Genomic DNA, 47,466 nt, shown 5'->3' with positions numbered 1-47,466 from the left:
CGCCCGGGCAGTCCGGGCGGGAGCCGCGGTCGCGGATGTGGATCAGGCGCGGCGGCGGCGGCGCAGGAACAGCAGCGCGCCCGTGCCGGCGCCGAGCAGCACCAGGCCGAGCACGACCGGCACGAAGATCGACGCGCCGGTGCTTGCCAGCCCGCCGGTGTTGCGGGCCTGCGGGGCCGGCGTCGTCGTGGTGGTCGGCGGCGCGGTGGTCGTCGTGGTGCTGGTCGTGGTCGGCGGGGTCACGGCGGCGGCCGTCCAGGTGGCCTTCGCGCTCGCCGACAGCGTGCTCTTGTCGGACTGCGCCACGATCAGCGACTGGGTCGGCTTGTCGGCGTAGTTCTCGCCGACGAACAGCCGGCCGGTGGCCACGTGCGCGGAGGCGGTCAGTTCGAAGCTGCCCTCACCGGCCTCGGCGTCGGCCGGAACCGTGAAGAACACCTCGGTGCCGTTCTTGATCGACTCCGGGGTGACCTCCTTGCCGTCCTTGTCGGTCAGCGTGACGCCCTCCGGGGCCGTCGCCTTCAGCTCGACGATCTCGCCCGTGGTGGACACGGTGAACGGGCCGACGCGCTTGCCGGCCTCGCCCTTGGCGGTCTCGGGGTTGATCTGCAGCGTCGGCGTCGGGTGGTTACCCATGCCGACGTTGTCCGGACCGGTCAGGTACGCGTACAGGGCGAGCACGTCGGCGTCGGCATCGGCATCGCCGTCCGGCAGCGGGTTGTCCTCGTCGAGGTCGGTCTCGTCGCTGAAGTGCCAGGCGGCGGCCTGGGTGGCGGTGATCGCCTCCTTCTCGCTGAGGCCGCCGTGCAGCGTGACGCCCTTGTCGGCCAGCTTCTTCTCCAACGCGGCCTCGTCCACGACGGGGAAGCCGTGGTGCAGCACCCAGTTGATCTTGTCGTTGTGCTCACGGAAGGGCGAGTCCGGGTTCGGGTACTTGTCCCAGGGCACCTCGACCATGGTGGCGTCGCGGTCGATGTTGGTGTTGATCTCGACGCAGTACACCTTGAGGCTGGTGCCGTCGTCGAGCTTGAAGCCGATCAGGCTGGTGCGCAGGTTGTCCCGGCTGCCACCGAGGTTGACGTGGTACCCGTCCGCGCTGCCGCCCTCGACCTTGCCGGTGGCCGGTTCCGCGCTCGCTGGGAGCGCCCCGACCAGCACCGCGACCGACGCTCCCGTCAGGACGGTGAGGCCCCGCTTCACCCGACTGCCCATGTCTCTCCCTGTTCCGTTCGCCCGATGCTCGATAACCCTTACGGGATAACCACAACTCGATTAGCGAGGGCGCACTCTACTCAGAGGCGTGACCTGCTCACTCATTGGGGTTACGAGTCGCAATGGCTTAACCCAATCGAGACCAACCACGCACGTTATTCGGACCGCAGCGCTATCGTTCGTGCTCGTGACTGGATGGCAGGGCGGCGGTGGCGGCCAGGACGGCAACTGGAACCCGCAGCAGGATCCCTACGGCGGCGGCCAGGGCGGGCAGTACGGAGCCGACCCGTACGGCGGCGGGTACAACCCGGATCCCTACGGCCGGTACAACCAGGATCCGTACGGCCAGTACGGCGGCACGGCCATGTATCCGGCCTACCAGCCGGCGTTCGAGCCCCCGCCGCCGAAGCGCTCCAAGGCGCCGATCGTGCTGAGCATCGTGGCGATCCTGGCGGTGGTCGGCACGGTGGTGACCATCGTGCTGCTCAACCGCTCCGAGGATCCGTCGCCGGCGGCCGGGCCCGGCCCGACGTCGAGCCCGTCAAGCAGGCCGTCCGCGCCGAAGCTCCCCACGTCGAGCCGGAGGCCGCCGACGAGCAAGAAGCCGGCGGGCGGCAAGGACGGCTGGATCACCATCGACGCGATCGCCGCCAGCTACCAGGTGCCGGGTGACTGGAAGAAGGACACCCAGAAGCGGCCGAGCGGGCTCGGGGTCGAGTTCGACCGCGGCGCCGTGGTCGGCAACTACGAGTGCGAGGGCGCCACGTACTTCCGCGGGTTCACCGCGTACGGCGAGGCGCAGAGCAAGGACGGCTCCGCGCTCGACCTGAACAAGACCGTCACCGACTTCGCCTCGGCGTTCGCCAAGGAGTACTACCGCAACCCGAAGCTGGAGGTGCCGGAGCCCAAGCCGGCCACGGTGGGCGGCGCGAAGGCCGCGTCCATCACGGTCAAGCTGACCGTCACGCCCAGCCAGCCGGCGTGCGAGGCGACCAGCGGCGAGGTGGCCCTCGTCGGCGTGCCGATCGAGAAGGACGGCGAGCCGTCCGGGGTGCGGATGCTGGTCGTGGTGAACGACCTCGCCGGCGGGCCGGGCAACCCCGCGGGGCTGCCCGACGCGCTGGCCGAGGAGATCCTGACCACGTTCACGATCAACTAGGCGGGCTGCCGTCCCAGGCGGAGAGGACGCCGTCGAGCACGTTGAGCGGCAGCGACCCGCCGCCGAGCACGACGTCGTGGAACGCGCGGATGTCGAAGCGGTCGCCGAGGCGCACCTTGGCGTCGGTGCGCATCCGCTGCAGCTCGAGCCGTCCGACCATGTAGGACAGTGCCTGGCCGATGTAGGCGATGTACCGGTCGACCTCGTTCTCGATCTCCAGCGTGGCCACCGGGGTGTTGGTGCGCAGGTAGTCGACGGCCTGCTGGCGGCTCCAACCCTTGGCGTGGATGCCGGTGTCGACCACGAGGCGCCCGGCGCGCAGCGAGTCCATCGCGAGCATGCCGAGGCGGTCGAGGTCGCCGGAGTACAGGCCCATCTCGTCGGCGAGACGCTCGGTGTACAGGCCCCAGCCCTCGGCGTAGGCGTTGACCGGGGACAGCCGGCGCAGCAGCGGGAGGTGGGTCAGCTCCTGGGCCAGGCTGAGTTGGAAGTGGTGGCCCGGCACGGCCTCGTGGAACGCGATCACCTCGGACAGGAACCGGTCGCGCTTGTCGGCCTCGTGGGTGTTGGCGAAGTAGATGCCCGGGCGGGAGCCGTCCATGGCCGGCATCATGTAGTACGCCGTCGGCGCGGTCGGCGCCTCGGCCGCCGGCACGGCGTCCACTTTGCACGGTTGGCTTGGCAGCCGGCCGAACCACCGCGGGGCGGCCTCCTCGGCCCGCCGGACGGTGTCCATGGCCGCGGCCAGCAGCTCGTCGCCGTCGGTCCAGCGCAGCGCCGGGTCGGAGGTCATCCGTCGGAAGATCTCCTGCTGGTCGGTGAGGCCGAACACCCGGGAGCCGATCTCGGCGTACTCCTCGGCCAGCGCCGCGATCAGGTCGAGCCCGGTCTGGTGCAGGTTCTCCGGGGTGCGGCCGGTCGTGGTGTGCACTGTGGACAGTCCGGCATAGATGGCTTCCCCGTCGGGCAGCCAGCACACGCCCGGCCGGTCGTCGGCGCGTCCGTGCTGGACGATCTCGTCGGCGAGCACGGCGCGGTACGCGGCGAAGGCCGGGCGGACCCGCTCGGCGACCACCCGCTCGCGCTCGGCGGCCAGCTCGCCATGGATCTGCTGGCGCAGGAACGGATCGGTGTCTGGATTGGACAGATAGCGGTCGATCAGCGCGACCGCGGAGTCGACCAGCCGGCGCACCGGAAGCCGGCCGGCCGCGACGCCCGCCCGGTGCCGCTCGGCGACCGCGGTCAGATAGTCGGGAATGGCGCTCAGCCGGGCGATGTAGGCCTGACCGCGCTCGGCGTCCGGCAGCGCGATCATCGGCAGCGCGGTGATCAGGTGCCCCGGCGGGCTGATGAACAGGCCGCTGATCGTGTACTCCACCAGCCGCGCGTCCAGCTCAAGCAGCGTGGCCCTCGCATGCTGCTCGACCACGGCTCTGGTCACCGCGGTCCCGGGGTCCAATGTGGACGGGTCGATGACCGCCGCCCGGTCGGCGATGTCCGCCATGCGGTCGCGGTGGGCCCGGTCGCCCTCTTCGGACGGATCGGGCAGGCGGTGGTCGTGGCCGGGGATCCCGAACAGCGTGGCGGAGATCGGCTCGGCGGTGAACATGGCGTCGAGCAACTCGTCGGCGAGCGCGTTCACGTCGTTGGCGGTCATAATCGCAACCTACCGGCGCCGAGCCGGGAGCCGGGAGGTGCCAGATGCCAGACGGTCGCCAGTTCGCCTTCGAGGTCACTGCGCGTAGCACGGCGGACGCGGCCCGGTTGTTCGAGCTCGAGGCGGACGGCAGCCGCTGGTCGCAATGGGCTCGCCCGCTGGTGCCACAGTCGACCTGGGAGCGTCAGGGTGACCCGGCGCCCGGCGGGGTCGGTGCGGTGCGGCTGCTCGGGCTGCGGCCGCTGTTCGTGCGCGAGGAGACGGTGGAGTACGAGCAGGACCGCCGGCATGTCTACGTGCTGCGCACGCCGATGCCCATCCGGGACTACCGCGCCGAGTTCGTCGTCACGCCGCGGGGCGACGGTGGGACGGACGTGGTGTGGCGCGGCCGGTTCACCGAGCGGGTCCGCGGCTCCGGCCCGCTGATCCGGGCCGGGCTGCGCCGGCTGCTGTCGGTGCTGATCAAGCGGCTGGTGCGGTTCGCGGAGCGCTAGGGTTCGCGGCGTCTGACCAGCTTGACGAACTCCCCGTCCGGATCCTTGATCAGCCGGTGGATCGTGCGCAGCGCGAGGCACGGCCAGGTGGTGCCGCAGGTCTGGCAGCCGCACGGCTCGACCCGGTCCGGCGAGTCGTGCATGGCGATCATCGCGCGGATCACGGTGACCAGATCCGCGATCACCAGCCGGGCGGACTCGCCGTCCTCCGGCGACCACGGCTCGTACTTCGTCGCGAGATACTCGGCCTCCTCGAGATGCTTGTACAGATCCTCGCGCAGCAGCCGATACGCCTCGACTTGAAGCGGTGGAGTGCTCATGATCGCAAGCAAAGAGTTTGACCGCGGACACCGCATCGCCCAATCGGAGGACAATTGGCGACTTGTCCGTCGGACACAATTTACGATCACCTTTATGGAGGATCGCCAACCCACGATACGCAGTCGCGAGCTGGGCGAGGGACTGCGACGCGCCATGGAGCATGCTGGATTGCACGCCAGTGAGATGGCGCGCCAGCTCGACTGGTCGGCAAGCCGGGTCTCCCGGCTGCTGTCGGGGAAGCGCGGCGGCTCGAGCAACGACATCGCTGTGTTCCTTGCGATCTGCGGTGTTCGTGGCGCCGAGCGCAAACGCCTCATGGCGCTCGCCCTTGATCAGCACCGTAAGGGCTGGGTGCAGCACCACGGTGCACGCCTCCCGAAGCAGCTAAGAACATTGATCAACCACGAGGACAAGGCAACGAAGATCAGCGAGTTCGAGTTCAACGTGGTGCCCGGCCTGCTGCAGACCGGCGAATACGCCCGTGCGCTGATCACAGAGGCCGGAACCGTGCCACAAGACGAGATCGATGAACTGGTTGGCGCCCGACTGGGCCGGCGGAAGCTGTTCAGCCGCCCGAAGCCACTACTGTTCACCTTCTACATCCATGAGTTCGCATTGCGCTTGCCGGTAGGTGGACCGGCCGTGATGTCCGAGCAGTTGCACGAACTCCTGCGATGGTCTGTGCGGCCGTCGATCAGCCTGCGGGTGGTGCCGGCCGCCATCGGCGCCCATGCCGGTATCAATGGATCATTCCGCTTGATGGAGTTCAAGGAGATCAAGCCGATCGTCTACCTGGAGAGCGAAACGTCGAGCCTGTTCTTGGAAGTGCCCATCGAGATCGACGCGTACCGGGCAATCCTGACCAAACTGGGTGCCGTAGCGTTGTCCGAGGGACAATCGAGGGAGTTCATCTCCAACCTGGCGATGGAACTCTACTCGGATCGAGAGGCTCATGATCAGCTGGCGTAAGAGCAGCTTCAGTGGCACCCAGGGCAACTGCGTCGAGGTGGCTCAGGCACCGGCTCGGGTGCTGGTGCGGGACTCCAAGAACATCTCGGGCCCTACTCTGACCTTCTCCGCTGCGGAGTGGCGGGACTTTCTGAGCCGTACTCCAGCGCCCGAAAGCGCTCGGTGACGGCCGGCAGCTCCTTGCGGAGGTACTCGAAGAACCGGCGGGTCATGTCCAGCCGGTGGCCGGCGGGCGTCTCCTCACCCACCGCGGCCACGCCGTCCGACAGCACGGCCGTGTAGGCGTCGAACATCTTGTCGCGGTTGCTGTACACCGTGAACCACACGTCGTCGGGCACCTCGTAGTGGTCGCGGCGCTCCCCCGGGTCGCGGGCGCGCCGCACCAGCCCGACCTGCACCAGATAGCGCACCGCCCCCGACACCGCGGCCGGGCTGATCTGCAGCGACTCGGCCAGCTCGGCGGCCGTGGCCTTGGCGCTGTCGATCACGAGCAGTCGGGCGAGCACCCTGGCCGGCATCCTCGGTATCCCCGACTCCGCCATGATCAGGCCGAACCGCTCGACGAACCGGGCAACCGCCTCGTCGTCTCTGCTGGTCACCCTCACCTCCTCGGCACACGTTCGGGCGAGACCAGTAGTTTATACGCTTTCTTAACTTCACAACTTTGTGAATCGACTGTAGCTTCTGAATCATGACAACTGCAATCTCGGTGTCTGGCCTCGTCAAGACGTTCGGCCAGACCCGCGCGCTGGACGGTCTCGACCTGACGGTGCACACCGGGGAGGTGCACGGCTTCCTCGGACCCAACGGGTCGGGCAAGACCACCACCATCCGCATCCTGCTCGGCCTGCTCCGCGCCGACGGCGGCACCGCCAGCCTGCTCGGCGGCGACCCGTGGCGGGACGCCACGTCGCTGCACCGCCACCTCGCCTACGTGCCGGGCGACGTCTCGCTGTGGCCGAACCTGTCCGGCGGCGAGGTGATCGACCTGCTCGGCCGGCTGCGCGGCGGCCTCGACGAGAAGCGGCGCAAGGAACTGCTCGACCGCTTCGATCTCGACCCGCGCAAGAAGGGCCGCTCCTACTCCAAGGGCAACAAGCAGAAGGTGGCCCTGGTCGCCGCGCTCGCCTCGGACGTCGAGCTGCTGATCCTGGACGAGCCGACCTCCGGGCTGGACCCGTTGATGGAGACCGTCTTCCAGGACTGCATCTCCGAGGAGCACGCCCGGGGCCGCACCGTCCTGCTCTCCAGCCACATCCTCGCCGAGGTCGAGGCGCTGTGCGACCGGGTGAGCATCATCCGGCTGGGCCGCACCGTGGAAACCGGCACGCTGTCCGAGCTGCGCCACCTCACCCGGACCACGATCTCCGCCGAGCTGGCCGGCACGCCCGACGGTCTGTCCACCTTGGACCATGTGCACGACCTTCATGTGGACGGCACCAAGGTCCGCTTCGACGTCGACAGCCACGCGCTGGACGCCGTGCTGCGCCAGCTCACCCAGGTCGGCGTGCGCAGCCTGACCAGCACGCCGCCCACGCTAGAGGAGCTGTTCCTCCGGCACTACGCCGACGAGCTCGCCGGCGAGAAGGTAGGTGCGGCCCGATGACCGCGCTCGTGGGAACCCGTCACCTGGTGCGCCTCGCGCTGCGCCGGGACCGGATCATCCTGCCGATCTGGACGATCCTGTTCGCGGTGATCCCGTCCTCCGGCGCACGGGCGTACGAGCAGTTCTACCCGACCCCGGCCGACCGGGCGTCGCTGGCGGCCGGCGGCAAGAACCCGTCGGTGAACCTGGTCTACGGGCCGACGTTCGACCTGACCACGGCCGGCGGCTGGACCGCGTGGCGCTATGGCCTGCTGATGGCCGTGTTCGTGTCGCTGGTGGCGATCTTCACCGTCACCCGGCACACCCGCGCCGAGGAGGACACCGGCCGGCTCGAGCTGATCGGCTCGACCGTGGTCGGCCGGTACGCGGCGCTGACCGCCGGGGTGCTCGTCGCCGCCGGCTACAGCCTCGTCACCGGCGTCCTGCTGGCGCTGATGCTCATCGGCGCCGGGCTTGGCGCCGGCGGGGCGTTCGCGCTGGGACTCGGCGTCGCGTCCGCCGGCCTCGTCTTCACCGCGGTGGCCGCGGTCGCCGCGCAGCTGACCGAATACTCCCGCACCGCCAACGGAATCGCGTCCGCCGCGCTCGGCGTCGCGTTCCTGCTCCGCGCGGTCGGCGACTCCAGCAGCGCCACCTGGCTGTCCTGGCTGTCGCCACTCGGCTGGGCCACGCACATCCGGCCGTACGCCGGGGAACGCTGGTGGGTGCTGGGCTTGGCGCTCGCGTTCACCGTCGCCGTGGCGTCCGCGGCCTTCGTTCTGTTGCCCCGCAGGGACATCGGCGCCGGCCTGCTCCCCGCCCGGCTCGGCTCGCCCCGCGCGCCCGCGGCCCTGAGCGGTCCGCTCGGCCTTGCCTGGCGCCTGCAGCGCGGCTCGCTCATCGGCTGGCTCATCGGCCTTGCCCTGGTTGGCGCCGTGTTCGGCTCGATCGCCAACGGCATCGGCGACGTCGTCGGCGACAGCCAGCAGGTCCGCGACATCCTGGCGCGCATGGGCGGCGTCAGCGGCCTCGTCGATGCGTTCCTGGCGTCGATGACCGGCCTGTTCGGCATGCTCGCCGCCGTCTACGGCGTGCAGGCCACCCTCCGGATGCGTTCCGAGGAAACGGCATTCCGCGTCGAGCCACTGCTGGCCACCGGCGTCGGCCGGCTCCGCTGGACGGCCAGCCACCTGGCGTTCGGCCTGCTCGGCACGGCCGCGCTGCTCCTGGCCGGGGGCTTCTTCCTCGGCCTCACCCACGGTCTGCGCGTCGGCGACGTCTCCGGCCAGGTCCCGTCCGTGCTCGAAGGTGCGGTAGCCCAACTGCCCGCCGCCTGGCTGGTCACCTCGCTCGCAATTGTCCTCTTCGGACTCCTGCCACGGTTCGCCACCGCCGTCTGGGCCCTGCTCGCCGTGTTCCTGCTGCTGTCCTGGTTCGGCCCGGTCATGCAACTCAACCAGGCCATCCTGGACCTGTCCCCGTTCGCCCACATCCCGCGAATCCCCGGCCACGAGCTCACCGCCACGCCACTACTGTGGCTGACCGGCCTCACCGCCGTCGCACTCGCCGCCGGCCTCACCGGCTTCCGCCAACGAGACATCGGCTGATCTCGCCCCGAGGATGGTGCCAAGGCCGCATCCCTCACCTGCACGAACGCGTCATACGGCTCCCCGAGCGCGAGACACGCCCCCGGGATCCCGGTCCCCGCCCGGCGTGTCTCGCCTTCGTGCAGCCGTGTTCCGCCTTCGTGCAGCCGTGTGTCGCGTTGCGGTAGCCCAGCCTCGCCGGAGCCCTTCGCCTGCCCGACAGGGCCGGGCATGGCACCGCAACGCCGGCATGATCGCCCAATCCCGGTCCTGTCGGCCGCCGTTTCCACAAGACGATCTTCCCCCGATCCCCACTCAGCCCCCACCCCGTCTGGGGTGGGGGGTGGGTTCGTGGGCAGTTTACCGGCCGAGGCGGAAAGTTGATCTTGACTGGGGTGTGGGTGTGGATAAGTGGACCGGGTGTGGACAACTGGCGGTTCAGCCGGCCGGTTCGACCACGACGCGGGAGGTGACCTGCCAGCCTTGGCCGGTCGCGAGCATGCCGAGCTTTTCCCGAACCTGGGTCACGGTGGCGGCGCCCTTGGCGTCGGTCGTGGTGACCTCGACGAGGAGCAGCACCTCGGTGCCCGAGTTGTCAATTGCGATCTTGGCGACGGCGGCGGAGAGGACCTTGGCGGAGGTCGCGGTCCGGGCGCGTTGGACCTCCGCGGCCGTTTCCGCGCGCTTGGCCCGTAGCTCCTCGAGCAGGGGCGTGGTGGCGATCTTCTCCCAGGCGTCGAGCCCCTGCTCGACCGTGCGGAAGTCCAGGGTGTTCAGCACGACGGCGGCCTGCTCGGCGGCGGCCAGCGACTCGTCGCGCACCCCGACGACGGGCGGAATGCTCGAGCCCGAGCTGGTGGCCGGGCGGCTGCCGGGCGAGGGGGCGCCCGCGTTGCCGATCACCAGAAACACCGCGAGCAGCAGGCCGGCCGCCAGCGCACCGATGAGAGCGCCGGCCAGCAGCCAGGTCCGCTCCCGGCGCTCCTCGCGGTCTTCGGTTGTTTCCCGTCTGTCGCCCGGCTCGCTCATTGGGCCGCCGCATCGCTGACGCTGTCGAGCTTCCACGCCTTGTCCACCAGGCGAAGCTCCACGACCACGGCGGATCCGGCGACGGTCGTGCGGTTGTTGTCGCCGCGGGTCGTCTTCTGGTCGAGGAAGACCAGCAGCCGCGCGGTGTCGGCGCGTAGGTCGCGGACGCCGACGCCGACCACCGTGGTGACGACCTCCTGCTGCTGGCGGGTGATCGTCGTGCGGACCTGGTCCAGCTGCTCGGTGTGCGCCGCGACGTACCGCTCGGTGCCGTTCGCCTTGACCAGCTCGGCGTTCTCGTCGAGCTTCTCGTGGTGGTACGACAGCACCTCCGAAAGTGCGGAGCTGGCCGTCGCCACGGCCGATGCCGTCTCGGCGGCGTCGACGAACGCCAGGTTGTCCGGCTGCCGCTCCGCGCTCGCCGAACCCCCGGTGAGCAGCACGAAGGCGGCCAGCGCGCCCGTCAAGGTCCGTGGCCACATGCCGGCCTGTATACACGAGGAACCGCGAAAAAGGCAGGGCCCTTTGTCCATTGTGGACTCAGGCCCGGGAATGCGGCTGGCTGCGGGGTGGTTGAGGCGATCGGAGGTGGCCACCGGTGAGTACGGCGACTGGGCTGACGTTGTCGTCGTCCACCCGTGCCCGGCTGCCCCGCGAGGTGTGGATCCTCGTCGCCGCGAACCTGGCCATCGCGCTCGGATACGCCCTGGTGGCACCGGCCTTGCCGACGTTCGCCCGCGGCTTCGACGTCAGCGTGACCGCCGCCTCCGTCGTGGTCAGCGCGTTCGCCGTGGCCCGGCTGCTGTTCGCGCCGATGAGCGGGCGGCTGGTGACCCTCCTCGGCGAGCAGCGGGTCTACCTTGCCGGGCTCGCGATTGTGGCGATCACCACAGGCATGTGCGCGCTCGCCACCGCGTACTGGCAGCTCGTCACGCTCCGCACGCTGTCCGGCATCGGGTCCACCATGTTCACGGTGTCGGCGATCGGCCTGATGATCCGGCTCACCCCGGCGCCCCTGCGCGGCCGGGCGTCCGGGCTGTGGGGCACCAGCTTCCTGCTCGGCAACGTGCTCGGCCCGCTGATCGGCGGTGGGCTGATCGCCATCTCGCTGCGCGCGCCGTTCGTGGTGTACGCGGCGTCGTTGTTGGTCGCGATGGCCATCGTGTGGCTGTTCCTGCGGCACTCCACGCTGGCCGCGACCGACGGCGAGGACGACGTGCCGGTCGCCAGCCTGCGCGAGACGCTGCGGCACCGCACCTACGTGGCGTCGCTGATCTCCAGCTTCGCCAACGGGTGGACCGCGTTCGGCGTGCGAATGGCGCTGACCCCGCTGTTCATCACCGAGGTGCTGCACCGCGAGGACGCATTCGCCGGCACCGCGTTCGCCGTGTTCGGCGCCGGCAACGTGGTCATGCTGTTGCTTTCTGGAAAGCTTTCCGACTCGCTCGGCCGAAAGCCGATCGTGCTGTTTGGCCTGGTGCTTGCCGGTTTCGGCACGATCTGGGTCGGCTTCACGTCCTCGGTGCCGGCGTTCCTGCTCGCCACCGTCATCGCGGCGTTCGGCACCGGGCTCCTGGCGCCGCCGCAACAGGCCGCCGTGGCCGACATCATCGGCAGCGACACCCGCGGCGGGCAGGTCCTCGCCGTGTTCCAGATGACCCTCGACGTCGGCGCCGTGCTTGGCCCGTTCGTCGCAGGCCTGCTCGCCGATCAGCTCTCCTTCGGCTACGCCTTCGGCGTGACCGGCGCGCTCTACCTGCTCGCCGTCCTCCCCTGGCTCGCCGCGCGGGAAACCCTGCCCCGCCGCCGATGACGCAAGGTGTTAAATTGCAACTGAAATACGTCCGATAGGGTGTACGAGTTCGGCTAGATGGGTGTCCACCATTGACGCCGAAAAGGGTTACCGTGCACGTAATAAGATCACGAGCCGAGCCAAGCGAGTTGACCCCATGACCATGTTATGGATCAGCCTCGCAGTGGTCGTCGCGCTCCTCCTGGTGTGGCGTCTCCACCGAGCATCCAAGCAGCTCACCCGCATCCTCGACGAGGAACTCCCGCCAGAATCTCCCCCCACCCCCGACCGTGACGAACACCGCGCCCAACACCACAATCCCTGACCCCCACCCCGCACGCCCGCACCTCCCCGATCTCCGGCGCGCCCGCCCTCGCCACCCCCAGGCGCCCACGGCCTCCCGAACCCGATCGCCCCGCTGACGCCCGCGCCCTCGCCCCGCGCTCAAGGCCACGCACGTCGACGACTTCGCCGCCCCCGGTTGATCTTCCCCGCGCACTTCCAACCCAGCCCCCGACACTTCCGCGGAGGGCTTGGCCAAAGTCGGCTATCGCAACGCGACACACGGCTGCATTTGCGCGGAACATGACTACCGGACGGCGAGACACGCCGGGCCGGGACCGGGTCCCGGCGTGTTCCGCGCTCAGGTCACCGTGTGACGCGTTCGCGTAGATCGGTGCCGCGCCCGGCGCGAAGCGTCCGGCCCGGCACCGAACATCGCCGGCCCCCGCAGTTGATCTCCGCGTCCCACCCCTACCCAGCCCCCACCGCTCCACGGGGGGCGACCCCACGGCCAGTCTACCGGCGAAGACCGGAGTGGAGATCAACTTCGGCGGGGATGTGGACAGGTGAGGTGGGTGTGGATAAGTCGGGTGCTGCGAGGGGTGGGGGCTTGACAGGAGGGGCGGTCGGGGTGCGGGAGCGTCGTGTCGGATTTCCGCAGGATGTGGGGCGGGAGGGAGGGGAGACTGGGTGGGGAGACAAGGAGAAGAGGAGAGTTGTGATGAAGGTTTGGACCTTTGTGGACAGCCCGGTGGGGCGGCTGGTTCTGGTGGGGGTGGAGCGGCCGGGCGGAGTGGTGGTGCTGGACTCGGTGTCGGTGGGTGGGGTGGCGCCGGGTGGGGCGCGGCACGAGCCCGGCGCGCTGCGCGAGGTTGCCGAGGAGTTGCGCGGGTACTTCGCGGGTGAGGTGCGGGAGTTCGGCGTGGAGCACACCGAGCGGGGGACGGAGTTTCAGCGGCGGGTGTGGGCCGAGGTGGAGCGGATTCCTTACGGGACAAGCGTCACCTACGGGCAGCTGGCCGAGCGGGTGGGCGCGCCGCGGGACCGGGTCAGGGCGGTTGCGGCGGCGGTGGGGGCGAACCCGTTGCTGGTGGTGCGGCCGTGTCACCGGGTGCTGGGGGCGGGCGGGTCGTTGACGGGGTATGCGGGGGGCGTGCCGGCGAAGCGGTTCCTGCTGGTGCACGAGGGAGTGTTGCAGGCGGAGTTGGTGTGAGTCATGGGGACGTTGACGCGGCGGGTGGACAAGGCGGACTGGGGGGCGGTGCGGGAGGAGCTGGACGAGTTCGGGTGTGCGCTCACGCCGCGGCTGCTGACCGCGGCGCAGTGCCGGGCCATTGCCGGGAAGTATGCGGACGGCTCGCTGTTCCGGGCGACGATCGACATGGAGCGGTACCGGTTCGGGGCGGGGCAGTACCGCTACTTCGACTATCCGCTGCCGGCGGAGGTGGCGGAGCTGCGGGCGGCGTTCTACCCGCACCTGGTGCCGATCGCGCGGGACTGGGCCGAGCGGTTGGGGTGGGCGCGGCCGTGGCCGGACACCCTGGAGGAGTGGCTGGGGATGTGCCACGACTCCGGGCAGGCGAAGCCGACGCCGATCCTGTTGCGGTACGGGGAAGGTGACTGGAACGCGCTGCATCGGGATCTGTACGGGGAGCTGGTGTTCCCGTTGCAGGTCGTGATCGGGCTCGACGAGCCGGGAGTCGACCACACCGGCGGGGAGTTCCTGCTGGTGGAGCAGCGGCCGCGGGCGCAGTCGAGGGGGATCGTGACCACGCTGCCGCAGGGGCACGGGCTGATCTTCACCACGCGGGACCGGCCGGTGCGGTCCAAGCGCGGGTGGTCGGCGTCGGCGGTGCGGCACGGGGTCAGTACCGTGCGCTCCGGGGTTCGGCACACGTTGGGCCTGGTGTTCCACGACGCGGCCTAGTGGCTCGGATTTGGCTCGGTTCTGTCCGGTGCCTGGCTAACTGTCCGCGATCTGACCTTGTATTCACTGGGTGTTATCGCGACCCTCTGTAACGGCAACCGGCGGGTCAGGGAGGTGCGCCGGGGAGCCCGTTCCGAGGGCCACGAGGCGGGCTCCCCAGCGCCCGATCCGGCATGTATGTCCGTGAATCGTTGAGGGCGACGTGGAGGACCACAGGGGATCGGCGACCGGGTCACTTTTGACATATCTCGAGCCGGCCGATCGGGAGTTCCTGTTCAGTCGCAGCCTGCGCCGCTCCTACCGGGCCGGCGAGTTGCTGCTGCACCAGGGCGACCCGAGCAACCACGTCCTGGTGATCGTGTCCGGGTGGGTGCGGGTGTATTGCTCCACATCGGATGGACACGACTTCCTGTTCACCTTGCGCGGCCCGGGAGATCTGATCGGTGAACTGGCCGCGCTTGGCGGTTGGCCGCGCATGGGGACCGTCCAAACGCTGGAGTCGGTCACCGCGATGCAGCTGATCCAGGAACAGTTCGCCGCATGTCTGCGGGAACGGCCGAGCATCGCGATGAGCTTGATCAAGCTGATGTCCGAGCGGCTGCGCGAGGCCAACGCCATGATGGTGGAAATCGCCACTCTGGACGTGCCGCGCCGGGTGGCCGCCTGCCTGTGGCGGCTCATACAACAACACGGTGTGCGCGAGCGGGGCGAGTTCGTTTTACGGATTCCGCTGACACAGCGGGACATCGCAAACCGGATCGGGGCGTCCCCGCGGGCCGTCGCCCGTTCCTTGGCTACGCTGCGAAAGCGACGGATCGTGGCCACGCACCCGCACCGGATCGTCGTCGCCGACCTCGAGGCCCTGAGTCGCTTTGCGCGCCCCGAATAGCGTCACGCAGCTGCCGGCCGGCCCGCGGCCCGGCCGACCGGCAGCGCGGTCCCCGTCAGGTGGCCAGCGACAGCAATTCTCGAGAAACGATCAGGTGGATCTGCACGTTCAACACCTCCCCTCCGGCCGCGCTCACCGGTGCTGGCCGAGGAAAGGCACCGGGCAGCGCGTGCCGGGTACGTCGGACTACGCCCCGATCCTGGGCAACCCCAAGGTCAGACCCAGTGCAATTCCGAGAACTAACAGCCAGAAGGCCAACCGAAGGACGACTGCGAGTGTGAAGACCACCTTCATCGATATCTCTCCACCGATTGGACCAGCACCAGGGCGTCCAGCATCGCCGCCAAATGATCTCGGTCGCGATGCCGGACGGCATGCTCGATGCGTGCCATTTGGCCTAGTGCAGATCGGAGATCGGCGGTACATCGGTAGCGCTCGCAGTCGGAGCTTGATCAATGGACCGGAACCCCTACGCCTATGGACAGGCCCGCGGTAACTTGACAAAGTTTGGACAGAAAGGAAGGGCCTCGGTTGGACGGCCGACAGCCGAAGTGCCAACTCTCGGACCTCGTTACACTCAGCGCATGCTCGGTCAATCGGCCTTGACGCGGAGGACCCCAATGGAGGGACTATTTGAGAAACTCGTCGCCGAATTGAGGACTCTCCGTAAAGGTCGCGGGCTGTTTGTGGGCCAGATCAGTGAACGCGTCGGGCCCGCGCTTCGTGCGGCGTGCCGGGTATCGGAAGGCGATGGCCCGGCCGAGATTCGCCGGAAGGTGTCCGAGAGTCTGGAGAGCTGGGCGAGCGGGCTACCGGAAGATCTGCGAGTGGCGCTGATGGCGGCCTTCGGCATTGATCGCGACGCCCGGCTGCCGTTCTACCAGGACCGGGTCCGCTGGGCCGCCGAAAAGATCCACCGCGACGACCGCACCGCCCGGCGTCGCATCGACGAGGGGATCGACCGGATCGCCGAGCTGGCCGCCAGCTCCGGCATTCTCGCGCCGGCCGCCCCACCCGGCCAGTCCCCCACCGGCTGGCACACCTCCGAGCTGCGCATCGCCGTGGCCCTGGACCAACCATTCCCCGAAGCATTCGAGTTGCGCACCGTCGTCGCCGACCGCGACCGGGTCTCCGAGCTCGACCTGGCCGTCACCCTCACCGCGGGCGCGGACCGGGGCAAGCCCATCGATCTCGACGCGCTCAGCGTCGACGTCTTCTACGGCGGCACCCTGGTGGACAAGACCCTGGAATCCGGCGACCGCATCGGCCTTGTGCTGGCCCTGCCCGAGGAGCTCAGCCAGCACCAGCGCCACGACGTCGTGCTGCGCTACCGGGTCAAGAACGATCAGATGCAGCCGCACTACGTCTGCGTCCCCAAGCACCGTTGCGACCTGTTCAAGCTGTGGGTCCGGTTCGGACGCGAACGCCTGCCGTCCCGGGTGTGGCGGCTGACCAACGCCTTCCAGCGCGACGTCGACGATCCCGGACCGACCGGTGAGATCCTCGCCTCCAACGCCGCCGGCGAGGTGCACACGGTGTTCCGCGAGCTGACCCCCGGGCGCGCCTACGGGGTGCGCTGGACTCCCCCCTCGTCCAACAACGTGCGGCGGCGCTAGGCCGCCGGCAGGGCCTCGGCCGGCACGTGCACCCACCCGCGGTGCGGATGCCCGGCGATCTCCAGGTGCACAAGGGGTTCGAAGGTCCGGTCGTCGATCCCCGCGTAGCGGTGCCGGATCAGCGTCCGGTAGATGTCGTCGGACACCACGAGCACAAGCGACGCCGCCGTCGCGGTCAGCTTGACCTTCAGCGCCGGCGCGTCGAGCAGCCGGCAGCTGATGTCGATGGCCTCGCCGAACGGCCCCCGCTCGTCGTAGTGGACCTCCCCGGCGTGCACCGCTGTCCGCAGCCGGATGCCGTGATCCGGGCGGTGCGCGTGCACACCGGCGAGCAGCTGGCTGAGCGCGGGCACGAACGCGGTCAGCAGCACCGTCTTGGGCACCTCGTCCACCGGATGGATCAGCAGCAGCGCGCCGTCGCCGCGGTCGATCAGCGGATCGCGGTGCATCTCGAAGATCCCGCTGCTCTGCAGCGCCTTCTCCAGCAGCTCGTACATGACCCGGCGAAGTCGGGCCTTCGCGGGGTTGAGCCTTCTTGTCGAGCCCTCGACATCTACCACTACGATCGCCCGGTGCAGCGGTAGGTCCGGCGACAGGGAACCCATGACAGTCCCGGCCGGCTGCTCATCACTCGCCTACCGGCCCGGTTCGGCGCCTGCTCTCGCGCCGGGACACGGGGGGCAGTGCTCGGAACGTCAATGTGGCAGGGTTCATGTCAGTTCCTTACATCGGCGGTGACCCGCGAAAGATCATCATCTTTCGCCTTCCTGAAACTTCAGTGAAGTCAGTAAAACTGATGGCAGGCTGCTGATAACTTCAGAGTAGGACGCGCGGTGAGCACAAGCAAGACGTGGAGGGGGGTAACCACCTCCCAGATCGTGGTCAGACGACGCGGGAGACGGGTCGCTTTCGGGTGGCGCGTCTCCCGCGCGCTCTCCAGCAGCTCCGTGTACACTTCGGGCTTCAGCGTTTGCGCTGAAGTTAACTAAAGGGAGACGACGTCCGGTGCAGTCGTCAGATGATCCGCGTTATGCCCTCGCCCGCCGACTTCGGGCGCTGCGCGAACGGCACTGGCCCGGTCGCAAGATCACCCAGGGCCAGCTCGCCGAGGCACTCAGCCACTCGGAGCACGCCAGCAGCCCACTCATCTCCTCCTGGGAGAGCACCACGAACCCGGCACTGCCCTCGGACACGCGGCTGGCCGACTACGCCACCTTCTTCGCCACCGAGCGTTCGGTGGCCAGCCGGCCGTTTCGCCTGTTCGACCTGGCCGAGCTGACCCCGGACGAGCGGGCCCAGCGCGAGGCGCTGCTACGCGAGCTGCTCGAGCTGCGCAGCCGGTCGGCACGCAGCAGCACCGACGATCTCAGCGCCACCCTGGTCGACGAGCTCGGCCAGTTCTGGCACTTCTCGGACCTCGAGGACGTCGTGATCGTCTGCGCCGAGGTGCCCGAGGACCTGCGCCGGGACATGCCCTACTCCGACCCCGACGATCCGGACTACGTCGACCTGTACCGGTATGCCGATCCGGACGCCCTGATCGAGCTGCACGGCCATATCCGGGCGGTCAACCCGACCATTCAGGTGCATTTTCGGACCACGGCCACGGCAATTCCCGACGACTACACGACACATCTCGTTCTTCTTGGTGGCGTCGACTGGAACATAGTCACCGCACACCTTCAGCATCGCAGTGAGTTTCCCGTCCGCCAGGTCGCGCGCGAGGGCGACCGAATAGGCGGCTTCGAGGTCGTCAACGGTGAGGAACATCCACTGTTCGAGCCGATACTGCACGAGGAGTCCGGCGGCCAGAGAATACTACTCGAGGACGTCGCGCACTTCTACCGAGCACCAAATCCGTTCAATAAGGAGCGTACCGTTACAATTTGCAACGGGATGTTCGGACGCGGCACCCTCGGCGCCGTCCGGGCATTGACAGACGCCAAACTCCGAGGACGTAACGAGGAATATCTGAAGCATCGCTTCAGCGAGTTCGACACCCTCAGCATCGTCACCCGCGTACCCATCGTCAACGGCTCGGTGGTCACACCGGACTGGACCGTGCGCGGAACGCTGCTGCACGAGTGGCCGGAGAAAAACGCGTGACCGCCACCCGTGCGGTCGAGCAGCCCCTATTAGCCGACATAGCGTCCCCGTTCCACCACGAGTCACACCGGCACCTGCTCAGCACCCCGGAGGTCGTGCCAGGCGGATCGGCGAAGCTCGACGCGATCATCGTGCCGACCGCCAGGCAGGCTGCCGGCATGAAGACGGCCATCGACCTGGCCGGTCAGCTCGGCTGCACGCTGGTCGCCATGTGCAGCAAGTGGTCCAAGCCGGAGGAGGTGGCCAGGCTGGCCAGGGGCGCCGGCATCAAGCTCGCCACCATCGAGACCGACCGGCTGCCGGACGGGCTGCTGCCCAAGTTCGAGACCACCGCGCTGCTGGCCGGGACGATCTTCGAACGAAGGACCGACACCAGCCTCAAGCGCAACTTGGGGTTACTCGTGGCTCGCCTCGTCAACTGGAACCGAATCGTATTCCTCGACGACGATATCTTCATCTCGGATCCGGACGACTTGCGAGCCGCCGTCGGATTGCTCGACACACATGCCACGGTGGGCATGTGGATCGACGGAATGCCGGACAACTCCGTCGTATGTCACGCCTATCGCGGCGTGGGAGGACCGCAGGACACCTTTATCGGCGGCGGCGCGCTCGCCGTCGGATCCGCCGCGATGACGTCATTCTTTCCCAACATCTACAACGAGGACTGGTTCTTCCTGCTCGACGACGTCAGGATGCGGCCGACCGCCATCACCGGATATGCCAAACAGGGACCGTACGACCCGTTCGCCAACGATCAGCGAGCCCGGTCGGAGGAGTTCGGTGACCTCCTGGCGGAAGGCGTCTACTGGTTGCTCGACCACGGCCGCCGGGTTCAGGACGCCAACGCCGCATTCTGGAAGTATTACCTCGGCATTCGACGGCAGTTCATCGCCGACGTGATCGACCGGGCCCAGCGGCTGGACAAGTCTCCCAAGGAGAAAAGCCGCATGATCGCCGCGCTCAAGGCGGCCAGCGGCCGCTGCCAGCGCATCGATCCGGAATTGTGCGTCGAGTACCTGCGGGCCTGGCGCACCGACCGGACCCGCTGGCGGCGGCATCTCGATGGGCTCGACGAGAAGGCGGCCATGGCCATGCTCAAGCAGGCCCGCCTGACCGTTATTGACGAGCGTCCAGACGCTTGACGAGGACGTTGCAGATCTCCGGGCGGCGCTCGCGGCCGTTGGCCAGCCACGTGTAGCAGATGACCGGTGACCGGTTCCAACTGCGGTAGCCAAGGCGCCGATACAGGCGCGAGGCATCCACGTTGGTGACCTCCACCGCGAGCGCCACCCACCTGTACTTGAGGTCGTGCAGCAGCCGCTCGGCCGCCTTGATCAGCTTCGTGCCGATGCCGCGGTTGCGGTCACCAGGAAGCACCTCGAGGTGGGTGAGCAGCGGCACGTCGGGTAAGTAGTGCCGGATCTCCGGCTCCTCCGCGGGCTCGAGCCGCAGGTACACGTCCCCCTTTGGTTGTCCGTTCTTCCACGCCGTCAGGAGAATCCCGCGACCGTTCGCCTGCATCGCCAGTTGCTCGGCGAAGAACTCAGCCTGTCCCAACGCCTCCGCCAACGCCCCGACGTCGTCCGGCTCCGCCGGCCGGATCACCAGGTCGCCCATGCATTTCACGTTAGGGCAGGGTGGTTGAGCGATCGGGCTACTCAAGTAGCCAAAGCCGCCGCGCGGTCGAGCAGCAGGGTGCGCTCGCGGGCGTTGCGGGTGAGCGTGGCGGCCCGCTCGAACTCGGCCCTGGCCTCGTCGACGCGGCCCAGCTTGGCCAGCAGGTCGCCGCGCACGCTGGGCAGCAGGTGGTAGTTGCGCAGCGCGGGCTCCGCGGTCAGCGTGTCGATCAGCATCAGGCCGGCCGCGGGACCGTAGGCCATGCCGAGCGCGACGGCCCGGTTGAGCTCGACGATCGGCGACGGGGTCAGCCGGGCAAGGGCCTCGTACAGGTCGGCGATGCGTTGCCAGTCGGTCTCCTCGGCGGTGTGCGCCCTGGCATGGCAGGCGGCGATGGCGGCCTGCAGGGTGTACGGCCCGGCAGTGGCGCCGCTGAGCCGCTCCGCGCGTTCGAGCGCGGCCAGGCCGTGCCGGATGAGCAGCCGGTCCCAGCGCGAGCGGTCCTGCTCGAGCAGCAGGATGGGTTCGCCGGACGGGCCGGTGCGCGCGGCCGTGCGGGAGGCCTGGATCTCCATCAGCGCCACCAGTCCGTGCACCTCGGGCTCCTGCGGCGCCAGCCCGGCGAGGATGCGGCCGAGGCGAATCGCGTCCTCGCACAGCGCCGGACGCAGCCAGTCGTCGCCAGCGGTGGCCGAGTAGCCCTCGTTGAAGATCAGGTAGATGACCTCGAGCACCGAGGACAGCCGGGCCGTGCGCTCGGCCCCCTCCGGCACCTCGAACGGGACGTTGGCCTTGGCGATCGTCTTCTTGGCCCGGACGATGCGCTGGGCCACGGTCGACTCCGGGATCAGGAACGCCCGCGCGATCTCGTCGGTGGTCAGGCTGCCGAGCAGGCGCAGCGTGAGCGCGACCCTGGCCTCGGTGGACAGCACCGGGTGGCACGAGATGAACATCAGCCGCAGCAGGTCGTCGTCGATGACGGCGTCGTCGACGGCCGCGTCGAAGTCGGGGGTGGTGCCCGGCCCGGTCACCTCGAGCTCGTGCCCCAGCTCGGCGAGCTTGCGGCCGAGCGTCTCCTTGCGGCGGATCATGTCGATCGCCCGCCGCTTGGCGGTGGCCATGAGCCAGGCGCCCGGGTTGCGCGGCACGCCCGACTCCGGCCACTGCTCAAGCGCCTGGACCAGGGCATCCTGGGCCAGTTCCTCGGCGAGGCCGAGGTCGCGCACCATGCGGACCAGGCAGGCGATCACCTTCGCCGACTCGATCCGCCACACCGCGTCGATCGCCCGGTGGGTGTCGGTAGCCGTCACGGCAACCAATCTACGACGCGCCGGCCGGGGCGCCGGGTTCAGCGGGCCACCGGGCCCGGGATGAAGTGGAGGAACTCGCCCGGCCAGCGGATCGTGTCCCGGGGCGGGGACGCCGGGCGGGCGGGCACGAAGTTGGCGGCGTCGTCGATGCTGCCGGTGCCGTCGTAGCGGGCCCGCAGCGGATGCGGGAAGACCGGGCGGGTGCGGGTCACGGTGCCCTGCGCGTCGCGGCCGGTGGCGATGATCCGGTCCGGCGCGGCGCCGCGCTCGACCCAGGCGACGATCTCGCGGACGGCGTCGAACTCGGTAAGGCGGTCGCCGCCTTCGCAGTGGTACAGGCCGGGGATCATGAACAGGCGGGCCCATTCCTGGGTCGCGCGCAGGCCGCCGTTGTGCCGGACGAGCCGGTCGTAGTAGTCCAGGGTGGAGTTCGGCGGGATGGCGAAGTCGGCAAAGCCGTGCCACAGGATGAGCTTGCCGCCGGCGCGCCGGAACGCGGTCAGGTCCAGGCTCATGGCGTTGGCCTTGACCCCCTCCGGGGTCAGGCGGAGCAGCTCGCGGACGGTGAACCGGAACTCGGCCAGCGAGGAGTGCGGGGTCCCGATCGGGTAGCCGATGTAGCGCAGGTAGTTGTCGGCGAGCAGGGCGGAGATCGGCGCGCCGAGCTCGGGCAGCGCGACGATCCAGCCCGCCCAGCCGAGCTCAGAGCCGTACGGCTCCCAGCCGGGGTAGATCCGGTTTCCGTGCCCGTCGGTCGGGCCGGCGTAGAGCTTGCGGGCCGCGTCGACCTGGGCCGGGGTCAGGCAGCTCGGCTGGTCGGGTCCGGCGCATCGGATCGCGCCGGGGTCGAACCGGCAGGCGCGCGGGTCGTCGATCTGGCCGTCGGCAAGGCCGTCGACCCGGTCGCACGCGGCCAGCACGGCGTCGTGCAGCGCGGGCAGCTTGGCGGCGGTGATGATCGGTGTGCCGTCGGCGGCGGTGTTCGACCTGGCCAGCCAGGCCTGGTAGGCGGCAAGCGGGCCGTGGTAGCTGGCCGGGGCGGCGGCGATGATGCCGTCGAAGTCGGTCGGGTATCGCTGGGCCAGCAGCAGCGCCTCACGGCCGCCGGTCGAGCAGCCGTTGAAGTACGCCTGCCGCGGCGGGGATCCGTAGAACGCGGCGATGATCCGCTTGGCGGCCATGGACACCACGTGCGGCGCGCGGAAGAAGAAGTCGTCCCGGGCGGCCTGGTTGTCCGCCGCCCAGCGGCCGTCGATCCCGTCGCCCGGGTGACCGTCGTCGGTGGCGGCGACGGCGAAGTCACCGGCCCGCGGCCCACAGTCGGGGAACGGCGTCGGGAAGATGATCCCGCAGAACCCGCCGCAGCCGTACTGCAGGTACCGCCCGGAGTACGAGTCGATCGGCAGCCGGAGCTGGAACTGGACCGCCGGCTCCACGAAGCCGCGCACCTCGCAGTGCGCCGGCTCGGCCCCGGCCGGCACCTCGGCCGCGGCCGTCACGTGCGTCGGGGCGCCGGGAATGGCGAAGTCGCGCACCAACTCAGCACAGGGCCGGACCGGCCTGATCACCGAGCCGGCCGGCTCGGCGGCGGCGGTCGGCATGACCGCCAGTCCGAGCGCGGCCACCGCGATCACCGAAGCGAGAACCTTGCTGCGCATCGAGCCTCCCGGCCGGGTAGAACGACAAAGCCCCGGGGGTCACCCTATCGAGGAGGGTGAAAATTGGATGCTCCATTCGGCCTAGCGCGACGGCGGACCGCCACGCCACCCGGCGGGCGGTTCACTCCCCGCCGGGCCGTGACCACGCGGCCGCGTCGTCTCCCGCGTCAGGTCGACGACCATGCGTCGCCGGTGGCGGCGTGATCATCAATTGATCGCATTTCCCGGCCCTAATGTGTCGGGCATGAGCCAGGTATCCCGACGGTCCGCATTGCTCGCAGTTCCCGCCTCCGCCACATTGGTCGCCGCCGGCGCGGCAAATGCCTCGGCCGCTCCCCTTGCCTCGCCGGCCATCCTCACCTTCACGGCGCGCCGAACGAAGGTCACCATCCCGAACGTGCCGCCCGCAGGGATCCCGCTGGGCTCCACCTACATTGCCCTGCTGGACCTATTCGACAAGGACGGCGCCAAGGTGGGCGACGGCTCGGTGCACGGCTCGATCGTCGACATTCTGGTCGAGATCCCGCCGAAGATCGTCGTTCAGGCACACGCGATCTTCCGATTTCCGTCGATCGGCGAGATCCACACGACCAACATGCACATTCGGCAGATACCCAATCCCGGAGTCCGGCACTTCGTCGCCATCACCGGGGGCACCGGCGACTACCGGACGGCGCGCGGAAGCGGCACGATCGAGCATGTCCACGACACCGACACCCTGGTCGTGCTCAACGTGATGGTCGACCCGCCGCCAGCAGCGCCTGGAACCTGAGCATCGCCGGGTAGAGCGCCAGGCTCAGCAGCGCGCCGAGCACGACGCCGCCGAAGCCGAACGCGACGCCGATGAGCACGATGGCTCCGGCGAAACCGACGAGCATCAGCAGGGCTGCCCGGAGGGTGACCGCCCAGTCGCCGAGGGCCCGTTCGGCCAGACACAGCCAACCGTCCCGGCTGGCGAGCACCTGCCAGCGCATTCCACAGGCGGTGCGTGCCTGGGTGAAGGCCATGATCAGGGGCAGGTCGTCGTCGACGGGATGGTCCGTGTACAGCTCGAAGCGCAGGACGCGACGGTCACGCCTGCGGTTCTCGTCTGGTAAGGGGCCCCGGTCTGGACCTAGACTGGCCAACGTTCTCGCTCTTTCGTTCGCTTTGACGGAAGTTAAGAACACCGCGCGGCTCCCTGCTGGCACAGGGAGCCGCGCTTCACGTAGGGGGTTCGATCACGCACCGCCCCGCGCGCGGATCCAATCTTGGCGTATTGATCTTCGTCACCAAGCTGTTACTCCCCGGCCCAGCGGTGAACGGAACGTATTCATCGACGAGCGGTGCCACCCCTTCGGCTCCATCGGTGGAACGACCATGCACGTGCAAACACACGTGAAGTTGGTCTCCGCACGACAATTCACCCGATCGGATGACCTGCAACAATGGTCTGGACCGGCAGTTCCCGGGTTCTGCTCCGAATAGTGGACAAAGGCTGGACGCGAGCTTGTCAACCCCGCACGGGAGATCACTCACCGTGTGCGTCGACGTTCCACTTGTCGCGTTCTCGGCGGCGGTGAGCGGCAACGGTCTGGTATTGCCGCACTCATCCGGCTCCCCTAGGGTCTAGACATCCGATGTATGTGCGGCCGGCGGCGCCCGGCGTCGGATCGGGAGGAACCATGACCAGGGACGTCGATCGTCGCGGCTTTCTCCGGGTGGCGGGCGGCACGGCCGCCGGGCTCGCGGTCGTGGGAGGTTCCGGGAGTGTCGCGGCGGCGAGCGATCGGGAGCGGGCGCGGCTGTGGCGCGAGTGGCTTGCCGCCCCGGACACCCATCCGCAGATCCCCAACGTCTCCTACGCCGGATACCACCGCGGCGAGGACCGGCTGCCGCGCCCGCCGGTGCGCGCCAACGTCACGCGGTTCGGCGCCGTCGGCGACGGGACGACCGACTCGACGGCCGCGCTCAACGCCGCCATCGACGCCGTCGGCCGGTCCGGCGGCGGGACCGTGCTGGTGCCGGCCGGCCGGTACCGGCTGACCGGCGTGGTCTGGATGCACCACTCGAACGTCGTGCTGCGCGGCGACGGCCGGGAGCACACCGTGCTGTTCTTCGACGAGTCCCTGGACAGCGCGTACCGGCCGCAGACCCGCGGGGAGTGGGCGTGGTCCGGCGGCATGGTCTGGTTCATCCCGCGCGAGCTGCGCGCCGAGCTGGAGCAGCGCGGCTTCACGGGCAACGAGGGCTGGATGGACAACCGGGAGCTGTCCGCGGTCAGCGCCGGGGTGCCGAGGGGCACGCGGCGGATCCCGGTCGCGGACCCGTCGGCGTTCACCGCGGGCGAGCACGTGTTGTTGATGGTCGACAACCCGACCGACAACACGCTGCTGGCGCACCTGGCCGGCGACGTGCCAGGCACCCGGACCTACCCGTGGGAGACCGCGGCCCGCCGGCTGCGCCCGGAGCTGTCGACCTGGGTGCTGGCGGAGAACTTCCGCCACTACCGGACGCCCGTCCAGGTCGAGCGGGTCGAGCCGGACGCCGTCGTCCTCGCCCAGCCGGTGCGGATCGATCTCCGGCTCGGGTGGCGGCCCAGGTTCGCCACGCTCGGACCGCGGGTCGAGGAGTCCGGCATCGAGGACCTGGCGATCGAGATGCGCCAGATCACCCAGCGGCCGCACCACCAGGATCCCGGCTTCAACGGGCCGAACTTCCAGGCGGCGCTGAACTGCTGGGCGCGGCGCGTCGACTTGTGGCACAGCGACAACGGCTTCGGCCTGACGACGGCCAAGGGGATCACCATCACGGAGGTCCGGGTCGGCGGCCGGGCCCGGCACCACTCGTTCATCTGCCGGGTGCAGTCGCACGACATGCTGGTGGACCGGTTCGAGATCCTGCCGGCGACCACGCCGGTGTCGGCCGGCGCGGCCTACCATGGGATCAACACAGAGGGATTCACGTCCGGAAACGTGTGGTCGAACGGGGTCATGCAGGGCACGTTCGACTCGCACAAGGCGCTGCCGTTCGACAGCGTCCGCACTGCGATCCGGGTCGACAACACCGGTGGCACGGGCGGCGCCGGCGACGCGGGACCCCGGTGGGGCGCCCGGTTCTGCCACTGGAACATCGACGTCACCAACGGGCGGTCGCACGCCATCCGGCTCGAGGAGCACGCGCCGATGTCGGCCATGGTCGGCGTGCTCGGCACCACCGGCCCGACCGACCACGCCCGCGACCTGTCCGGTCCGCTGGGCTCGGTGGTCGAGTCGCCGGAGGAGGACGTGCTGCCGACCAACCTCTACGAATCGCAGCTGCGCGTCCGGCTCCGCGGAATGTGATTTTCTCAATCACATTCCGTTTCCTGATCCTACGTGCGGGGGATATATGCGCGCGTGGGATGTAAGCGGTAACAAGACTGACACATAGCGCGACGCATGGACGGGCCCTTTCGTGCCCGATATGAGTGGAAAGGGGCGACCATGCCGTCGCAGAGAAGAGCCAGATCAAGGACAAATCGAAGACATTCCAGGGTAGTTGCCGCGTTGACGGCGACGATCCTGCCGATCGGTTTGGCCTCCGTCGTGCCCCCGGTTGCCGCCGCGGCGCCGGTTCCGGGCACCAATGTGCTCTACACGCTGGATGCCGATTTCGACCAGGGCGTCCTGCAGGACGTCAACCACGACGCGCCCAACAACAACCAGCTGCAGCTGAACAAGTCCGACGTGTTCTTCCCGTTCGTCAACATCGCCAATTCGGCCCGCGGCACCATGGTGCGCATCGACGTCGATACCGGCGCCATCCTCGGGGAATGGCTGTCCGCGCCGGACGGCCGCTTCCGCAACCCGTCCCGGACGACGGTCGACCGGCTGGGCAACACCTGGCTGTCCAACCGGGACGAGGCCCAGGACGTCGACGGCGACGGGGACGGCGAGGGCTCGGTCACCCGGGTCGGCGTCGTGGTCGGCGGCACCCGGGTCAACGCCGACCGCACCCCCAACCCGACCGGCGACTTCCTGCTCGGACCGTTCGGCTACAACACCTGCGTCGACCGCAACGGCGACGGCCTGATCGCGACCTCGCGCGGGCTGGCCGACATCCGGCCGTGGACCAACGCCGGCGGCGTCGACAACGACGGCGGCGTCGACACCGCGGCCGACGAGTGCCTGATCAACTACGTCCGGGTTCCCGGCACCAACACGCGCACGGTCGCCGTGAACGCCAACAACGACATCTGGACCGGCGGCCTGGACAACGACCACCAACTGATCTCGGGCATGACCGGCGCCTTCCTCGGCACGGAGAAGAACTTCGGCTGCGGCGGCTACGGCGGTCTCGTCGATCAGGCCGGCACGCTGTGGTCGGCCCGGTTCGGTGCCAACCTGCTGCGCTACGAGCCGGGACCGGACACCGGAGCCTGCCTGGACACAAACCACGGCGACTACGGGCTCGGCCTCGATCCGAGCACCAACCACGTCTGGCACACCAACGCCTTCGGCAACCGGGTCGTCGAGCTGGATCCGGCCGGGAACGTGCTCAACGCCTACCCGCACGGCAACTTCAACGCCCAGGGCGTCGCGGTGGACCGGAGCGGCAACGTGTGGGTGGCGCACTCGTTCTTCAGCGGCGAGACCACGGTCGGGCACCTGCGCACCGACGGCACCTTCGTCGGCAACGTGCAGTTGGGGCCGGCGGGCGGCGCCGGACCCACCGGGGTCGCGGTGGACAGCAACGGCAAGATCTGGGTCGCCAACCTCCTGAGCAACAACGCGCAGCGGATCGACCCGGCCGCCGGCCCGATCGGCGGCGGTGGGTTCCCGATCGGCGCGGTGGACCTGACGGTCGACCTCGGCGCCGGGGCAGGCCCGTACAACTACAGCGACATGACCGGCTCGGTGCTCGGCGAGATCACCGCACCGGTCGGCACCTGGTCGGTGGTGCAGGACGGCGGCGTCGCGGGGCAGACCTGGGGCACCATCACCTGGAACACCGAGCCGCAGGGCAGCGTCCCGCCCGGCACCAGCATCACCGTCGAGGCGCGGGCGTCCGACACCGAGGCGGGGCTGGCCGGCCAGCCGTTCGTCCCGGTCACCAACGGCGCGCCGTTCTCGCTGACCGGGCGGTTCATCGAGGCCAGGGCCACGCTGCGGGCCGCGCCGAACGGGACCAGCCCGGTGCTGTCCGACCTGCGGATCAAGACCGCGGAGCGCACCGGCGTGTTCTCCTGCCAGGCCACCGCGCTCAACCTGGCCGGGATCATCGTGGCCAGGGCGAACCCGCCGGACGTGCCGTGCGTCGACGACTTCAGGAATGTGGTCAACGTGCAGCTGGGCGCCGGGATCCTCAACGTGACTGCCAACGCGCTGACCGCGAGCACCGACCAGACCCCGGACAGCCTCACCGGATCACCGCCGGCGGCCGGGGACAACGCCACCGCGTTCGCCAGGGTGGACTCCACCCGGGTGACGGCCACCCTGGTCACCATCGAGCTCGGGGTGATCCAGTCGACGGCGACGGCCCGGTGCGTCGCCGGGCCGAACGGGCTGCGGCCGGAGTTCAGCGGCTCGTTCCACATCGCCAGCCTGCGGATCAACGGGGTGTCGGTCACCGTCGGCAGCGCGCCCCTGACGATCCCGCTCGTGATCGGCTCGTTGCGGCTCAACAGCACGACCACGACCGCGACCAGCGTGACCCAGCGGGCGGTGGTGCTCGACACGCTGCTCACCGACCTGGTGATCGGCGAGGCGAAGGCCAACGTCGAAGGGAAACCGGCCACGCCGAACGGAAACCCGTGCGCCGTGGGATAACCGCCCGAAAGTAGCTATTCAGCCAGGCTGGGACGAACTAACGTCCCAGCCTGGCGGCTTTCTATCGGGGGAGCGCATGGCGACGCAACTGCGCAGACCGAACCGGGCCGTCACCGCGATCTTCGCCGGGCTGGCGCTGCTGCTGGTGGCCGCCGCGGCGTTCGTCACGCTGCGGTCGTGCGGCACGGCCAGCGGTCACCAGGCGCACGTGCCCCCGCCGAGCACGACCGTGCAGGACGAGGGGCTCAAGCAGGCGCACGACGGGTTCAGGCTGGAGCTGGTCACGGCGCCGGAGGGGCGCGGGCCGGCGGTGCCGGTCGCGTTCCGCATCCTCGACCTGTCCGGCCGGCCGCAACTGGACTACGACGTCGACCACACCAAGCTGCTGCACTTCTACGTGCTGCGCGACGACCTGAGCCACTACCAGCACCTGCATCCCGAGCTGCGCGGCGACACCTGGCACACCGCGATCGCGGTGCCCGACGGCGGCCTGTACCGGCTCTACGCCGAGTTCCTGCCGAAGGGCCGGCCGGGGCCGCCGCACCCGACCGTGCTCGGCGTCCCGTTCGTGGTGCCCGGCGACACCACGTTCGTGCCGCTGCCCGCGCCGGCGGCGAGCGTCGAGCTGCCGGGGCTGACCGTGCGGCGCACTGACGGGGTCGCGGACCTGCCGGTGGGGAAGGTCAACCGGCTCACGTTCCGCTTCCTCGACGCCGCCGGCGAGCCGGTCGACGAGCTGGAGTCGTACCTCGGCGCGTACGCGCACATGTCGGCGTTCAACTCGCTGACGATGGGGCTGCTCCACCAGCATCCTCTTGATCAGGTGGTCGACGGTCTGACCGGTGGGCCCGAGCTGAGCTTCGCCGCGCAGTTCGCCCTGCGCGGAGAGCACCGGCTGTTCCTGGAGTTCAGCGTCGCCGGCCGGGTGCACCGGGCGGAGTTCACGGTTTTCGTCACCTGAAGCCGCCCGATAGATTTGGGGCCGCCGCAGAGAACGAGGGAGGTCCCTTGGTAAGCCGTGCGCTGCGGCTGTTCGAGTTCCTCGGCCGGGTCCAACAGCTGCGCAGCAACCCGCCGCGCACCGTCGACGCCTACCAGCGGGTGTTATGGCTGGCCGACGTTCCCGAGCATCCGGCGGTGACGGTCGCGCACCGCGGGGGCGCCCCGGAGCCGGACGCCGCGCTGCTGGCCGTCGACCGGGTGCCCCGGCTGGATCCGCCGCTGCCGGACGAGCCGCTGCGGCCGTGGCTGGACGGGCGGGTGGACGACCCGCACCGCCCGCCGGTGCTGCGCCAGTCGATCACCATCGTGAGCGAGACCGACTGGACGTCGCGCAAGCTGCTGTTCAACGACCGGCAGGAGCTGCGGGAGGGCTACCAGCGGTGGTGGGCGGAGTGGCAGGCGTGGGCCGAGATCGAGCGGCGTGACCGGCCGGTCCGCGAGCTGTACGGAGAGCTGTTCTCCACCTACGTCACCGCGACCGGGCACCCCGAGGAGCTCGAGCTGGTCGCCGGCGTCGGCTGCCTCGCCTGGTCGCCGGCCGGGCATCCGCCGGTGCGGCGGCACCTGCTGACCGCGCCGGTGGCGATCCACTTCGACGACGACACCGGCCGGCTGACCGTGGTGCGGGTCGAGTCGGTGGAGCCGGTCGGCGTGGAGCTGGACATGCTCGACCCCGGGCTGACGAACTCCCCGCACCTCAACGAGGTCCGGGCGCAGGCCCGGCTGCTCGACGCCCACCCGCTGGACCGCGACGAGATCGGCTCGCTGGTGCGCCGGCTCGTGCACAGCATCGACGCCGGCAGCGAGTACCGCGACACCGACGAGCCGCCGGTGGTGTCGCCGGGAGCGGTAGCCACCTTCGCTCCGGCCATCCTGCTGCGCAGGCGATCCCAGCAGGGTCTGGTCGACATCTTCCGGACGATCTGCGCGCAGCTGGCCGAGACCGGCGAGGTGCCGGACGGGGTGCTGCCGCTGATCGACCCGGACTACCAGCCCCCGGTGAGCGAACCGCCAAGCGACGGGGCGATCGTCGTCGTCGACGACGACCCGTTCCTCCCGCTGCCGGTCAACGACGTGCAGTTGCGCATCATCAACCGGGTCGACACCCGGGCCCAGACGCTGGTGCAGGGCCCGCCGGGGACCGGCAAGACGCACACGGCGGCCGCGCTGCTGTCCCACCTGCTCGCGCAGGGCAAGCGGGTGCTGGTCACCGCGCACACCGACCGGGCGCTCAAGGAGGTGCGGGCCAAGCTCCCCGCGGCGATCAAGCCGCTGTCGGTGGCCATCGTCGGCAGCTCGCGGGAGGACATGTCCGACCTGAAGGTGGCCGTCGAGCGGATCGCGGTGGCCGCCGCCGAGCACGACCCGGAGGCGGCCGCGGAGACCGTGCGGGCCTGCCAGGAGGCGATCGAGAACCTGCGCGTGCGCCGGGCCGCCTTGCGCCGGGCGCTCATCGAGGCCCGCGAGCAGGAGGTGCGCGAGCACGAGCACGCCGGCTACCGCGGCACGCTCGCGGCGATCGCCCGGCAGCACCTGGCGCGGGCGGAGTCCTTCGCCTGGCTCGGCGACTACGTCCAGGTGCCGGCGGACAGCTCCCCTCCGGTCGAGCCCGAGGAGCTCGTCGAATGGCGCGGCTATCTGCTCGACGAGCGGCTCATCGCCGACGAACCCGAGGCGCGCCAGCGGTTGCTGGACCTTTCGGCGGTGCCGGAGCCGGCGGCCTTGGCCGACCTGGTGGCCGCCGAGCGCGCCGCGGCCACCGCGGACGACCAGTTCGCCGAGCTGAAGAGCCACCCGGCGTTCGGCGCGTTGTCCAAGTTGGACGTTGCGGTGCGCGGCGACCTGCAGCGGCGGCTACACCAGCTCGCCGGCGAGGCGGACGACCTGGCCCGCCGCCGCGAGCAATGGATGACCGAGGCGCTGTCCGACGTCCGCAACGGCCGGGTCCGGATCTGGCAGGCCCGCGGTCAGCAGATTTCCCAGCTGCTGCACCAGTCCGACCCGCTGGTGCGCCGCCTCGGCCCGACCACCGAGGTCACCGCCGAGTCCACTGTGGCCACCCTGGTGCCGCCGGCCCTTGCGCTGTACCAGTACCTCAACGAGGGCGGGAAGCTGCGGACCGCCGCCGACGGGTCGGCGAAGATCGGGTCGTTCGCGGCCAGGCAGGTCAAGCAGGCGCAGCCGCTGTTCGACCAGGTTCGGGTCAACGGGCTGCCGCCGACCACACTCGACCGGCTCGGCGCGTTCCTCACCTGGGCCGAGGCCACGAAGATCCTTGCCGCGCTCGACCGGGCGTGGCCGGACGGCGTGCGGCCACCGGTCGACGAGACGCTGCACGAGCGGCAGCAGTGGCACATCACCGAGCTGGAGCAGCTGCATCGGGTGCTGCGCCTCGGCGAATGGCTGGAAATCGAGGAGCGGCGGCTGGCCGAGCTCGGGCTGCCGCGTCCGGATTGGACGGACCGGCGCGCCGTGCACACCTACGCAAGCCTGGTCGACGCCGCGGCCGCGCAGGACGCCAGGGCCGCGGCTTCCCAACCGCTGCACCAGATCGAGCAGACGCCGACCGACGCCGCGCGCTGGGCGGACGCGGCGCCGTGCGTGCGCGAGCTGCTCGACGCGGTGCGCCGGCGTGATCACGACTCGTACGCCGCGGCGCACGCCCGGCTCGCGCGGCTGGCCGAGGTGGTGCGTACCGCCGAGCGGCGCGACGACATCGCCGCGCGGCTGTCGGCCACGGTTCCCCTACTGCATCAAGCTGTCCTGGCTGCGCCGTCCGATGTGGACTGGAATGAGCGGCTGGGGTCGTTCGGCGAGGCGTGGGCGTGGGCCTCGACCGGAACCTGGATCGCCGAGCAGGGCACCGTCGACGTCAACGCGCTGCAGGCCGAGATCGCCGACATCGAGGAGCGGATCAGGCGCCAGGTCGAGACGCTGGCCGCGACCAGGGCGTGGGGGCACGCGGTGTCCGCCGAGCGGCTCACCGGGCAGGCGCGCGCCAACCTGGAGCACTACGCCTACCTGGTTCGTAAGCTGGGCAAGGGAACCGGCAAGTACGCCGAGGCGCGCCGGGCCGAGATCCGCCAGGCGATGGACCGCTGCCGGCCGGCCGTGCCGGTGTGGATCATGCCGATCTACCGGATCGCCGAGCAGCTTCAGGTGCGGCCCGACATGTTCGACGTGGTCGTCGTGGACGAGGCCTCGCAGGCCGGTCTGGAGGCGACCTTCCTGCAGTACCTGGCGCCCAAGATGGTGGTGATCGGCGACGACAAGCAGGTCTCACCGTCGGCCGTCGGCGTCGACCAGCAGCAGCTGCGCGACCTGGCCGGGCAGTACCTGGCCGACGACCCGTACCGCGCCTCCTGGCAGGACCCGCAGCGCAGCCTGTTCGACGAGGCCAAGATGCGGTTCAGCGGGCTGCTGACGTTGACCGAGCACCGGCGGTGCGTGCCGGAGATCATCGGCTTCTCGAACCGGATCGCCTACGAGCCGGACGGAATCCGGCTCATTCCCGTGCGCCAGTACGGCGCGGACCGGCTCGAGCCGATCAAGGCGGTGTTCCTGCCGGACGGACACGTCCTCGGCGGGGCGAACAAGATCAACCCGGTCGAGGCGGCCGCGATCGTCGACCAGATCGAGAAGTGCATCGCCGACCCGCGCTACGACGGCCTGACCATGGGTGTGATCTCGCTGCTCGGCACGGCCCAGGCCAAGGCCATCGAGACCGAGCTGCTCACCCGGATCACGCCAGAGGAGCTGGTCGCCCGCGATCTGCGGTGCGGCGACTCGGCGGCGTTCCAGGGCTCCGAGCGCGACGTGATGTTCCTGTCCATGGTCGCCGCGCCGTCGCCGGACGCCCGGCTCGGTGTGCTCAGCCGCGACCTGTTCGTGCAGCGGTACAACGTGGCCGCGTCGCGGGCAAGGGACCAGATGTGGCTGTTCCACTCGGTGCCGCTGGCCGAGCTCGGGCATCCCGAGGACATGCGGTTCGCGCTGCTCGACTACTGCTACGAGATCATCAACCAGGGCACCGGCGACGAGGACGTGCTCACCGATCCCGTTCCGGACGACCGGCTCGTCGTCCCGTTCGAGTCGCTGTTCGCCCAACGGGTGTTCAACCGCCTCGTGGAGCGCGGCTTCGCCGTGATCCCGCGGCACGACAACGAGATCGACCTCGTCGTCGTCGGCGCCAAGTCCCGGCTGGCCATCGCGTGCGACGGCGACACCTGGCACGGACCCGAGGCCTACCAACGGCATCTGGCCCGCCAGCGCGACCTCGAGCGGTGCGGCTGGCGGTTCTTCCGGATCCGCGAGTCGGCGTTCTACGTCGACGAGGCCGCGGTGTTGGAAGACCTCTGGGCCACCCTGCGAGAGCTGGACATCCGCCCGTTGGGTCAGGAGCCGGTTCCCGAACCGCCTCCAATGTCCACTGTAGACTCTCGGCCGGTCGCCCCGCACCAGGATCTGGCCCCGTACGAGGAGTTCACCGGCGCACTGCCACCCACCCTGGACGCCACCCGTGCTCAGCTGGTCGACGGGCTCCGGGCGATCGTCGCCGTCGAAGGCCCGATCGTGGGCCACCGCCTGCACGCCGTCTACGTAAAATGCTCCGGCGGCCGCCGGGTCGGCAAACTGATGGCCAACGCGCTCAACACCGCCATCGCCGCGGCCGTCCGCGACGGCATCCTGGTGGAGGAGAACCCCCTACAATCCCAAGGACTCCGCTCCCGCACCTACCGCCTCCCCGACCAACCCTCGGTCCGCGTCCGCACCCTCGGCCCGCGCGCGTTCGAGCACCTTCCCCCGGCCGAACTGGCCGCAATGCTCTCCCTCGCCGCCACCGTCACCGGCTGGTCCGACGAAGAAGCCCTCTACCGCACCACCCTCGACCTCCTCGGCCTCAAACGCCTCACCCCCAACATCAGCGACCACCTCCGCGCAGTCCGCACGCTGACACCCGGTTAATCCCAGGAATCGAGCCAGGCGGGCGGTGCGGTCAGCTCCACGTTGAGCGAGGAGGACACCGCCTTGGCCCGCTGGACGGCGTTGACGCGGCGGAACTTCAGCTCCGCCTCCGGGTTGTCCGAGCTCATGATCTGCCGGATCACCCCGCTGAGGGCCAGCTCGTCGTGCCGGCGGATCTCCTCGGCCACCTTCGGGTCCTGCGGCCGGTCGAACCGCAGCAGATCCTGACCCGCGTCGGCGCACACCGCGCAGTCGCAGTAGGTCAGGCCCGCACCGTTCCAGTTGGACAGTCCACCGATGACGTTCGCCCGCTGCCAGTCCAGCAGCCGCGGCACGAAGACGAAGGGACTCGGCTTGGCCCTGGCGGCGCCCCGGGTCGCGAGCGGCACGCTCACCCGGCGCGTCGACGGCCCCAGCCCGATCGCGATGACCGACGCCCCCTCGATCACCGCCGGCAACCCGGAAAGATCGACCCGCAGCAGCTCCAGCCCCCGGCGCGAGTCCGCGGCCCACCGCAGCAGCCGGCGCAGCCCGTCGATCCGCCGCCGCGTGTCCAGCGGGTTCACCGGCGCGGCGAACGACAGCGAGACGTCCCGGTCGGCCACCTTCAGCTCATGCTCCAGCGTCCCGATATGCCGCGGCCCCAACCATCCCGCGTCCAGCGCCAGCATGACCGTCACGTCGACCGGATAGTCCCGGTCCAGCTCCGCCCGCAGCTCCTCGACCCGCCCCACCCTGATCCGCGTGCCCGGCGTGCGAACCACCGGCAGCCCCAGCTCGGCCTGCGCCGCGATCCAGTCGAACGGCGCGATGTCCATCCCCGGCAACGCCAACTGGTTCGACGCCTTCGCCGGCCGCGCCCGGTACGTCGCCGGATCCAGATCCACCCCGGTCAGGTCCCCCGCCCGAGCCAGCGCCTTGGCGATCTTGAGCCCGCCCAGCCCCTGCAGCGTCACCCCACCGAACCGCTCCCGGCACCGGCGGACGTCATCGACCTGGCACCGCCCCAGATAGGCCTGCGTCCGCCCGAGCTCCACCACTGCAATTTACGTCAGTTCAACGCTGGCCGGCGATCAGGTTGTAGATCATCTCGACCCAGGTGGCGATGAACGTGTCGTCGTCGACCGGGGAGTCGGTGGTGCCGAGGAGGCCGCGCAGGAGGCGGTTGGAGAGCAGCGAGCCGAGGCCGACGGCGGCGATGGCGGCGGCGCGGTCGGGCGGGCAGCCCCGGCTTTCGTGCAGCCAGGCGGCGAACTCGGCGTGGGTGGTGTCGACAAGGGCGGTGACGGCGCGCTGGACGAGGGCGGGGCGGGCGCGGGACTCGGAGGCGAGGATGCGCAGGAGCTCGGCCTCGTTGTCCAGCTCGGTGAGGGCGTAGCGGGCGGTCATCGTGAGCTCGGCGCGGGTGTCGCCGAGGCCGGTGAACAGGCGGCGGATGTCGCGCAGGGCGCTGAGGCGATCCAGGTGGCGGTCGATGCCGGCGGTGAGGACCTCCTCTTTGGAGCGGAAGTGGTGGTAGAGCCCGCCGGCGCCCGGTGTGAGGCCGGCGGCGGCCTCGATCTGGGCGACGCTCGTGCCGCGGAAACCGTTGTCGCCGAACAGGCTCATCGCCGCCTCGATGATCCGGTCCCGGGTGGGGGTTGACGTCGCCATGCGCCTAAGTGAACACTGAGGAAACGGAAGTGTCTAGTTAACGGGAGTCATTGATGGCGGAACAGGCCTATCCCGTGCGCCGGGGGCGGCTCGCCCGGACGGCGCCGCTGGTGGGCCTGGCCGGTCGAACCATGGGCGAGGCGGTCGTCGCCACGCTGCGCGGCAAGGACCGCGCGCAGGTCCACGCGCGCAGTGCCGAGCGGTACGTGGAGATGCTCGGCCGGTCCCGCGGCGTGCTGATGAAGGCGGGGCAGATCCTGTCGTTCGTCACGCTCGGCCCGCAGGTGCGCGACGAGTACCGCACGCTGTACCAGTCCGCGCTGGCCCGGCTGCAGGACGACGCCCCGCCGATGGCGCCGGAGCTGGCCGCGTCGGTGGTCGCGGCCGAGCTGGGGTCGCCGCCGGAGAAGGTGTTCGCTTCGTTCGACCCGGTGCCGATCGCGGCCGCGTCCATCGGACAGGTGCACGCCGCGCGGCTGGCGGACGGCCGGCGGGTGGCCGTCAAGATCCAGTACCCCGGCGTGGAGGAGGCGATCCGCGCCGACCTGGCCAACACCGAGCTGCTGGCCACGTTCTTCCAGCTGATCCGGGGCCTTGTGCCGGAGGTGACCAGGGTCGACGTGCGGTCGCTGGCCAGGGAGGTGGCCGAGCGGATCGGCGAGGAGATCGACTACCGGACCGAGGCGGCCAACCAGGCCGAGTTCGCCGACGCCTACCGCGGGCACCCGTTCATCCGTATCCCGGAGGTCGTGCCGGAGCTGTCCACCCGCCGGGTGTTCGTGATGGAGCTCGTCGACGGGCTGCGCTGGTCGGCCGCGCGGTCCGCCGGGCGGGATCTGCTCGACCGGTGGGGCGAGATCATCTACCGGTTCTCGTTCGGCAGCCTGCGCCGGCTGGGGCTGTTCAACGCCGACCCGCATCCGGGCAACTACCTGTTCCATCCGGACGGGACGGTGACCTTCCTCGACTTCGGCTGTGTGAAACGGTTCTCGCGCTCACAGATCCGGTGGATGCAGGCCGTCTGCGAGTCCGCCGTAGACAGTCGGGCGGACGACCTGTTCGCGCTGCTGGTCGAGGGCGGACTGATCGACCCGGCCGACCCGCCCGCGCCCGCCGAGGTGCTCGCCTGGTTCCGCGAGTCGCTGCGCCCGCTGGTCGGGCCGCAGCCGTTCACCTACACCCCGGAGTACGCCGCTTCCGTTGTGCAGAGCGAGTTCTCGCCGCTCGGCCCGTTCAGCTCCGTGGTACGCAAGCTGACCATGCCCCCGCACTATTTGTTCCTGATGCGCATCGACCTCGGCGTCACCTCGGTCCTCGGCGCGCTCGGCACGACCGGGCCCTGGGAGGCGATCCGGCACGAGTACGACCGCGCCGGCCCGCCCGGAACCCCGCTGGGCGAGCAGGACCTCGCGTTCTGGAAGAGCCGATGACCGCGGCCGTACGGGAACCCGTGCAGTGGGTTTCGGAGCTTGGCGCCTTCGTGGTCACCGGGTTCGACGAGGCGTCCGCGGTGCTGCGCGGCCCCGGGTGGAGCAGCGACCCGCGCCGCAGCCCGCTGGCCCCGCCCGAGCTGGCCACCCTTCCGCCCGGCGCCATGCTGTTCATGGACCCACCCGACCACACCCGGCTGCGCCGCCTGATCGCCCCCGCCTTCGCCCCCAAGGCGATCGAGCACCTCCGCCCCCGGGTCGCCGCCATCGTCGCCGCCGTCCTCGACGACCTACCGTCCACTGTGGACCTGCTATCCGAGGTCGGCTACGTCGTCCCCCTCGCCGTCATCGCCGAACTACTGGACGTCGGCACCGAGGGTGCCGGGCTGTTCCGCGCCCAAACCCCCCGCCTCGTCCGCATGCTCGAAGTCGACGCCACCCCCGACGACCTCACCGAGGCCACCGCCGCCTCCCTCGAGATCACCATGTTCCTGCTCCCCCTGCTCACCTCCCGCCGAAGCCACCCCGGCAACGACTTCATCAGCGCTCTCCTCGCCGTCCCCGACCTCACCCTCGACGAGGTCCTCGCCACCTGCATCCTGCTCTTGGCCGCCGGCCACGAAACCACCGCCAACCTCATCACCAACGGCACCCTCGCCCTGTTGGAGCACCCCGCCCAACTCCCCCACCTCCTCGCCGCCCCCGCATCGGCGGTCGAGGAACTGCTCCGCTTCACCGGCCCGGTCCGCCTAGCCGCCCGCGTCGCCCTCACCGACCACGACCTCGCCGGCCACCCCATCCCCCGCGGCAGCCAGGTCCTCGTCCGCCTCGACTCGGCCAACCGCGACCCCCGCCGCTACCCCGACCCCGACCGCCTCGACCTCACCCGCCCCGGCCCCCCAAACCTCGCCTTCGGCGCCGGCCCCCACTTCTGCCTCGGCGCCGCCCTGGCCCGCCTCGAAGCCACCGAGACCCTGACCGCCCTCTTCACCCGCTACCCCACCCTGACCCCGACCGAACGCCCCATCAAATGGCGCGAATCAACAACCTTCCACGGCCTGGAGTCCCTTCCCGTCCTACTGTGAACACCGCCTCTGGTGCACATCGAACACCGGCAGCGGTTCGGCCGGCACGTAAATCCATCCGCGATGGTCGTGTCCGCCGATGTCCATTCGCACCAGTGGCAGGTACGCGTCGTCGTCGATACCGCTGTACCGATGTCTGATGACCGACTGGAAGATGTGGTCCGACACCGCCAACACCAGCGGCGCCGAAGTGTGCCTCGCCGCATCCTTGAGCTCCGGTGCGTCGACGAGCCGACACGTGATGTCGAGCGCCTCGCCGAACGGCCCGCGGCTGTCATAATGGATCTCCCCGGCGTGTAGCGAGGCCCGTAGCCGGAGCGGACATCCGGCAAGATCCGCGTTGTGCTCGGCGATCAGCTCGCTCAGCGCCGGAATGAAGGCGTTGATCAGCAAGGTCTTCGGCACTTGGTCCACCGGGTGGACGATGACCAGCGCGCCGTCGCCGCGGTCGACCATCCGATCCCGGTGTCGCTCGGCAATCCCGCTCTGCGTCAAGGCCTCGTCGAGCAGGCAGTACATCGCCTGCCGCAACCGGGCTCTCGCCGGATTGGTCCGGGCCGTCGACTCGACGATGTCCACCGCAACAATCGTCCGGTGCAGTGGTACCGGCGAAGCCGCGGTCCTCGGATGCCTCGACAGCGCCCTGCCGGTCGTCCAGGAACCGGAAACAGCGACCTGGAAGGCCATGTGCTCAGTGGGATCGGTTTCGTCCACAGTCAACTCGGCCGGTTCTCGACGGCCCTCATCTTCCACAACGGGCACTTCGCATAGCCAAGCAGCTGGGAACCAGGACCTCGTGGGACACGTCCTGAACAGCCTTGGTCTGGTTTACCAGCGGATCGGCGACGCCGGCAAGGCACACCGATGCCACAACCAGACCTGGGAGACCGCGCGGCGGATGGGAAACCCAGGCCTGGAGGCTGACTCGTTGAAGAGCCTCGGCGCGGTACGGCTGGCGCAGGGCCGCGCCGGTGAGGCGGTCGGCCTGCTCGAACGGGCGTTGACCGTCGCCGTCGGGATAGGCCAGCGCGACATCGAGGACTACGTACGCCGAACCCTTGGCCGCGCCCATGGCCGGTCGGGTGAAGCCGACATGGCCATGGAGCATCTGCGATCGGCACCGTTCACCGCCCGGGACACCGGCAATCGGGAACTGGAAGCGGAGACCCTCAACGTATGCGGTGAAGTCCTGCTGGCCGGCGACGCCAAGCTGGCCCTCGAGAATTACGCGGGCGCTCTCGCGTTCGCCCGCGACACCCATAATCGGTGGCAGGAGGCGCGGTCACTCGACGGACTCGCCGATCGGTGCTGCGGCAGAGGTGCGGCGCTCCCAATGGCTCGTACCCTCGCCCCACCGGAGAGCAGGGCCGTGACCTGGGCCTTCGTGGCGCGCCCGAAGGGATTCGAACCCCTAACCTTTTGATCCGTAGTACCAGCAGATAGGTGACCAGCGGTCCCGGGCAATACCCGGAAATACCTATCGGTACAGGTCAGAGGCAACTGGCGTCCCACCTCATCCCGCCGAATACCCGGCACTTTCTGAACGTCCGGGCACCCAGCGGGCACCCATGAGAGATCACCAAGACCCACCGATCAAGATCGAGTCTTGGGAGATCCTGATGTCCACTCCAAACACTTCGCCCCGTCGTCCGCGCCTGCCCTGGTGGGGCCACGTCATCGTCCTGGTGCTCATCCTCGGCGGCCCAGCCATCTCGGTCATCACCGGCAACCCGCTGTCCGCCTGGGTTCTAGTGCCCGCCGGCTGGGTTATTGGATCAGCCATCCTTCGTAGGCGAAGTCGCGCTCTAGCCCGAGGGGACGCATGCGGTCACGCCCCATTCGAACCGAGGTAACGCAGATCCATGGCGTGGCGACTTGACGTTTGTGTACAAATGAGACAATCGCCTTCCCCCCACGTAGGCGGTCCCCGGCGGTGGAGCAACACCAACCGGGGACCTTGATCAGGAAGTTGGTCCTGACCCATGGCTAAGCGTAACCGCGAGATCAAGAAACCGTACTGGCAGACCCAACCGTGTCCGTCGTGGTGCTGGGGCACGCACGCCAAGCATGATGGCGGCCCGGACCGCACCCACTTCAGCCGGTGGGAGGGCAAGGTCATGCTGTCCACGCCGGACGCGTTGATGGTGAACCCGAACGACTCGCTCGACGTCGAGCCGTTCACCCTGGAGGTCACCCTCAGGCAGGGCTACCGGGAGGTCGAACCGACCGTGCACGTCTGCCAGGCGCAGGCCGAGGCCGAGCGCTGGCGCAAGCTGTTCAACGACGACAACGGCATGGTCGACCTGCCGTTCACCTTGGCTGAGGCCGAGCGGCTCGCCAAGCGCCTACTCCGCGCGGTCCGGCTCGCTCAATCGTCGCGCTGAGGGAGGTCCCGGAGGTCACGCCGTAGCTGGTCCACATCCCAGCGGGCGTGACCTCCCGGCGTGACCAGGGCCGGAGTCACGAGCCCGGTCTGCCACCAGCGGTGCAGCGTCGCGCGGGCCACGCCGATCTCGGCAGCGGCCACGCCGGTTGGCACGAGCTTCGGCGGCACGCTGCGGCGTCCGCACCGACCCGCGCAACCCCGCTCCTCGGCGCGAGTCGGTAACACTCCCGGTTCAGCGCGCGACCCCTTCACGTCACCGACCGCCGCCCGGTGGCCCGCCCGCTCCCACGCAGGAAGGACCGATATCGGTGCACCGTCCGCCCGCCACATCTAAAACGCGACGAGCCAGGTGGCCATGGGGCGCGGCCATCGCCATGTTCGCCATCGCCCTGATGGTCATCCTGATCGTCGTGCTGGCCGACGCGCTGCGGTGGGCTCCATGACCGGCCAGCCCGTGACGCCGCGCCAGCACCCAATGCAGTGGCCGGTGCCGGTGGACGTGCGTGGTCGGCGCCGAGAGCTGATCGTGACCATCAACGATGAGGGCCAGGTGGTGTTGCTGCTCCCGCCTGGTGAGGCATGCACCCTCCCGCCGACCTCGGACCTGCAACTGCACCAAGCGCTCTATGACGCCCGCAAGATCGCTGCCGAGCTCGAAGTAAGGCGCGCCGAATGAGAGGCCGACGAAAGCTCACACCGCCGAAGCGGTCGAGCTGGCCGACTCGCTCGGCGACAACGACCGGTTCGCCGGCCTGCCCGACACGCTGCGGTCGGCGGCGGCAGGGGTAACGAGATCGGTCGCGTAGTCGACGCAATAGCGCATGAACGACGACGACTTGATCGGTGGGTTCACCAAGGAGCGGGATGTGATTCGTCGGCCCACCGGCGGCACCAAGAAGCAACCGGCGCCCGCTGGTGAGTTCCACGCCAGCCACGACGGCAAGGTGACTGTTTGCGGCACGCCGATGGTGGGGCGAACGCAACCGTGGTCAACGCGTCCAATGGGCATGAGACGTTGCGCCGCCTGCGTGGCCGAAGTGGGCAACCCGGATCAGGAGCCCGCCGCTCGGTAGGCTGGACCCCGTACCTCTCGCCTGAGGAGGAGCCCCCGGGTTGGCCGCCGGGGGCGGCGAGGGGTTCGCCTGGCGAAGAGGTCTGGACCCAATGCCCGATGACGCATGTGAGCCGTCGCTCGGCTGCCTGATCCGTGATCTGCGGATGGCGCTCGGCTACTCCCAGGGTCGGCTCGCCGAGCGGCTGTGCGAGCTGAGCGGGGCGACGATCACCCGTGAGTACGTGTCCCGGTGGGAGTGTGGCAAGCGGATCCCGTCGCGCTACTGGCTGCCGCACCTGGCGACGGCGTTGCAGGTGCCGCTGAGCACCTTGGAGGTGGAGCGGGTGAGACGTCGCGAGTTCCTACGGCTGGCCGCGGTGGCGCCGGCCCTTGGCGCGCCGGACACGGCTGCAGAGCTGATGGCGTCCATCGCCGGGGGTGACTCCGCACCGCTGGCCGAGGTCCAGACCACTCACAGCGCCGACCTGGCGCTGGCGCGGCTCACCGGGACGGATCGGGCGAGCCTGTTGCATCTGGCCCGGTGGATGACTGACGGCGGGTCGGACGTGCTGCGTGTGAACGCGGCCGGCATCCTCGCCAAGACGACCGAGCTGGACATGCTCGACGCGGTCGCGCTCACCCTGGCCCGGGATGAGCGCGCCCGGGAGCGGTACGTGTGGGCGGTGCGGACCCGGGTCGGCGACTCGGCGTCGGCGCTGGCCGCCGAGGTGTTCAACCGGCGTGACTCGGGTGCCCGGTGGTGCGCGGCGTGGCTGCTCGGCCAGGATGGCAGCCCGGCAGCGCGCGAGGCGCTGATCGTGGCCCTGCGCCATGACCCGGTGCGCGAGAACGTCCGGGCCATCGGCCTGACCTTGAACGGAGTCGACCCGTGCACGTGATCGAGATCAACGATGGCGAGCTGATGGAGACGCTGACCGACCGCCTCGCCGAGCTCGGCGTCAAGCACGGCGCGATCGTCTCGCTGATCGGTGGCGTGGACGCGTTCACGATCTCCACCATGCCGGCCGACGACGCGACCAAGGATGTCGTAACCGACTATGCGCTGCCGGCCGAGATGAGCGGCACCGGCGAAGTCGTGGATGGCACCCCGCACGTGCACGCTGTGATGGCCGTCGAGGGTGACCGGGCCATCTCCGGCCACCTCCACACCGCGCACATTGGCACGTGGTTCGCTCGCGTGTACGTGATTCCGGCCGCCACGTAGACGTCTGGGATTTGGCCACTATTTTGGCTACTACCTGACCGCCCATCGCGGGCCGATGGTCAGGGTGTGAGTAGCGAACCGGGACCAACCGCAGCCCCGAAGCCAGAGCGCGTGGCGTGGGACATTCCTGTGGTCGACGCGCACGGGCGCGATCGCGTGTTGCGGATCGTGGCTCGTGCTGACCAGGTGGTGATGCTATCGCCGCTTGGTGAGGGCTGGACCATCCCGGCCCGGTCTGACGGGGTGTTGTTCGATGCGATGCGCGAGGCTCGGACGATGTCGCGTCAGGTGCACGAGTGGCCGTCGTCATGACCTGGCGACAGAAGCCGGTCGGTGCCGATCTGCTGCGCTTGTTCGGCCCGTGGCTGGACGGAGTCGAGCTGGCCGCCGGGGAGTGCCTGCTTTCCCACGAGCCGGCCCGGCGGACCATGCTCGGCGACCGGTGCCCGGAGCCGGGCTGCCGGTCGATCATCTGCGGGACCACGCCCGAGCAGCTGACCGCGCGCGTGGTCGACCACCGTAGGCGGTGTCATGGCTGACGCACTGGCGCGGCAGTCCGATGCTGTGCGAAAGGGCGAGCGACTCGCTGCGCTGCTCACCGCGACCGCCGGGGAGCTGGCCGCGCACACCGCCCCCCAGCCAGTCACCGCGGTGGCGCCGGAGCGGGTCGACGCGGTGGCGCTGCTGGCCAAGCTCGGGCAGCGGCTACCCGAGTTCTGCAAGCGGGCTGTCCTCGGCGAGGTCGACAACGACGACTGGGACGACATGGCTGGGCTGTTGGCGGAGGCGTTGCAGGCCTGCCTCGCGCAGATCGAGCAGGTCGTGATCGACGTGGACGCGGCGGCCGACAGCGACGAGACGGCCGGCGGCACGCTGGTGCGGCGGGACTTGTCGGCCAGCGGGCCCTGAAACGATGGCTGCCATGGATCGTATGCGGCTCATGTGGGCCGACCCTGAACCGGCCGTCAGCACGGTGGTGGCCGATGCCATCGGGCGGTGGTGGGTGCACATGCTCCAGGGGTGTTGGGTGCGTGTCGATGATCCTGACGGCCCGCCGCAGCCCTGGCGTGAGGTCTCGGGCATCTTCTGGCCGGTGCGCGAAGCGGTGCCGGCCTACCGTGCCCACAGTGGGCCGGGGCCCGGTGTCGGAGCAAACCGCGGTACGCGTTAGGTGCGCCGCTCGGGGCGTTTGACCGGGGCTCGTTCGCGCGGCTCCTGTGTCCGGCGGGCTCAAGCAGCCAGGCGAATGCAACGAATGGGCAGCGCACCGCGCAGCCAGCGATCGGCGTCGTCACGGTGGATCCGCCAGGAACCGTTGGTCATCCGCTGATCGCCTCGCAGGCCGTGCCAGCCGCTCGACGACACGAACCGCCCCAGTGCCTCGGCTACGGTGCTTTGGGGTACCCGGGCGTAGGTGGCAGTCTGCTCGATGGTCATCCAGGGGGAGCAATACGGCGGAGGGTTCGCCTCGTTCGCTTCGGCTGCACTTCGACCACCGTAGTTCTTGAAGATCCGCAGGATGGTGTTCTGGAACTCGACGGGCATCTCGTCCCACGGCGGCGCCTCAGCCACGACGCGCTTGATGTCTTCCCAGCGCGCGGCGGTGGTCTGTGCGGAAGATCTGCGCATGCCCATGACATCGTCGCCGAAGCCTAGTGTCCTAAGTGCATTCAGCCGTGTGGGTTACCCCCGACCGGCTCAGCCCAGGCCGATGGGCGGACCTGGCGTAGTGACGTCTGTACCGGGGTGCGGGCAAGATAGGTCGATGACGACTCTGAACGACGGCACGTCGATGCCGGATTCTCCCGATGTGCCTCTGCTGGACGTCGTTGTGGTGAAGCAGGGTGACGCCGTGGTGCTGGAGGTGTCCGGCGAGGTTGACATGGCCACCGCGCCGCGGCTGCCGACACACGTGCTGGAAGCCATCGATACCCGTCCGATGGTGCTGGTGATCGACCTGGCGGCGGTGCACTTCTTCGGCTCGTCGGGACTAGCCGTGCTGGTCGATGCTCAGCAGGAGTCCGACGCGCAGACCCAGCTGCGGATAGTGGCCAGCCGAGCGGATGTCTTGCGGCCGTTGCAAGTGACCGGCCTGGACAAGGCACTAGCGCTGTACGCCACCCGCGAGGACGCAGTACGTGACGCCGCCACTGAATAGCTGTCACCGGGTGGGCAGCCGGCCAGCATGGAACAACGCCTTGAGCCGGGTGACCTCCATCGGCGCGTAGAGGGTGCGCCACCCCTGGTGGAACAGCGGGCCCGGACGTAGGCCTTGGCGGGACTCGAACGGCCAGGATCCCACCGTCCAGTCCTTGGCCACCCGCAGCAACTCGCTGCTCCCCAATGCGGCCTCGGCGTGGCGGTCGTTGGCCCAGCACGGGCCGATCGACCGGCCGGTCACAGTGCACCGCAGGTAGGCCGCCATGTCCGCCAGTCTCACCCCGGGTGGCCGGACTGGACAACCCCTGGACAGCAAGAAGCGCCCCGCCTCTCCCGGATTGCGGAGAGGCGGGGCGTGGTTGTCCTGCTGGTAGTGAAGGACCGAGCAGGAGATCAGGTGGTGTCGGCGAACGCTCTCTCGAGCACCCACTCGGGGTAGGTGTTGACGGTGCCGTACGCCGGGTGCTGGGTCTTGCCCGGCTCGAGGCCCTCGGCGCGCAGCAGGCGGCCAGCGCGGGCGCCGACCCGCTGCAGGTACACGCGGTCGGTGGGCAGTTCGTTGAGTCGGGCGTAGGCCAGCGCCGAGTACCAGTCGTGGGCGCCCTCGATCGCGTCCATCCGGGCGGCGACCTCGCGCAGCTGGCTGGCCTGGCGTTGCTGCTCGGCTTCCAGCCGGCCGACCTGCACTAGCGCGGCCATCTGGTGGCGCACCCACTCGGGCATGCCGGCCACGTTCGCCTCGACCACCTCAGCCTGCACCGTGCGTTCGGCGAAGTAGGCCTGGGCCGCGGCGACCTCCGGCTTGTTCGGGTCGCCGTTCATCGCCACGAGGTAGGCCGCCTTGCGCGAGAGCTCGTAGTCCTCGCGATCGCCGGCACCGAACCGACCGTTGGCCTGCCGGTTACCGGATTCGGTAACCGGTCCGACCTGCACGAATTCGCGCGCGACGTCCATGCCGGTATTGCTCGCGGCCTGCATCGCGCGGGCGACCACTGTGGCCAGGTTCTGCCACTTCGAGTAGGCCATCAGGCCTTGGAGCTGGCGGGCCGACCAGAACTCGGTGCCGTCCGGGCGGGTCTGCATGATTCGGTCGAAGGGTGACCGGTACTCGGCGAGCTGAAGTGCACGCATGTGGACAACTCCTTGGAGGGATCGGAGGGATGGGTGCATGCCCGGCCGGGGCCCGTCCCTCCAAGGCAGGCGCCGACCGGACATGCGAAAACCCCAGGCCGAGGGAAGGCGGCGCTGGGGTTCGTCTTGTGGATGAAGCTGTGGACTACTGGGTGTAGGTCGGCGGCCGGGCCGAGCCGAGTAGCACCCGGGTCGCCCAGTCCGGGATGTGCGGTTCGATCCAGCGGGCGAACGCGTACACCGCGGCCAGCGCGGCCAGGTTGGTGACCGCGTCGACCACCGGGGCCGAGGACAGCCATGCCTCGGCGGCCGGCGGCAGGCCGAACTGCTTGACCAGGAACACGACCAGCGCGGCCCAGGCGGCGGGCATGACG

Annotated in this window: 48 protein-coding genes; 30 read left to right on the top strand and 18 right to left on the bottom strand. The window is 69.7% G+C overall.

Annotation, left to right across the window (positions count from 1 at the left end; all coding sequences use genetic code 11):
- Window positions 1-42 precede the first annotated feature (42 nt).
- Window positions 43-1,212, bottom strand: a complete 1,170-nt coding sequence (locus VGX25_RS23255) for a thioester domain-containing protein (protein ID WP_326919999.1) — start codon at window positions 1,210-1,212, stop codon at window positions 43-45.
- A gap of 187 nt (window positions 1,213-1,399) precedes the next feature.
- On the opposite strand from VGX25_RS23255, the gene VGX25_RS23250 reads away from it, so the two are divergent.
- Window positions 1,400-2,371, top strand: coding sequence for a hypothetical protein (locus VGX25_RS23250; protein ID WP_326919998.1), 972 nt, complete (start codon window positions 1,400-1,402; stop codon window positions 2,369-2,371).
- Here the strand turns inward: VGX25_RS23250 and VGX25_RS23245 are convergent.
- A complete protein-coding gene (locus VGX25_RS23245; protein ID WP_326919997.1) occupies window positions 2,364-4,028 on the bottom strand; it encodes a DUF885 domain-containing protein in 1,665 nt (554 codons plus the stop codon). The two genes, VGX25_RS23250 and VGX25_RS23245, sit on opposite strands and share 8 nt — an antisense overlap.
- 44 nt (window positions 4,029-4,072) lie before the next feature.
- On the opposite strand from VGX25_RS23245, the gene VGX25_RS23240 reads away from it, so the two are divergent.
- The gene (locus tag VGX25_RS23240) at window positions 4,073-4,522 is read left to right on the top strand and encodes an SRPBCC family protein (RefSeq protein ID WP_326919996.1); all 450 of its coding nucleotides are present in this window, start codon (window positions 4,073-4,075) and stop codon (window positions 4,520-4,522) included.
- Here VGX25_RS23240 and VGX25_RS23235 read toward each other — a convergent pair.
- Entirely contained in the window at window positions 4,519-4,842 is a 324-nt protein-coding gene (locus VGX25_RS23235) for a hypothetical protein (RefSeq protein WP_326919995.1), read from the bottom strand. The genes VGX25_RS23240 and VGX25_RS23235 overlap by 4 nt on opposite strands.
- On the opposite strand from VGX25_RS23235, the gene VGX25_RS23230 reads away from it, so the two are divergent.
- Both VGX25_RS23230 and VGX25_RS23225 read left to right on the top strand, forming a co-directional pair.
- Window positions 4,841-5,812, top strand: a complete 972-nt coding sequence (locus tag VGX25_RS23230; RefSeq protein WP_326919994.1) for a helix-turn-helix transcriptional regulator — start codon at window positions 4,841-4,843, stop codon at window positions 5,810-5,812. The two genes, VGX25_RS23235 and VGX25_RS23230, sit on opposite strands and share 2 nt — an antisense overlap.
- Entirely contained in the window at window positions 5,796-5,978 is a 183-nt protein-coding gene (locus tag VGX25_RS23225; RefSeq protein WP_326919993.1) for a DUF397 domain-containing protein, read from the top strand. Before VGX25_RS23230 ends, VGX25_RS23225 begins: the two co-directional genes overlap by 17 nt.
- Here VGX25_RS23225 and VGX25_RS23220 read toward each other — a convergent pair.
- Window positions 5,905-6,411, bottom strand: coding sequence for a GbsR/MarR family transcriptional regulator (locus tag VGX25_RS23220; RefSeq protein ID WP_326919992.1), 507 nt, complete (start codon window positions 6,409-6,411; stop codon window positions 5,905-5,907). The genes VGX25_RS23225 and VGX25_RS23220 overlap by 74 nt on opposite strands.
- A 92-nt stretch (window positions 6,412-6,503) precedes the next feature.
- Between VGX25_RS23220 and VGX25_RS23215 the strand changes: the two genes are divergently transcribed.
- Window positions 6,504-7,418: an ABC transporter ATP-binding protein gene (locus VGX25_RS23215; RefSeq protein WP_326919991.1), complete on the top strand. Its 915-nt coding sequence runs from the start codon at window positions 6,504-6,506 to the stop codon at window positions 7,416-7,418.
- Entirely contained in the window at window positions 7,415-9,004 is a 1,590-nt protein-coding gene (locus VGX25_RS23210; RefSeq protein WP_326919990.1) for an ABC transporter permease, read from the top strand. The genes VGX25_RS23215 and VGX25_RS23210 overlap by 4 nt, the downstream gene beginning before the upstream one ends.
- Window positions 9,005-9,421: 417 nt before the next feature.
- Here VGX25_RS23210 and VGX25_RS23205 read toward each other — a convergent pair whose 3' ends face one another.
- Both VGX25_RS23205 and VGX25_RS23200 read right to left on the bottom strand, forming a co-directional pair.
- A complete protein-coding gene (locus VGX25_RS23205; protein WP_326919989.1) occupies window positions 9,422-10,012 on the bottom strand; it encodes a hypothetical protein in 591 nt (196 codons plus the stop codon).
- Complete coding sequence (locus VGX25_RS23200) at window positions 10,009-10,494, bottom strand: hypothetical protein (protein WP_326919988.1); 486 nt, start codon at window positions 10,492-10,494, stop codon at window positions 10,009-10,011. Before VGX25_RS23200 ends, VGX25_RS23205 begins: the two co-directional genes overlap by 4 nt.
- A 116-nt stretch (window positions 10,495-10,610) precedes the next feature.
- Here VGX25_RS23200 and VGX25_RS23195 point away from each other — a divergent pair, with 116 nt between their 5' ends.
- The 5 genes from VGX25_RS23195 (at window position 10,611) to VGX25_RS23175 (ending at window position 16,518) form a co-directional block, all read left to right on the top strand.
- Window positions 10,611-11,825 (top strand): MFS transporter, encoded by a 1,215-nt coding sequence (locus VGX25_RS23195; protein WP_326919987.1) that lies wholly within the window; start codon window positions 10,611-10,613, stop codon window positions 11,823-11,825.
- A gap of 982 nt (window positions 11,826-12,807) precedes the next feature.
- Window positions 12,808-13,299 carry a methylated-DNA--[protein]-cysteine S-methyltransferase gene (locus VGX25_RS23190; protein WP_326919986.1) on the top strand — a complete coding sequence of 164 codons (492 nt, stop codon included), beginning with the start codon at window positions 12,808-12,810 and terminating at the stop codon, window positions 13,297-13,299.
- A gap of 3 nt (window positions 13,300-13,302) precedes the next feature.
- On the top strand, window positions 13,303-14,013 hold the full coding sequence (locus VGX25_RS23185) for a 2OG-Fe(II) oxygenase (RefSeq protein ID WP_326919985.1): 711 nt from the start codon (window positions 13,303-13,305) through the stop codon (window positions 14,011-14,013).
- Window positions 14,014-14,215: 202 nt separating this feature from the next.
- The gene (locus tag VGX25_RS23180; protein WP_326919984.1) at window positions 14,216-14,902 is read left to right on the top strand and encodes a Crp/Fnr family transcriptional regulator; all 687 of its coding nucleotides are present in this window, start codon (window positions 14,216-14,218) and stop codon (window positions 14,900-14,902) included.
- 836 nt (window positions 14,903-15,738) lie between these two features.
- Window positions 15,739-16,518, top strand: coding sequence for a hypothetical protein (locus VGX25_RS23175; RefSeq protein ID WP_326920000.1), 780 nt, complete (start codon window positions 15,739-15,741; stop codon window positions 16,516-16,518).
- On the opposite strand, the gene VGX25_RS23170 is transcribed toward VGX25_RS23175, so the two are convergent.
- On the bottom strand, window positions 16,515-17,123 hold the full coding sequence (locus VGX25_RS23170) for a hypothetical protein (RefSeq protein WP_326919983.1): 609 nt from the start codon (window positions 17,121-17,123) through the stop codon (window positions 16,515-16,517). The genes VGX25_RS23175 and VGX25_RS23170 overlap by 4 nt on opposite strands.
- 400 nt (window positions 17,124-17,523) lie before the next feature.
- On the opposite strand from VGX25_RS23170, the gene VGX25_RS23165 reads away from it, so the two are divergent.
- Complete coding sequence (locus tag VGX25_RS23165; protein ID WP_326919982.1) at window positions 17,524-18,624, top strand: XRE family transcriptional regulator; 1,101 nt, start codon at window positions 17,524-17,526, stop codon at window positions 18,622-18,624.
- Window positions 18,625-18,755: 131 nt separating this feature from the next.
- Window positions 18,756-19,769: a hypothetical protein gene (locus VGX25_RS23160; RefSeq protein ID WP_326919981.1), complete on the top strand. Its 1,014-nt coding sequence runs from the start codon at window positions 18,756-18,758 to the stop codon at window positions 19,767-19,769.
- Here the strand turns inward: VGX25_RS23160 and VGX25_RS23155 are convergent.
- From VGX25_RS23155 to VGX25_RS23145, 3 genes are read right to left on the bottom strand one after another with little or no spacing between them, the layout of a single operon-like run.
- The gene (locus VGX25_RS23155; RefSeq protein WP_326919980.1) at window positions 19,744-20,244 is read right to left on the bottom strand and encodes a GNAT family N-acetyltransferase; all 501 of its coding nucleotides are present in this window, start codon (window positions 20,242-20,244) and stop codon (window positions 19,744-19,746) included. The genes VGX25_RS23160 and VGX25_RS23155 overlap by 26 nt on opposite strands.
- A 41-nt stretch (window positions 20,245-20,285) precedes the next feature.
- Window positions 20,286-21,563 carry an RNA polymerase sigma factor gene (locus tag VGX25_RS23150; protein ID WP_326919979.1) on the bottom strand — a complete coding sequence of 426 codons (1,278 nt, stop codon included), beginning with the start codon at window positions 21,561-21,563 and terminating at the stop codon, window positions 20,286-20,288.
- Window positions 21,564-21,592: 29 nt separating this feature from the next.
- Window positions 21,593-23,212: a tannase/feruloyl esterase family alpha/beta hydrolase gene (locus VGX25_RS23145; RefSeq protein WP_326919978.1), complete on the bottom strand. Its 1,620-nt coding sequence runs from the start codon at window positions 23,210-23,212 to the stop codon at window positions 21,593-21,595.
- Between the two features lie 181 nt (window positions 23,213-23,393).
- Between VGX25_RS23145 and VGX25_RS23140 the strand changes: the two genes are divergently transcribed.
- Window positions 23,394-23,984, top strand: a complete 591-nt coding sequence (locus VGX25_RS23140) for a hypothetical protein (RefSeq protein WP_326919977.1) — start codon at window positions 23,394-23,396, stop codon at window positions 23,982-23,984.
- On the opposite strand, the gene VGX25_RS23135 is transcribed toward VGX25_RS23140, so the two are convergent.
- Window positions 23,941-24,339 carry a hypothetical protein gene (locus VGX25_RS23135; RefSeq protein WP_326919976.1) on the bottom strand — a complete coding sequence of 133 codons (399 nt, stop codon included), beginning with the start codon at window positions 24,337-24,339 and terminating at the stop codon, window positions 23,941-23,943. The two genes, VGX25_RS23140 and VGX25_RS23135, sit on opposite strands and share 44 nt — an antisense overlap.
- A 537-nt stretch (window positions 24,340-24,876) precedes the next feature.
- Between VGX25_RS23135 and VGX25_RS23130 the strand changes: the two genes are divergently transcribed.
- The 4 genes from VGX25_RS23130 (at window position 24,877) to VGX25_RS23115 (ending at window position 34,968) form a co-directional block, all read left to right on the top strand.
- A complete protein-coding gene (locus tag VGX25_RS23130) occupies window positions 24,877-26,535 on the top strand; it encodes a glycosyl hydrolase family 28-related protein (RefSeq protein ID WP_326919975.1) in 1,659 nt (552 codons plus the stop codon).
- 204 nt (window positions 26,536-26,739) lie between these two features.
- Window positions 26,740-29,001 (top strand): hypothetical protein, encoded by a 2,262-nt coding sequence (locus tag VGX25_RS23125; protein WP_326919974.1) that lies wholly within the window; start codon window positions 26,740-26,742, stop codon window positions 28,999-29,001.
- Window positions 29,002-29,077: 76 nt separating this feature from the next.
- Window positions 29,078-29,962, top strand: coding sequence for a hypothetical protein (locus tag VGX25_RS23120; RefSeq protein WP_326919973.1), 885 nt, complete (start codon window positions 29,078-29,080; stop codon window positions 29,960-29,962).
- 47 nt (window positions 29,963-30,009) lie between these two features.
- Window positions 30,010-34,968 (top strand): AAA domain-containing protein, encoded by a 4,959-nt coding sequence (locus VGX25_RS23115; protein WP_326919972.1) that lies wholly within the window; start codon window positions 30,010-30,012, stop codon window positions 34,966-34,968.
- Here the strand turns inward: VGX25_RS23115 and VGX25_RS23110 are convergent.
- Both VGX25_RS23110 and VGX25_RS23105 read right to left on the bottom strand, forming a co-directional pair.
- Window positions 34,965-36,005 carry a hypothetical protein gene (locus tag VGX25_RS23110; RefSeq protein ID WP_326919971.1) on the bottom strand — a complete coding sequence of 347 codons (1,041 nt, stop codon included), beginning with the start codon at window positions 36,003-36,005 and terminating at the stop codon, window positions 34,965-34,967. The genes VGX25_RS23115 and VGX25_RS23110 overlap by 4 nt on opposite strands.
- 19 nt (window positions 36,006-36,024) lie before the next feature.
- Window positions 36,025-36,621 carry a TetR/AcrR family transcriptional regulator gene (locus VGX25_RS23105; protein WP_326919970.1) on the bottom strand — a complete coding sequence of 199 codons (597 nt, stop codon included), beginning with the start codon at window positions 36,619-36,621 and terminating at the stop codon, window positions 36,025-36,027.
- A gap of 53 nt (window positions 36,622-36,674) precedes the next feature.
- Here VGX25_RS23105 and VGX25_RS23100 point away from each other — a divergent pair, with 53 nt between their 5' ends.
- Window positions 36,675-38,051 carry an AarF/ABC1/UbiB kinase family protein gene (locus tag VGX25_RS23100; protein ID WP_326919969.1) on the top strand — a complete coding sequence of 459 codons (1,377 nt, stop codon included), beginning with the start codon at window positions 36,675-36,677 and terminating at the stop codon, window positions 38,049-38,051.
- Complete coding sequence (locus VGX25_RS23095) at window positions 38,048-39,136, top strand: cytochrome P450 (RefSeq protein WP_326919968.1); 1,089 nt, start codon at window positions 38,048-38,050, stop codon at window positions 39,134-39,136. The genes VGX25_RS23100 and VGX25_RS23095 overlap by 4 nt, the downstream gene beginning before the upstream one ends.
- Here the strand turns inward: VGX25_RS23095 and VGX25_RS23090 are convergent.
- Window positions 39,128-39,715, bottom strand: a complete 588-nt coding sequence (locus VGX25_RS23090; protein WP_326919967.1) for a hypothetical protein — start codon at window positions 39,713-39,715, stop codon at window positions 39,128-39,130. The two genes, VGX25_RS23095 and VGX25_RS23090, sit on opposite strands and share 9 nt — an antisense overlap.
- 217 nt (window positions 39,716-39,932) lie before the next feature.
- On the opposite strand from VGX25_RS23090, the gene VGX25_RS23085 reads away from it, so the two are divergent.
- The 9 genes from VGX25_RS23085 (at window position 39,933) to VGX25_RS23045 (ending at window position 44,710) form a co-directional block, all read left to right on the top strand.
- On the top strand, window positions 39,933-40,559 hold the full coding sequence (locus tag VGX25_RS23085; RefSeq protein WP_326919966.1) for a tetratricopeptide repeat protein: 627 nt from the start codon (window positions 39,933-39,935) through the stop codon (window positions 40,557-40,559).
- A 559-nt stretch (window positions 40,560-41,118) separates the two neighbouring features.
- Window positions 41,119-41,520: a DUF6907 domain-containing protein gene (locus tag VGX25_RS23080; RefSeq protein ID WP_326919965.1), complete on the top strand. Its 402-nt coding sequence runs from the start codon at window positions 41,119-41,121 to the stop codon at window positions 41,518-41,520.
- Window positions 41,521-41,830: 310 nt separating this feature from the next.
- Window positions 41,831-41,965 carry a hypothetical protein gene (locus VGX25_RS23075; RefSeq protein WP_326919964.1) on the top strand — a complete coding sequence of 45 codons (135 nt, stop codon included), beginning with the start codon at window positions 41,831-41,833 and terminating at the stop codon, window positions 41,963-41,965.
- Entirely contained in the window at window positions 41,962-42,198 is a 237-nt protein-coding gene (locus tag VGX25_RS23070) for a hypothetical protein (protein ID WP_326919963.1), read from the top strand. Before VGX25_RS23075 ends, VGX25_RS23070 begins: the two co-directional genes overlap by 4 nt.
- Window positions 42,199-42,343: 145 nt before the next feature.
- A complete protein-coding gene (locus VGX25_RS23065) occupies window positions 42,344-42,595 on the top strand; it encodes a hypothetical protein (RefSeq protein ID WP_326919962.1) in 252 nt (83 codons plus the stop codon).
- A 91-nt stretch (window positions 42,596-42,686) separates the two neighbouring features.
- A complete protein-coding gene (locus tag VGX25_RS23060) occupies window positions 42,687-43,475 on the top strand; it encodes a helix-turn-helix domain-containing protein (protein ID WP_326919961.1) in 789 nt (262 codons plus the stop codon).
- Window positions 43,466-43,801: a PCC domain-containing protein gene (locus VGX25_RS23055; RefSeq protein ID WP_326919960.1), complete on the top strand. Its 336-nt coding sequence runs from the start codon at window positions 43,466-43,468 to the stop codon at window positions 43,799-43,801. Before VGX25_RS23060 ends, VGX25_RS23055 begins: the two co-directional genes overlap by 10 nt.
- A gap of 296 nt (window positions 43,802-44,097) precedes the next feature.
- Entirely contained in the window at window positions 44,098-44,340 is a 243-nt protein-coding gene (locus VGX25_RS23050) for a hypothetical protein (RefSeq protein WP_326919959.1), read from the top strand.
- Window positions 44,333-44,710, top strand: coding sequence for a hypothetical protein (locus VGX25_RS23045; protein WP_326919958.1), 378 nt, complete (start codon window positions 44,333-44,335; stop codon window positions 44,708-44,710). The genes VGX25_RS23050 and VGX25_RS23045 overlap by 8 nt, the downstream gene beginning before the upstream one ends.
- 321 nt (window positions 44,711-45,031) lie before the next feature.
- Here the strand turns inward: VGX25_RS23045 and VGX25_RS23040 are convergent, their stop codons facing one another.
- Window positions 45,032-45,436, bottom strand: a complete 405-nt coding sequence (locus VGX25_RS23040) for a hypothetical protein (RefSeq protein WP_326919957.1) — start codon at window positions 45,434-45,436, stop codon at window positions 45,032-45,034.
- Between the two features lie 130 nt (window positions 45,437-45,566).
- Between VGX25_RS23040 and VGX25_RS23035 the strand changes: the two genes are divergently transcribed.
- A complete protein-coding gene (locus VGX25_RS23035; protein ID WP_326919956.1) occupies window positions 45,567-45,959 on the top strand; it encodes an STAS domain-containing protein in 393 nt (130 codons plus the stop codon).
- Window positions 45,960-45,962: 3 nt separating this feature from the next.
- Here VGX25_RS23035 and VGX25_RS23030 read toward each other — a convergent pair whose 3' ends face one another.
- From VGX25_RS23030 to VGX25_RS23020, 3 genes are all read right to left on the bottom strand, one after another.
- On the bottom strand, window positions 45,963-46,226 hold the full coding sequence (locus VGX25_RS23030; RefSeq protein ID WP_326919955.1) for a hypothetical protein: 264 nt from the start codon (window positions 46,224-46,226) through the stop codon (window positions 45,963-45,965).
- A 128-nt stretch (window positions 46,227-46,354) separates the two neighbouring features.
- Window positions 46,355-47,092: a hypothetical protein gene (locus tag VGX25_RS23025; protein ID WP_326919954.1), complete on the bottom strand. Its 738-nt coding sequence runs from the start codon at window positions 47,090-47,092 to the stop codon at window positions 46,355-46,357.
- A 145-nt stretch (window positions 47,093-47,237) separates the two neighbouring features.
- A partial coding sequence (locus VGX25_RS23020) for a hypothetical protein (protein WP_326919953.1) occupies window positions 47,238-47,466 on the bottom strand: 229 nt, incomplete at its 5' end.

Source organism: Actinophytocola sp. (assembly GCF_035942955.1).
In the GTDB taxonomy this organism is placed as follows: Bacteria; Actinomycetota; Actinomycetes; order Mycobacteriales; family Pseudonocardiaceae; genus DASYTH01.
This window is presented reverse-complemented; position numbering and strand designations above follow the sequence as displayed.

What these genes read in the sequence shown, in the direction of transcription:
- VGX25_RS23255 (WP_326919999.1), bottom strand. Translation starts at nt 1,212, where the DNA reads ATGGGCAGTCGGGTGAAGCGGGGCCTCACCGTCCTGACGGGAGCGTCG.
- VGX25_RS23245 (WP_326919997.1), bottom strand. Translation starts at nt 4,028, where the DNA reads ATGACCGCCAACGACGTGAACGCGCTCGCCGACGAGTTGCTCGACGCC.
- VGX25_RS23240 (WP_326919996.1), top strand. Translation starts at nt 4,073, where the DNA reads ATGCCAGACGGTCGCCAGTTCGCCTTCGAGGTCACTGCGCGTAGCACG.
- VGX25_RS23230 (WP_326919994.1), top strand. Translation starts at nt 4,841, where the DNA reads ATGATCGCAAGCAAAGAGTTTGACCGCGGACACCGCATCGCCCAATCG.
- VGX25_RS23235 (WP_326919995.1), bottom strand. Translation starts at nt 4,842, where the DNA reads ATGAGCACTCCACCGCTTCAAGTCGAGGCGTATCGGCTGCTGCGCGAG.
- VGX25_RS23225 (WP_326919993.1), top strand. Translation starts at nt 5,796, where the DNA reads ATGATCAGCTGGCGTAAGAGCAGCTTCAGTGGCACCCAGGGCAACTGC.
- VGX25_RS23215 (WP_326919991.1), top strand. Translation starts at nt 6,504, where the DNA reads ATGACAACTGCAATCTCGGTGTCTGGCCTCGTCAAGACGTTCGGCCAG.
- VGX25_RS23210 (WP_326919990.1), top strand. Translation starts at nt 7,415, where the DNA reads ATGACCGCGCTCGTGGGAACCCGTCACCTGGTGCGCCTCGCGCTGCGC.
- VGX25_RS23205 (WP_326919989.1), bottom strand. Translation starts at nt 10,012, where the DNA reads ATGAGCGAGCCGGGCGACAGACGGGAAACAACCGAAGACCGCGAGGAG.
- VGX25_RS23200 (WP_326919988.1), bottom strand. Translation starts at nt 10,494, where the DNA reads ATGTGGCCACGGACCTTGACGGGCGCGCTGGCCGCCTTCGTGCTGCTC.
- VGX25_RS23190 (WP_326919986.1), top strand. Translation starts at nt 12,808, where the DNA reads ATGAAGGTTTGGACCTTTGTGGACAGCCCGGTGGGGCGGCTGGTTCTG.
- VGX25_RS23185 (WP_326919985.1), top strand. Translation starts at nt 13,303, where the DNA reads ATGGGGACGTTGACGCGGCGGGTGGACAAGGCGGACTGGGGGGCGGTG.
- VGX25_RS23175 (WP_326920000.1), top strand. Translation starts at nt 15,739, where the DNA reads ATGGCGGCCTTCGGCATTGATCGCGACGCCCGGCTGCCGTTCTACCAG.
- VGX25_RS23170 (WP_326919983.1), bottom strand. Translation starts at nt 17,123, where the DNA reads ATGGGTTCCCTGTCGCCGGACCTACCGCTGCACCGGGCGATCGTAGTG.
- VGX25_RS23155 (WP_326919980.1), bottom strand. Translation starts at nt 20,244, where the DNA reads ATGGGCGACCTGGTGATCCGGCCGGCGGAGCCGGACGACGTCGGGGCG.
- VGX25_RS23145 (WP_326919978.1), bottom strand. Translation starts at nt 23,212, where the DNA reads ATGCGCAGCAAGGTTCTCGCTTCGGTGATCGCGGTGGCCGCGCTCGGA.
- VGX25_RS23140 (WP_326919977.1), top strand. Translation starts at nt 23,394, where the DNA reads ATGCGTCGCCGGTGGCGGCGTGATCATCAATTGATCGCATTTCCCGGC.
- VGX25_RS23130 (WP_326919975.1), top strand. Translation starts at nt 24,877, where the DNA reads ATGACCAGGGACGTCGATCGTCGCGGCTTTCTCCGGGTGGCGGGCGGC.
- VGX25_RS23120 (WP_326919973.1), top strand. Translation starts at nt 29,078, where the DNA reads ATGGCGACGCAACTGCGCAGACCGAACCGGGCCGTCACCGCGATCTTC.
- VGX25_RS23105 (WP_326919970.1), bottom strand. Translation starts at nt 36,621, where the DNA reads ATGGCGACGTCAACCCCCACCCGGGACCGGATCATCGAGGCGGCGATG.
- VGX25_RS23100 (WP_326919969.1), top strand. Translation starts at nt 36,675, where the DNA reads ATGGCGGAACAGGCCTATCCCGTGCGCCGGGGGCGGCTCGCCCGGACG.
- VGX25_RS23095 (WP_326919968.1), top strand. Translation starts at nt 38,048, where the DNA reads ATGACCGCGGCCGTACGGGAACCCGTGCAGTGGGTTTCGGAGCTTGGC.
- VGX25_RS23080 (WP_326919965.1), top strand. Translation starts at nt 41,119, where the DNA reads ATGGCTAAGCGTAACCGCGAGATCAAGAAACCGTACTGGCAGACCCAA.
- VGX25_RS23070 (WP_326919963.1), top strand. Translation starts at nt 41,962, where the DNA reads ATGACCGGCCAGCCCGTGACGCCGCGCCAGCACCCAATGCAGTGGCCG.
- VGX25_RS23065 (WP_326919962.1), top strand. Translation starts at nt 42,344, where the DNA reads ATGAACGACGACGACTTGATCGGTGGGTTCACCAAGGAGCGGGATGTG.
- VGX25_RS23060 (WP_326919961.1), top strand. Translation starts at nt 42,687, where the DNA reads ATGCCCGATGACGCATGTGAGCCGTCGCTCGGCTGCCTGATCCGTGAT.
- VGX25_RS23045 (WP_326919958.1), top strand. Translation starts at nt 44,333, where the DNA reads ATGGCTGACGCACTGGCGCGGCAGTCCGATGCTGTGCGAAAGGGCGAG.
- VGX25_RS23040 (WP_326919957.1), bottom strand. Translation starts at nt 45,436, where the DNA reads ATGGGCATGCGCAGATCTTCCGCACAGACCACCGCCGCGCGCTGGGAA.
- VGX25_RS23035 (WP_326919956.1), top strand. Translation starts at nt 45,567, where the DNA reads ATGACGACTCTGAACGACGGCACGTCGATGCCGGATTCTCCCGATGTG.
- VGX25_RS23030 (WP_326919955.1), bottom strand. Translation starts at nt 46,226, where the DNA reads ATGGCGGCCTACCTGCGGTGCACTGTGACCGGCCGGTCGATCGGCCCG.
- VGX25_RS23025 (WP_326919954.1), bottom strand. Translation starts at nt 47,092, where the DNA reads ATGCGTGCACTTCAGCTCGCCGAGTACCGGTCACCCTTCGACCGAATC.